Raw genomic sequence first — 57,671 nt, 5'->3', positions numbered from 1 at the left:
CGTCGCCCTTTCGGCGGTGCTGATCCCCTTCCTCTCTCCCGAGGCCTCCGCCTCCACCTCCACCGTCGCCGAGCCGCCCCCGGCCGAGGTTCAGGAGGTCGGCCCCGGTCAGTACTTCGCCGACTCCGGGACCTTCAAGATCGCCGAATCGGACGTGTCCTTCGCCGCGATCGGCCGCCGGCACGGCGTGGCCGCGGCCAACGGTGACCTGGCCCGGCCGCAGTCGGCCCCCGCCACCCGCCCCGAGCTGGCCGTCTTCGGGCCCGGCTGGCAAGGGGAGTTCCTCGGCGGGGCGATCAACCGGAAGCTGGAGGTCCAGAACGGCGCCGTCGTCGTCACGGACCTGGAAGAAGGGGGTTCGACCCGCTACGACCTGAAGAGCAGCGTCTCGCTGCCGGGCGGCGGCGGCATCAACACCTACGAGGACGCCACCGGCGCCAAGCTCACCGAGACGACCAAGTGGGACGCGACCGCCGGCGCGATGCGTACCACGATGGCCGAGGCGATCACGGTGGATCCGACCACCCAGGACGCCGGTGACGACACCTTCACCGACGCCAACGGCAACCCCGTCAGCGCGGCCGACCTCAAGTTCAACTACACCTGGGCGCAGCCGGCGGGCCTGCAGAGCACCGACACCTGGCGGGTGACCAGCGTCGGCACCACCGCGTACGGCAAGTCGACGGTCGGCTACGACACCCAGGGCCGCATCAGCACCATCAAGGAACCGGCCGGGGCCGAAGCCCCCGAGACCACCCTCGCGTTCACCTACGCCACGTCGACCACGGCCGGCACCTCCTCGCTCGGCGACTTCACGGGCCGGCTCAAGGAGGTCACGGTCACCCTCGGCACCGAGGCGCCGCAGACCGCGGCCCGCTACGCGTACGACCTGTCCGGGCTGCTGCGCACGGTGTCCGACCCCAGCGACGGCACCACCCAGGCGACCTACGCCTACGACGAGATCGGCCGCCTGACGTCGATCGACTCGCGCAGCAACGGCGCGTGGCAGCTGAGCTTCCCGGCGGGCAGCGCGGTCCCCCAGGCGACCTCCGTCGACGCCGACCGGCCGACCGCCGACACGCCGATCGAGGGCTCGGGAGGGATCCCCAGCCCCGTGACCCCGGAGCCGCCGCCGGGCGACTTCATCCCGGGCGGCATCGACGGCACGCAGGCCTATCCGAAGTACTGCCCCACGGCCAAGGACTGGATGTGGTGGACCAAGATCGGCTGCATGGCCTACGCGGCGCACTACGGCTGGCACAGCCCGAGCTGGAAGCGGACCGCCAGCGGCTTCAAGGTCATGGGCATCAACCACGACCACTGCACGCAGGCTCCGGACCGCCCCAGCGGCTTCGACTACCGGCCGGCCTGTGACTCGCACGACTACGGGTACGGGCTGATCGGCAACACGTACAAGAAGTACAAGTACTACCTCGACCGCAGCCGCAAGGCCGACGTGGACAACAGGTTCTACATCACGCTGCGCGACAAGGTGTGCGGCGGCTACTTCATCCTGGTCCGCGGGGCCTGCCGGCGGATCGCCCTCGTCTACTGGGCCGCCGTCCGCGTCAAGGGCAACCCCAAGAACGGCGCGAACGCGACGTAACCACTCGCTGCGACCCCAGAGGCCGGACGGCGGGATCGATCGCCGTCCGGCCACCCCCTCATGTCGGCGTCGTCACCATGGAACTCTTCACGTAAGGCGCGATATGTCATGAAATTTCCGGTCTTATCCTGCGTCATCGTGGCATTCGCGGCCACGACGCTCGTGAGCGTGCCGGCCCACGCGGCCTCGGCGAATCTGGAGAAGCAAACCACCCAGCAGACCGCCCAGCAGGTCACCGCGGCCGCACCGACGGTGGAGCCCAAGCTGCGCACCAAGCTGGCCGCCGGCGGCAAACTCCGGGTGAACGTGGTCACCAAGTCCCGGACCGACCTGCCCGACGCCTCCGCCAACGGCCAGGTCCTGCAGACCTCCTCCCGCTTCCCCATGGTCACCCTGCGCGTGGACGCGGCGGCCGTGGACCGGCTGTCCAAGCTCGCCAACGTGGTCAGCGTCACCGAGGACAAGCCCGTACCCCCGGTGCTGGCCCAGAGCATCCCCCTGATCGGCGGGGACCGCACCCGCGCCGCGGGCATGACCGGCGCCGGCAGCGTCGTCGCCGTCCTGGACACGGGCGTCGCCGTCAACCACCCCTTCCTGGGCAGCCGCGTCCTCGAAGAGGCCTGCTTCTCCCCCGTCGACGCCGACTACTCGGCCACCAGCCTGTGCCCCGACGGCAACGCCGAGCAGGAAGGACCCGGCGCGGCCGACACCGACACCGGCCCCTGCGCCGACGTCGCCCTCGACTGCGACCACGGCACCCACGTGGCCGGCATCGCCATCGGCAACGGCCAGAACGTCACCGGAGCCCCGCCCGCCGGCGTCGCCCCCGCCGCCGAACTCGTCGCCATCCAGGTCTTCAGCAAGTTCACCTCCGAGGACTTCTGCGGCGCCGGCGCGGCCCCCTGCGTGCTCAGTTTCACCAGCGCCCAGATCGCCGGCCTGGAGAAGGTCCTGGAGCTGCAGGAGGGCGGCACCCCCATCGTGGCCGCGAACCTGAGCCTCGGCAGCGGCCGCTACACCGCCGCCTGCGACTCCGACCCCCGCAAACCCGCCATCGACGCCCTCCTGGCGGCCGGCGTGGCCACCGTCATCGCCTCCGGCAACAACGGCTACGGCGACGGCATCAGCGCGCCGGCCTGCGTCTCCTCGGCCATCGCCGTCGGCAGCACCACCGACACGGACACCCCGTCCACGTTCAGCAACCGCGGCACCCTGCTGGACCTGTTCGCCCCGGGCACCGACATCGTCTCCTCCATCCCCGGCAACAAGTACGCCTCCATGAGCGGCACCTCCATGGCCGCCCCCCACGTCACCGGCGCCCTGGCCGTGATGCGCCAGGCCCAGCCCACCACCGCCGTCTCCCAGCTGGTGACCACCCTGAAGACCACCGGCAAGGTCATCACCTACACCGGCGCCACCACCCCCCGCATCCAGCTCGACACCGCCGTGCTCGGCGGCACCAACCCCACCCCGGACCCCGACGCGGACCCCTGGCCGCTGCCCAACTACACCAACGGGACCGACTACGCCATCCCCGACCACGGCTACGTGGAATCGAAGATCGTGGTCAACGACCTCATCGGCAGCGCACCCGCCAACATCGAGGTCTACATCGACATCCACCACACCTGGCGCGGCGAGATCAAGGCCGACCTGATCGCCCCGGACGGGAAGGTCTATCCGCTGCGGGCGCCCGCCCCCAACGACAGCGCCGACATCATCCACGAGACCTATCACGTCAACGCCAGCGCCTCCCCGGTGAAGGGCACCTGGAAGCTGCGCGCCCAGGACGTCGAATGGCTCGACACCGGCTACATCGACAGCTGGACCATCAGGCTGCCCTGCTTCGGCGCCTGGGACGACGTCCCCATCCCCGACCCCGGCAGCGCGGACTCCCAAATCGTGGTCGGCTGGCTCTCCGGCAACGCCCCCTCCAACGTGACCGTCTACGTCGAGATCAACCACACCTGGCGCGGTGACCTCAAGCTCGACCTGGTCGCCCCGGACGGCAAGGTCTACCCGCTACGGGCACCGGCACCCAAGGACGACGCCGACGTCCTGAACGAGACCTATCACGTCAACGCCAGCACCTCACCAGCCAGCGGCAGCTGGAAACTCCGCGTCGAAGACGTCACATCCGGCGACAAGGGCTACATCAACGGATGGACGCTCACCCAGTGAGGGAACGCGGCGGCCCGCCGAGCCGCCGCGCACCCTCGACCAGCTCGGCGACGTCGGCGGCCGCCGCGAAGCCGAGCCGCAGGTAGCCGCCCGGAGCCTCCGCGGCGAAGTAGTCGCCGCCCGCGCTGATGACCACGCCCCGCGCCCGCGCCGCCTCGACGGCGGCGTGGTCGTGGCCCGCGCTCATCCGCACCCACAGGTGCAGCCCTCCGGTGGGGATCTGCCCGGGCACCCAGCCGGGGACCTCGCGGGCGAGCGCGGTGACCAGCGCGGCGCAGCGTTCGCGCAGCGCGTGGGCCAGGGCACGCAGGTGCCGGTCCCAGGCCGGGGTGCTGAGCAGCTCGACGGCCGCCTCCTGGAGGGGGCGCGCGATGAAGAAGTCGTCGACCCGCCGCATCGCGCGCAGCCGTTCCATCACCGGCCCCCTGGCGATGACCGCGCCGATGCGCAGGCTGGGCGAGGCGGGCTTGGTCAAAGAGGTCACGTGGACCACGGTGCCGTCGCGGTCGTCCGCGACGAGCGCGCGGGGCACCGGCGCGCCGTGCCCGAGGTGGCGCGCGAAGTCGTCCTCGACCAGGAAGGCGCCGGCCGCGCGGGCCACGTCGACCACCTGCCGGCGGCGCTCGGGCGAGAGCACGGCGCCGGTCGGGTTGTGGAAGGTCGGCTGGCAGTACAGCAGCCGGGCCCCGGTCGTGGCGAAGGCGTCGGCCAGCAGGTCGGGCCGGATGCCGTCGCCGTCCAGAGGCACGGGTACGGGTCGCAGCCCCGCCGCGCGGGCGGCCACCAGCGCGCCCGGATAGGTGGGCGATTCGACCAGGATCGGGCTGCCGGGCGCGGCGATGGCACGGAACACCATGGAAAGGGCGCTCTGCCCGCCGCTGGTGATCAGCACGTCGTCGGAGCCGACGTCGCCGCCGGCCTGCCGGGCGAAGATCGTACGCAACGGCGCCAGGCCGGCCACCGGCGCGCGATCCCACGCGTCCGGGCGGCGCGCCGCGCGGGCCAGGGCGGCGGCCAGTGCCTTGACGGGCTGCAGGGAGCTGTGCAGGTAGCCGCCGGCCATCGTGATGGCGCCGGGCGGCGGGCCGAGCAGCTCGCCCGCCGTCAGCGCGGGCATGCTGCGGTCCGCGAGCACGACCGTCTGCCAGGAGGTGTCCCCCCGGCCGCCGGGCGCCCGGGCGCCCCCCGCCCCCACGAAGGTGCCGCTGCCCGGCCGGGTCACTACCGCCCCCTCGGCGGCCAGCAGGGCGAAGGCCCGCGTCACCGTCACGGGGCTCACTCCGTGGCGGCGCACCAGGTCGCGGGCGCTGGGCAGCCGGTCGCCCACGGCCAGCCCGGCGATCTCCGCCCGCAGGCTCGTGACGAGAGCCTCAGTAATGTTACTCTCGGACATGAGAGACAAGAGTAACGCTTTCCACTTTTCACCGGAAACGCTTCGATCCCTTCGCGCCGACACCCCGGGCTGCGAATCGGTGGTGCACTTCAACAACGCCGGCTGCGGCCTGCTGGCCAGGCCGGTGCTCGAGGCGATGCTCTCCCATCTGCGGCTCGAAGCGGCCATCGGCGGATACGAGGCGGCCGCGGCCCGGCAGGTGGAGGTCCGCGACTTCTACGCCGCGACGGCCGGGCTCCTCAACTGCTCCCCCGAGAACATCGCCTTCGCCGGGAGCGCGACCGACGCCTACACCAGGGCGCTGTCCGCCATCCCGTTCGAGGGCGGCGACGTCATCCTCACCACGCGCAACGACTTCATCTCCAACCAGATCGCCTTCCTGTCCCTGCGCAAGAGGTTCGGCGTCGAGATCGTGCACGCCCCGGACCACGCCGACGGCAGCGGCGTCGACGTCGAGGCGATGGCCGCGCTCATGCGCTCGCGGCGGCCCCGGCTGGTCGCCGTGACCCATGTGCCCACCAACTCCGGCCTGGTCCAGCCGGTCTCCGAGATCGGCCGCCACTGCCGTGAGCTGGACCTGCTGTATCTCGTGGACGCCTGCCAGACGGTCGGCCAGTACGAGATCGACGTCGAGGAGATCGGCTGCGACCTGCTCACCGCCACGTGCCGCAAATTCCTGCGCGGCCCGCGCGGCTCGGGCTTCCTCTACGTCTCCGACCGGGTCCTGCGCGCCGGCTACGAGCCGCTGTTCATCGACATGTACGGCGCCCGCTGGGTCGAGCCGGGGCGCTACCGCCCGGTCGAGACCGCCGCGCGCTTCGAGGACTGGGAGTTCCCCTACTCGGCCGTGATCGGCAGCGCGGTGGCCACCAGGTACGCCCTCCAGGTCGGCGTGCACCGCATCGCCGAGCGCACGCCCGCGCTCGCGGCCCGGCTGCGTGACCGGCTGGCGGACGTCCCCGGCGTCCGGCTCCTCGATGGCGGCACGCGGCCGGCGGCCCTGGTCACCTTCGAGATCGAAGGCTGGCAGCCGCAGCCCTTCAAGGAGGCCATGGACGCGCGGGGGATCAACTCCGCCCTCAGCTTCCGCGAGTTCGCCCAGTACGACTTCGGCGACAAGGACGTGGAGTGGGCCCTTCGCCTGTCACCGCACTACTACAACACCGAGGAGGAGGTGGACCGGGTCGCCGCCGCGGTCGCCGAGCTCAGCCTCACCGCCGCCCGGCGGTGAGGCTGAGGGCCCGCACTCAGAAGTACGTGGGCAGGCGGGGCGTGTAGTGCTCCTCCAGTGACGTGACCTCGTCGTCGGTGAGCTTGACGTCCAGCGCCGCGACCGCGTCGGCCAGATGGCGCGCCTTCGTGGCGCCCACGATGGGCGCGCTGACGACCGGGTTGTTCAGCACCCAGGCCATGGCCACCTGCGCCATCGAGACGCCACGCGCCTGCGCGATCCGCTGGACGGCGTCCACGATGGCCTTGTCGCCCTCCAGGAACAGCGGCCGGCCCTGGCGGTCGGTCGTCGGGTTGGTCGCGGCGCGGCTGGTGCCCTTCTCCCCCCAGGGACGGGCGAGCAGGCCCGCGGCGAGCGGGCTCCACGGCATGCTGCCCACGCCCTGGTCAGCGAGTAGGCCGAACATCTCCAGCTCCTCCTCCCGCTGGACCAGGCTGTACTGGTCCTGCATGGAGACGAACCGGCTCCACCCGTTCGCCTGCGCGACGTGCTGCATCGTGGCGAACTGCCAGGCCCACATCGACGAGGCGCCGATGTAACGGGCCTTGCCCGCCTTGACGACGTCGTGCAGGGCCTCCATCGTCTCCTCCACCGGCGTCTCGGGGTCGAAACGGTGGATCTGGTAGAGGTCGACGTAGTCCGTGCCGAGGCGGCTCAGGGAGGCGTCGATCTGCTCCATGATCGCCTTACGGGACAGCCCGGCGCCGCCGGGGCCCTGGTGGATCGGGAAGAACACCTTGGTCGCCAGGACGATGTCGTCGCGGCGCGTGTACCTCTTCAGCGCGCGCCCGACGATCTCCTCCGACGCGCCCATCCCGTAGACGTTGGCGGTGTCCCAGAAGGTGACGCCGAGCTCGACCGCCTGCCGGAAGATCGGCTCGGCCCCCTCGTCGTCGAGCGCCCACGGCGTCCACTCCCCGGACACCCCGAAGCTCATGCAGCCGAGCGCGATCCGGCTCACTTTCAGGCCCGACGACCCCAGACGGGTGTACTCCATCTGCTATCTCTTTCCTCGCGAAACCGCAGTTCGACGGGGAGGCGGCCGTCCCCACCGGGGGAGGACACCTCCTCGACCGTCCATCCTGCGCGCGGCGGGCGCGCGCCGGCAGGGCGGGCTGTTCGGGGGTGTGACAGGGCCCCCCAACGCAGCCGCCGCGCAGGTCAGGGCCCGGCAGACTGGAAGGTATGGCACGTGAGCAACGGGACGGCAGTGGCGGCAGCGAGCTGGGACGTTTCCTGCGCGCACGCCGCACCCGGGTGACCCCGGGCGAGGTCGGCCTGACGGTCGGCCCGGGCCTGCGGCGCACCCCCGGCCTGCGGCGCGAGGAGCTGGCCACCCTGGCCGGGGTCAGCGTCGACCATTACGTCAGGCTGGAGCGCGGCAGGGAGACCCGGCCCAGCCCGGCCGTCGTCGATGCCCTGGCCCGCGCGCTCCTGCTGGACGAGATCGAGCACGAGCACCTGCGCAGCCTGGCCGCGCGCGCCGCCCTCACGCTCGCGGAGGCGGCCACGCGGGTCGCCGACAACCCCGACGGCGTCCCCGACGCGGTGTGGCAGGAGGCCGCGGCCCACTACGACGAGGAGGCGCTGGCCGCCCTGGTCATGGCGATCTCGGCGATCAACGCCTGGAACCGCATCAACATCACCCTCCGCAACGCCCCGGCCCAGCACCTCGCTATCGAGCAAACGCTTGGTAGAGTCAGGACGTGCTGCTCGATGACAAGGTCGCGGTCGTCACCGGGGCGGGCCCCGGGCTGGGGCGGACCCTGGCGCGCCTGCTGAGCGAGGAGGGCGCCAGGGTCGTCGTGGCCGCCCGCACCGCGGCCACCGTCGAGCGGATCGCCGCCGAGGTGCCGGGCGCGCTGGCCGTGCCCGCCGACGTGACCAGGACAAAGGACGTACGGCGGCTCGCCGGCACCGTGATCGACCGCTTCGGCCGGGTGGACGTGCTGGTCAACGCCGCCTTCCCCGGATCGCACCGCAGGAACGTGCTCGACATGTCCGACGACGACCTCGAGGCCTGGCGCGCGGCCGTCGAGACGGGCGGCTACGGCACCCTGCTGGCCTGCAGGTTCATCGCGCCGCACATGGTGGCCCAGGGCTCCGGCTCGATCGTCAACATCACCTCCATGTCCTCCCGCACGGGCTACGCGGGCCGCAGCGACTACGCCGCGGGCAAGGCCGCAGCCCACCTGCTGTCCCACTGCCTCGCCGACGAGCTCGGCCCGTACGGCGTGCGGGTCAACTGCGTCGCCCCCGGCTGGATCGCCAGTGACGTGCTCGACGACTGGATGCGCACGCGGGCCGCGGCGGAAGGCGTGCCGTTCGAGGAGATCCTCGCCCGCGACGTCTCGGCGATGGCGCTGCGCCGCATCGCCACCGAGGAGGACGTGGCCCGCGCTGTCCTCTACCTCGCCTCCGACCACGCCAAGGCCCTCACCGGCGCCACCATCGACGTCAACGGCGGCCAGCTGTTCACGTAAACGCGATCTTGTCTGCTGCCCCGGAAGTGATCACACTACGGTTCAGGCAGAGCTCGGCGTCGAACGAGGAGCACCTCCATGACCACCCCTTTGACCTGGCTCGTACGGATAGGTGCCGCGTGCGTCCTGGCCGCGCCCGCGCTGTCACCCGGCGTCGCGTCGGCCCTGACCACGGCCCCGGCACCACTCCAGCCCCTGAGCCTGACGGGCCTCGACCTGCGCGCCGGGTCCGACCCGTACACCGTGCCGCTCACGGCGGAGTACGAGCAGGTGGGCATCGGCGGGGCACTCAGCGGGACCGACCGCGTCGCGCTGCCCGGCAACGAGGACCCCGCCTGCGCCGCCCGGGCGGCCTATCTGCCGCGGGTGCCGGTCCGCTCCTGGTTCTGCTGGCCCGCCGCCGCCCAGGGCGACAAGGAGGACCTCCCGCACTCCCCCTGGGTGCCGCAGGGGCTGGCCACCTCGGGCGAGGCCCAGCTCGACGGCACCCCGATCGGCGGCGACCACCGGGCGCTCATCACCAGCTGGGTCTGGCTGAACTCCCCCGACCCGGACAACCCCGACTACCGCACCAACTCCGTGAACCTGTCGGTGGTCGACCTCGACGACCGCCGCTACCGCAACGTCCTGCCCGTGTGGGTCGACAGCCAGGGGAAGCTGCGGCGCGTGTACGGGCACGGCGGCGGCCTGGCCTGGTACGGCCCCTACCTGTTCATGACCTCCAGCACCAACTGGAACGGCTACTCGGGCCCCGACTCCACGTACAACACCATCCGGGTGTTCGACACCCGCAAGATCTACCGCAAGCGGGACGGGAGCGGCGGCGACTACAGGTACGTCATCCCCGAGGTGCGCCACTACATCACCCCCATCCGCCTGGACTACGTCTCCCTGGACCGCCACAGCTCCGGCGGCGCCAGCCTGATCACCGGAACCTACAAGGCCTCCAGCGGCTCGACGGGCTCCCCGGCCGGCACCAAGCTGGTCCGCTACCGGTTCCAGCCGCCCCCGGACGGTGACTACCGGCTCATCAACGCGCCCGTGCAGGCCTGGGTGTCCACCGTCCCGGCCGACCCCGCCGACGCCATCAGCGACGTGCAAGGCGTCCAGTCCGACGGCGACCTCCTCTACATCAACATGGCGGCCGGCGCGCACCCCGGCCCCGACCCCAGGAGACGCTTCGCCACCGTGAACGTCGCCACCACGCCCCGGACGATCAGCGCCCACACGAGCTGGGCGTACCGTCCGGAGGACCTGTCACAGTGGTACGCCACCGGCGAGCTGTGGGGGCTCACCGAGGGCGAGGAGGAACGGGTCGTCTTCTCCGTCGCCATCGCCGACGTCGATCCCTCCTGAGCTCAGCACCACTGGCGAAATCTTGATGGTCCCGGATTAACGACATCGCCATCCGCCGGGCGTCCCGATGGAGGAATCGTCCCGAGTTTGCTGGGGTGGGTCCGGGAGGTGACCGATGCCCCAGGACAGACCGATTCTCGTCACGGGCGCCGCCGGCAGCGTCGGAGCGGTCGGCCGGACCGTCGTGGAGACGCTGCGGCGCCAGGGGCTCCCGGTCCGGGCGCTCGTCCATCGCGAGGACGAGCGCGCCGAGGCGCTGCGGGCCACGGGGGCCGAGGTCGTCGTCGCCGACATGACGCGCGCCGCCGACGTCGTGCCCGCCATGCACGGCGTCGGCCGGGTGTTCTTCAGCATGAGCGTCTCGCCGTCGTACCTGGAGGGCGCGGTCACCATGGCGACCGTGGCCCGCCAGACCGCCGGCATCGGGGCGTTCGTCAACCTCTCGCAGATGACCGTCTCCGGGATGACCACCACGAGCACGGAGGAGTCACGCCAGCAGCGGCTGCACTGGCTCGCCGAGCAGGCGCTGACCTGGTCCGGGCTGCCGCTGGTCGTCGTCCGGCCCACGGTCTTCCTCGAACACCCCTTCTTCACGCTCTTCGCCGCCGCCTCCATAGCCGAGCGGGACGAGATCCGCCTGCCGTTCGGGGGCGCGCGGACCTCGCCGGTCGTGGCGGGCGACGTGGCGGAGGTCGTCGCGACCATCCTGGCCGCCCCGTCGCCGCACGTCGGCAAGGTGTACGAGCTCACCGGCCCGCGCTCGGAGGACATGAACGCCGTGGCGGCGGAGTACTCCGAGGCCCTGGGGCGGCGCATCACGTACGTGGACATGCCGCTGAAGGAGTGGATCGAGCGGGACCTCCGCAAGGCGAAGCTGCCGGACCACGTGGCCGAGCACATCTCCACCATGGCGCGGCTGCACGCGCGGGGCCGCTACGCCCGCCTGACCCACGACGTCGAGACCATCACCGGACGGCCCGCGACGAGCGTCAAGAACTTCGTCGCCGGTCACGCGGCCCTCTTCGGCGGCACCCGGGCTGGCCCTGGGGGCCTCCGGTAGCGATCATCCTTCGGCGGCGCCCGGGTTGGCCCTGGAGGCCTGCGGTAGCGATCATCGGAGGATGCCGAGAAGTGCGCTGGACCGGGCGCGTGACCTGTGGGCGGCCCTGGCCGGCACCCCCGTCACGTTCCCCGCGATCGGGGACGTGCAGGTCGTGGTCTCGCCCGGGTCGTCGTTGTGCCCGCCGGGCTGGACGGGCGTCGTCGCGCTGGGCGGGGCGATCCTGGCCACCGTGCCCGACGCCGGCCTGGCCGAGCCGGTGCGGAGCGCGCTGCCGGCCCTCGGCGACGCCGGCCTCGCCCGGCTCCCGGGCCTCCTGCCGGTCCTGGACGTCCTGGGCCCGGCGACACTGGCCTACCTCGACGCCGGTGACTTCGTCGCCGCCCCGCCCGTCGCCGAGGTCGAACGCCTGCCGGCCGATCACCCGGCGATCCGGGCCCTGCTCGAATCGGTGCCGCAGGAGGAGGCGGACGAGTCCGGCCTGGAGGAGATCGCCTCGGCCGCCTACGCCGTCCGCGAGGGCGGGGACGTCCTCGCCGCCGCCGGCTTCCGCCCTTGGGTGGACACGGCCGCGCACGTGAGCGTGCTGACCGCGCCGCGGTGGCGCGGCCGGGGGCTGGCCCGCCTGGCGGCCTCCGCGGCGGTCGCCGACGCGCTGGCGACCGGGCTGCTGCCGCAGTGGCGGGCACGTCCGGAGCCGTCGCGGCGCGTCGCCCGCGCGCTCGGCTTCCGCGAGCACGGCGCGCAGATCAGCATCCGCCTCTAGGACCGCCCACAGGCCGAGGATCCGGCGATCTCGGGTGTTTATACGCCGCGGATATACCCTCAAAGTATAGTCTCCGGGCATGAGCGTTCCCCTTGCGCTGCTCGGCCTCCTGGAGCGGGAGCCTAGCCATGGTTACGACCTGAAACGCGACTACGACACCTACTTCGGCGGGGGCAAGTCCCTGCCGTTCGGCCAGGTGTACTCCACGCTCGCCCGCCTGGTCAGGGACGGCAAGATCGCGGCCGGGCAGAGCGAGCCGGGCGACGGCCCCGACCGCAAGCGCTATGCCATCACCCCGGTCGGCCGGAGCGAGGTCGAGAGGTGGCTGGCCGAGCCGGTCGAGGCCGAGCCGTACCTGCAGACGGTGCTGTTCACGAAGGTCGTGCTGGCGCTGATGCTGGGCCGCGACGCGGCGGGCTACCTCGACGCCCAGCGCGCCACGCATCTGCGGCGCATGCGGGAGCTGTCCGAGATCAAACGCGGCGGCGCGCTGATCGACACGCTCCTCGCCGACCATGCCCTGTTCCGGCTGGAGGCCGACCTGCGGTGGATCGACGTCACCCAGGCCAGGCTGGGGGCGCTGGCGGAAACGGTGCGCGAACGATGATCGTCAACGCTCTGCTGCGGGCCGAGGGCATCAGCCGCTCCTTCGGCAGCACGCCCGCGCTGCGGGAGGCCGGCCTGTCGGTGGCCGCGGGCGAGGTCCTGGCCATCATGGGGCCCAGCGGTTCCGGCAAGTCGACGCTGCTGCACTGCCTGGCCGGGATCTTCACCCCGGACACCGGCGAGGTGTGGTTCGACGGGCTGCGGCTCGACACGCTGGACGACGGCCGCCGCAGCGAGCTGCGGCGCACCGCCTTCGGGTTCGTCTTCCAGTTCGGCCAGCTCGTGCCCGAGCTGACGGTGGCCGACAACGTGGCGCTGCCGCTGCTGCTCGGCCGTACCAGACGCAAGCAGGCGTACGCGCGGGCCGCGTCCTGGCTGGAGCGGCTGGAACTGGCCGGGCTGGGCGGCCGGCGTACCGGGGAGCTGTCGGGCGGGCAGGCGCAGCGGGTGGCCATCGCGCGGGCGCTGGTGACGGGGCCGCGCGTGATCTTCGCCGACGAGCCGACCGGCGCGCTCGACTCGCTCACCGGCGAGCACGTGATGAACCTGCTGGTGGGCCTGGCCCGCGAGGAGGGCGCCACCGTGATCGTGGTGACGCACGACGCCCGGGTGGCCGCCTGCGCCGACCGCGAGGTCGTGGTGCGCGACGGCAAGGTGACCGACCCGTACGCCGGCGGGGTCCTCCGATGATCTCGCTGGGGCTGCGGCTGTCGCTGCGCAGCGGCAGGGAGACGGCGGCCCGGCTGGCGCTGATCGTGGCCGGGGTGGCGGTCGGCGTCGCGGTGCTGCTGGCGACGTTGTCGCTGTTCAACGCCTTCCAGGCCACCGGCGACCGGCCCTGCTGGGAGTGCGCGCGCGGCACGGCGCCCAGCGGCTGGGCCCTGGACGCCACCGGCGACGGCGCTCTGTGGAACCTCCGCGAGGACTTCTACGCGGGCCGGACGATCATCAGGCTCGACGCCGCCGCGCTCGGCGGCCGGGCGCCGGTCATCCCCGGCCTGTCCCGCATGCCCGGCCCCGGCCAGTACTACGCCTCGCCCGCGCTGGCCCGGCTCCTGGACTCGGCGCCGCGCGAGCAACTCGCCGCCCGCTTCCCCGGGACGCGGGCGGGCCTGATCGGCCGGGCCGCGCTGTCTGGGCCCGACGAGCTGGTCATCGTGGTGGGCGGGACGCCGCAGCAGGTCGCCGCCATGATCGGCACCCGGCGGGTCGACACGGTCGCCACCGAGCCGGCGGTCGACCGGAGCGCGGACGTCTACCGGTTCGGGTTCGGCATCGCCGCCGTCGGGCTGATCGTCCCGCTGCTGGTGCTGGTGGGCACCGCCACCCGGCTGGCCGCCGCCCGCCGCGAGACGCGCTTCGCGGCGATCCGGCTGGTCGGCGCCACCTCCCGGCAGATCAACATCCTCGCCGCGGTGGACGCCGCGCTGGGCGCGCTGCTCGGCGCGCTGGCCGGCGTCGTGCTCTTCCAGCTCGTACGGCCGGTCGTGGCCGGGATCCGGATCACCGGTTCGCGCTTCTTCCCCGAGCTGGCCGTCCCGAGCCTCTGGCAGTACGCGGCCGTGCTCGCCTGCGTGCCCGTCGTCGCGGCGGGCTCCTCCCTGTGGTCGCTGCGCCGGGTGCGGATCTCACCGCTCGGCGTGGCCAGGAAGGCCGCCCCGCCGCCGCCGAGAGCGTGGCGGGTGATCCCGCTGCTCGCCGGGCTGGGGCTGCTCGCGGGTCCGGCGTTCAAGGACGGCAAGCCCGACACCCTGCTGGCCAACGCGGGGATCGCGCTCGTCATGGCCGGGCTCGTGCTGGCCGGGCCGTGGCTGACGATGCTCGGCGCGCGCCTGGCCGCCCGGCTGACCCGCGGCGCGGCGACGCTGCTGGCCGCGCAGCGCCTGGCCGCCGACCCGAAGACCGCGTTCAGGTCGGTGAGCGGGCTGGTGCTGGCGGTGTTCATCGGGACGACGATCGCGGCCCTCGTGCCCACGGTGGTCGCGGGCCAGCGGGCCGTGGCCGGCGGCACGCTCAACGACGTGCTGGGCGCCACGCTCTGGCGGCCGGGCATCGCGAGCCTGTCGCCGCGGGCGGCGGCGGACCTGCTCGCCCAGGTGCGCGCCCAGCCCGGCGTGGACGTGCTGCCGATCTACGCCAGGGCTGATCTGGAGAGCCTGCGCCCGCCGCCCGACGGCTCGCCGCCCGCGACCTCCGTCGTCGAGTGCTCGAACCTGGCCCGCTTCCCCGTGCTCGGCCGGTGCCCCGCGGGCGCGCAGGCGGTGCTGGGCCGGTTCGACCGCGTCGTCGGCGCCGACAATCCCCTCACCATCGACAAGCTCCTCCCGGTGGCCGGACCGGCCAGCGAGTCCGCCTCCGCCGCCGGGCTCGATCTGATGGCCGTCATGATCCGTACGGGCGACGCGGCGACGCTGGAGCGCCTGCGCACCCTGGTGGCCGGCTACTCCGCGCAGGCGCCGATGACCTTCGCCGAGGTCGCCCAGGTCAGGGCCGACCTGTACACCAGGGCGGAGAGCATCGCGCTGGCCATGGTCGCGCTCACCCTGGTCGCGGGCGGCTGCAGCCTCGTGGTGGCGGTCGGCGGTGGCCTGGTGGAGCGCAGGCAGCCGTTCACGCTGCTGCGGCTGGCCGGCACGCCCACGCGGACCCTGGCCACGGTGGTGCTGCTGGAGTCGGCGCTGCCGCTCGTCCTGGCCGCCGTGCTCGCCGCCGGCGCCGGCTTCGCCGTGGCCGAGCCGCTCATCGGCCAGCTCGCGATGAAGGGCGCCTCGCTCGCGATGCCCGGGCCGGTCTACTTCGCCTCCCTGGGCGGCGGCCTGGCCGCCTCCCTCCTGGTGATCCTCACCGCCCTCCCGCTGCTCAGGCGCATGACCGCGCCCGACAACGCGCGTTTCGAATAGGAGTTGCGATGAAGCTGAAATCGGCCGCGCTGATCGCGCTGGCCCTGGTCGCAGCCGTCATGGTGGTGGTGCGCACCGACGCGCCCGCCCTGGCGGACGACGGCCGCTACGCCGCCGAGATCCGGCGCACCGAGTACGGCATTCCCCACATATCCGCCAAGGACTACGGCGGGCTTGGATTCGGGTACGGCTACGCCTTCGCGCAGGACAACCTCTGCGTGCTGGCCTCCTGGGTGGTGACGTTACGGGGCGAAAGGTCCCGGTACTTCGGCCCTCAGGCGAAGTCCGACGACCCGGTCCGCCCGGTCGCCAACCTGGTCAGCGACGTTTACTACAAGAGCGTCGCCGACTCCGGCGTGGTGCCTCGACTGCTGGCCCGGCGATCGCCGCTGGGCCCGACCGGCGAGCTGCGCCGGCTCGTGGACGGCTACGTCGCCGGGTACAACCGCTACCTGGAGCAGACCGGCGTGGCGAACCTGCCGGATCCCACCTGCCGGGGCAAGGCCTGGGTCGGCCCCATCACCGCGACCGACCTGTGGAACAACCTGCTCGACCTCAGCCGGATGACCGGCATCGCCGGGATGAAGGAGTACGTCGTCGGGGAAGCCGAGGCCGAGGGGCCGGAGCGCAGGCCCGCCGCGGGCAGCAACGCCTGGGCGCTCGGCCGCCGGGCGACCCGGGACGGCCACGGCATGGTGCTGGCCGACCCGCACTTCCCCTGGAACGGGATCCGCCGCTTCTACCAGGTGCAGCTGACCATCCCCGGCGTGCTCGACGTCTCCGGCGGCAGCCTGTACGGCACGCCGGTCGTCGAGATCGGCCACAACGCGACCACGGCCTGGACCCACACGGTCTCCCACGCCCAGCGGTTCAACCTCTACCGGCTCGACCTCGTGGACCGCACCAGCTACCGGGTGGACGGCCGGACCGAGCCGATGGGCCGCCAGGAGGTGCAGGTCACCCTCCAGGACGGCACCGTCGTGGAACACACGCTCTACACCTCGCGCTACGGCCCGGTGCTGGCCGCCGGGCAGACCGGCAAGGTCGCCTACGCGCTGGCCGACGCCAACGCCGACAACCTGCGCGCGGCCGACGAGTGGCTGGCGATGGCCAGGGCCCGGAACCTCACCCAGCTGCGCGCCACCCAGAACACCTACCAGGGCATGCCGTTCGTCCACACGCTCGCCACCGACGTCGACGGGAGCGCCTACTTCGCCGACACCTCGATGGTCCCCCACGTCACCGACGCCCAGGCGGAGCGCTGCGGCAAGCCCTCCCCCATCCCGGGCCTGGAGGAGTACGTCCTGGACGGCTCGACCTCCGCGTGCCTGTGGGGCAGGGACCGCGACGCCGTCGTGCCCGGCGTCTTCGGGCCCGGCGCCCGGCCGAGGCTGACCCGCAGCGACTACGTGGCCAACTCCAACAACACCTTCTGGATGACGAACCCGTCGGCGCCGCTGACCGGCTACCCGCGCGCGTTCGGCAAGGCGCGTACCGATCTGGAGCCGCGCCCGCGCGTCAGCCTGGACATGATCGCCCAGCGGCTGTCCGGCGCCGACGGGCTCGGCGCTCCCGGCTTCACCCTGGAGACGCTGCAGGCGAGCGTGCAGGGCAAGCGCAATTACACCTTCGAGCTCATGCGCCCGGACCTGCCGAAGCTGTGCCGTGACAGCACCCTGACCACGTCCGGCGGCAAGCCGGTGGACGTGCGCGAGGCCTGCCGGACACTGCTCAAGTGGAACGGGCGGGCCACCCTGGACGGCCGGGGGGCCATCCTGTGGCGCGAGTTCTTCGGGCGGCTGGGGCGCCCCACCAAACCGGGAGAGCCCGTCTACAGCCCGTGGCGGGTGCCGTTCGATCCCGCGCGCCCGCTGGCCACCCCCCGGGGTCTCAAGAGCGACGACCCGGTGGTACGGCTGGCCCTGGCCGACGCCGTGGCCGCCTTCCAGGCCGGCGGCATCCCCCTGACGCTCACCCCGGGCCAGGCGCAGCGCTACTCCTCGATCCCGATCCCCGGCTGCACCGAAGGGGAGGGCTGCTTCGACCGGGTACGCATGCGCGGCATCCTCGGCGCCGACGGGCGCTACCCGGAGGTGGACACCGGTTCGACCTTCATGATGGCCGTCGAGCTCACCCCCGCCGGGCCGCGTACGCGGACCATCCTCACCTATTCGCTCTCGGCCGACCCCAGCTCGCCGCACCACACCGACCAGACGGTCCTGTTCTCGCGCGGCCAGTGGGTCACCGAGCGGTTCACCGAGGCCGAGATCGCCGCCGACCCGAAGCTGAGGACCTCCACCGTGCGCGGGTGATCCGGTCGGCGGGGACCTCACCGAGCCTTCAGCGGTCCCCGGTGAGGCCGAGGCGGGCGGCGAGCCTGCTCCGTACCGGATCGTCGCCGGGCCGGTCGAGCTCGTCGAGGATGTCCAGCGCGGCCCGCCACTCCCGGCGGGCCACCGCCTCGTCACCGGCGGACCGGTGGGTGTCGCCGAGGTTGAGCAGGCACGCCGCCTCCTCCCCGCGGTCCCCCACCTCCCGGAACAGCCGCAGAGCGTGCCGGTAGCGGCCGGCGGCCCGGTCGTGGTCGCCGGCGCGGTGGTAGGCGTAGCCCAGGCTGTCCAGGGCGGCCGCCTGGCCGTACGGGTCGCCGAGCGACTCGAACAGGGCCACGGCCTGCTCGCAGTGGTCGACCGCCTCGCGGTGATGCCCGAGTTCGGCGTGCTCCCAGCCGACGGAGTTGAGAATGTCGGCGGTGCTGCTCTTGTCGCCCAGGTCCCGGTACAGCTCAAGTGCCCGCTGGGCGTGCGCGAGGGCCTCGCTGTGGCGCTCCTGAGCGCTGAACACCATGGTGAGGCTGTGGTTCGCGCGAGCCTGGAGCGCCAGGTCGCCGAGCCGGGTGGCCAGGTCGAGCGCGTGATCGAGCTGGACGCGGGCGTCGTCGTAGCGGCCGAGCCGCAGATGGGTGCGGGCGATGATCTGGTGCGCCCGGCACTGCCCGACGAGGTCGTCCTGGTCCCGGGCGGCGTCCAGGGCGGCCTGCTGCGTGGTGAGGATGTCCTGCCGGCGTCCCTGGCGGTTGAGGTAGTCGGCCAGCGACCAGGCCAGCTGCCAGGCGTGCGTGGCCAGCCCGGCGTCGGCGGCCCGCCTGACCGCCCACAGCAGCGCCTGGATCTCGGCGGCGAGCCAGTCGGCGGCCTGCTGGTGGTCGCGCAGGACGACCGGGACGGCGCCGGGGGCGAGGGGTTCGGTCAGCTGGATCGCCCGCCGGTTCGGGTAGAACAGCAGGGCCGCCGCGTGCGCGGTGTGCAGGTAGTGGTCGAGCAGGCGGCGCAGCGCCGCGTCGCGCTCGGCCTCGGTGTCCTCGGCGTAGGCCCGTTCGGCCGCGTAGTCGCGCAGCAGGTCGTGGAGGGCGAAGCGGCCGGGAGCGTGCTCGGTGACCAGGTGCGCGCGGACCAGCCCGGCCATGGGCCGCCGGGCGTCCGTGCCCAGGAGGCCGGCGGCGGCGGGCGGCGGGATGTCCGGTCCCGGGTGCAGGGCCAGTAATCGGAACAGCCGGGCCGCCTCCGGCTCCAGCGCGCGGTACGAGGCGGCGAACACGGTCCGCAGGTCCGCCGACAGCTCGCCGGCGTCCAGCGCGTCGAGGCGGTTGGACTCCGCGCGCAGCTCCTCGGCCAGGGACGCGAGCGGCAGCCACGGGCTCATCAGGGCGCGGGCCGCGATGATGCTCAGCGCCAGCGGCAGCCCGGCACAGCGCTCCACCAGGGCGGCCACCGCCTCCGGCTCGGCGTCGACCCGCTCGGGCCCCAGGTGGTGCACCAGCAGCCGGCGGGCTTCGGCGGCGTCGAGCACGTCCAGCGGCACGTGGCGGGCGTCGTGGCCGGCGATCAGCCCGGGGAGCTGGTTGCGGCTGGTGACCAGCACGGTGCAGGAGGGCGTGCCCGGCAGCAGGGGGACGACCTGGGCGGTGTCGCGGGCGTTGTCGAGCACGATCAGCAGGCGTTTGCGGGCCGTCAGGCTGCGGTAGAGCGCGGTCTGCTCCTCCGGCCGCTGCGGGACGGCGGCGGGATCCGCGCCGAGCGCGCCGATCAGCAGGCGCAGGGCCGTCTCCACCGGCATCGGCGCGTTCCCGGCGTCGAATCCGCGCAGGTCCAGGTAGATCTGCCCGTCCGGGAAGCGGTCCACGTGGTGGTGCGCCCAGTACAGGGCCAGCCAGGTCTTGCCGATGCCGCCGTACCCGCCGATGGCGGAGATCATCGCCACCCGGTCCCTGCCGTCGCCGGTCAGCGCGTCGTCCAGGGTGGCCAGCTCGCGCGGGCGTCCGACGAACACCGGCGGCGGCGCGGGCAACTGGCGCGGCACCATGATCCCGGCGGGTGGAGGCGTGGGCGCGGGAGGCGCAGGGGCGGACTCGGCGGGAGCGGGCGCCACCGCGGCGGTGAGCATCTGGTGGTGCAGGAGCCGCAGGTCGGGGCCGGGGTCCACGCCGAGGTCGGCGGCCAGCCGCTTGCGGATCCGCTCGTACTGCTGGAAGGCCTCGCCCTGGCGGCCGCTGCGGTACAGGGCGAGGATCAGCTGGGCGGCCGGCCGCTCGTCCAGCGGGTGTTCGGCCGCCAGGGACTCCAGGGGTCCGAGGAGCGCGGCGTGGCCGCCGCGGCGCAGCCGTACGTCGTGGTAGGCCAGGCGCGCGGCCAGCCGCTCGCCCTGCAGGACGTGCCGCTGGGCCCTCGCCCACGAGGTGTCCAGGTCGGCGAAGGGTTCGCCGCGCCACAGGTCCAGCGCCTGCTCGTACAGGCGTTCGGCGGTGGCGTCGTCGCTCGTGCGGGCCCGGTTCCGCAGGTCACGGAAGCGGTGCAGGTCCACCGCGCTCTCGTCGGCCCGCAGCAGGTAGCCGCCGCCGCTGCGGCGGATGCCGCCGTCCCAGGCCGCCGGCAGGGACGTACGCAGCCGGGACAGGTAGCTCTGCAGGGTCGCGGTCGGCCGCCGGGGCGGACCCTCCCCCCACACGCAGTCGGTCAGCTGGTCGAGGGACACCGGCTGGTTGACCTTCACCAGCAGCGCCGCCAGCACGCTTCGCTGCCTGGCCGGCCCCAGCTCGATCGCCTGGCCGTCGGCCCAGGCGCAGATCTCCCCCAGCACGCCGAAATCGACTCGTAGCACGCTTCCCTCAACCCTCCAGAGACCGGCTCATCATCCGGGGGTCGCGACCCCGTCTGGATGCTCGCATGCCGCGGGCCGCCCCGCACCACCGCTCGCGCGAGTGGAGCAAGGGGTCGTGCGCTCTGGGTAGTTATACTCGGTAGATATACCCCAATATGAACAGTTTCCCCCCAAATCGACGCTGATGACCCCGGCGACGTGGTGAGGGGAAGGGATGGGCGAACAGCGTGCGCAGGGTCCGCGGGCCGTGTCGGCGGACCAGGTTTCCGAGGAGCGAAGACGGCTGCTCGCGGAGGTCGGTGACGATCTGTGGGGGATCGAGCTCCTGCGGTTCGCGCTCGAACAGGCGGTGGCCGATCTTGCCGGGCTGGGCGGGATGGTGCACCTCGGCAGCCCCGGCCACGGCGGCGGGCTGCGTCTCGCCGTGACCAACGGGCTACCCCCCGCGCTCACCCACGCGTGGGAGCGCGTCGACGGCAACGGCCCGCTCGCCCCGGCCCGCGCTTTCCGCAACGCCGCGTCCGTCCGGGTCTCCATGGCGAACGTCGCCGCCGGCATCCCCCAGCAGGGCTCCGCCACGGCCGAGGCCCGGTCCTGGCCGGTCGGCACGGCGATGACGGCCGTCCCGCTGCTCGGCCCCGGCGGTCCGGTCGGCGCGCTGTCGATCGTGACGGCCTCCTCCCACGAGCCGTCGCCCGGCCAGCGGGCCTTCCTCGACCTGCTGAGCCGATGGGTGGGCGGGCGCCTGGGCAGGCCCTCCGCGCCACCGCCCGGCTCGGGCCCCATGGGCGGGCGGAGCCGGTCCGCCGGCTCTCACCTGCCGCAGCACCTGGAGACCATCGGCACGTGGGACTGGGACATCCGGACCGGGGACGCCATCTGGAACGACGCGATGCTGACCCTGCTCGGCATCGAGCCGGGCACCTTCGACGGACGCATCGAGACCTGGATGGCCCTGGTCCACCCCGAGGATCTGCCGTGGGTGCTGACCGACATCGACGAGGCGATCCGCGCGGGCAGGATGTACAGCACCGAGTACCGGGTGTGCCGCCCGGACGGCACGGACATCTGGGTACGGGCCCGCGGCCGGTTGCTGGTCGACGAGGACGGCGAGCCGGCGCGCATGGTCGGCACGCTGTGGGACATCACCAAGACCCATGACGACCTCGAGGCGGTCGCCGAGCAGCGGACGGATCACACCGAGCGCGCGGCCCAGGAGCGGTCCGCGCGCATCAAGCAGCTGACCAGGGCGCTGGCCGAGGCGGTCACCGTGCGGGACGTCTTCGACGCCTCCGCCGAGCACATCCTGCCGGCGTTCGGCGCCGCCGGTCTCATGCTCACCTTCCTGGAGGGCGACCACCTGCGGCCGGTCGGGTTCACCGGGTACTCGCAGGAGTTCGTCGACCGGGTGACCCGGATCCCCGCCACCGCGGGACTCCCGATCTCTCAAACCCTGCGGGAGCGTACGCCGATGTTCATCAACTCGGTCGAGGAGTACATCGAGCGCTACCCCGAGACGGCCGACCTGCCGGCGGCGGGCGGCAAGAAGGCGTGGGCCTTCCTCCCGATGATCGCCTCGGGACGCCCCGTGGGCAGCTGCGTGGTCTCCTTCGCCGAGCCGCGCCAGTTCACGGGCGAGGAGCGCAACCTGCTCACCACGCTCAGCGGGCTGGTCGCCCAGGCCATGGAACGGGCCCGCCTGTACGACAGGGAGCACACGCGCGCCCAGGAACTGCAGCGCGGCCTGCTCCCCCGCGAGCTGCCCGACCTGCCCGCGGTCACCGCCGCGGCCCGCTACCTGCCCGCCGGCAAGGACATGGAGGTGGGTGGCGACTGGTACGACGTCATCCCGCTGTCGGCGGACCGGGTCGCCCTCGTCATCGGCGACGTCATGGGACACGGCGTGGCCGAGGCGGCCACCATGGGCCGCCTGCGTACGGCGGTCCGCACCCTGGCCGACCTGGAGCTGCCTCCCGACGAGCTGCTCACCCACCTCAACGACGTGGTCAGCGGCCTCGGCGACGACTTCTACGCCACCTGCCTGTACCTGGTCTACGACGCCACCACCCGCTCCTGCGTGGTCACCCGCGCCGGCCATCCGCCGCCCGCCGTCGTCCACCCCGACGGCGCCGTCCACTTCCCCGACGCCGATCCGAACTCGCCCCTCGGCGCCGCCACCCCGCCCTTCGACACCGTACGGATGGAACTGCCCGAAGGCAGCCTGCTGGTGCTGTACACCGACGGCCTGGTCGAGTCCGCCACCCTCGACATCGACCAGGGCATCGCCGATCTCGCCAAGGCGCTGGGCGACACGGTCCCCAGGATCCCGCCCGCGGCGACGTGCCGGCACCCGGACCGGGACGCGACCCCGCTGCACTGCGCCGAGTGCCTGGAATCCCTGTGCGACAGCCTCACCGCCACCCTGCTGCCCGGCCGGCAGGGTACCGCCGACGACGCGGCCCTGCTGGTGGTCCGCACCCATGCGCTGCCGAACGACGACATGGCCACCTGGCCGCTGCCCGAACACCCCAAGGCCGCCGGCGAGGCCCGCGAACACGTCCGAGCCCAGCTCAGCGCCTGGCACCTGGACGACCTGTCGATGACCACCGAACTGCTGGCCAGCGAGCTGGTCGGCAACGTCGTCCGCCACGCCAAGGGCCCCATCCACCTGCGCCTGCTCCGCAGCGCCGTGCTCACCTGCGAGGTCTCCGACGGCAGCCTGACCACGCCCCGCATCCGCCGCGCCGCCGACACCGACGAGGGCGGCCGCGGGCTCCAGCTGGTCTCCGCGATCTCCCATCGCTGGGGCACCCGCTACACCGACACCGGCAAGTGCATCTGGACCGAACAGCCCCTCCAGCCCGCGCAGGCCGCCCTCTAGGAGGATCTCGCTCCCAAGGCGTCGAGCCTCTCCCGCACGTGCTTCGCCTTCTCGGTGCGGTGCTGGTCCTGGTAGATGGCGAGGGCCTGGCCCCAGGCCCGGGCGGCTTCGCCGTCCTGGCCGAGGGCGTGGTGGGTGTCGCCGAGGTGGAGGAGCGTGTCGGCCTCCTGGCTGGCGTTGCCGGTCTCCCGCCGCAGCGTCAGAGCCTCGCGGTAGTAGTCGAGGGCCCGGGTGTGACGGCCGGTGTGGTGGGCGATGTAGCCGAGGCTGTCGAGGGTCGCCGCCTCGCCGTTGCGGTCGCCATGGCTGCGGAGCAGGACCAGCGCCTGCTCGCAGCACTCCCGGGCCCTGGCGAAGTCGCCGAGCATCGCGGTGCCCCACCCCAGGGAGTTGAGCGCGTTGGCCTCCCCCATGGCGTCGTCGATGTCCCTGTACAGCCGCAGGGCGTGCTCCAGATGGACCAGCGCCTGCGCTGGCTCCTCCCGGTGGCCCCACGCCAGCCCGAGCGTATGGCGGACATGGGCCTGGCCGGCGATGTCTCCCGACTGCTCGTACAGGGCGAGGGCTTCGGCGAAATGGGACAGCGACTCCGCGTGGAGTCCCGCCCGGGTGCAGGCGCGGCCGAGCAGCTGGTGGACCATGGCATGGGCGGTCACATCGGCCACGTGTTCGACGGCGCCGGACGCCAGGCGCCAGGCCGCGACACAGTTCTGGAGCAGGTTGTGGCCCAGGTGGAAGGTGTCGAGCGTCCAGGCCAGCTGCCATACGGCGCCATGAAGACCGTGCTCGGCGGCCAGCCGCTGGGCGGCGAGCGCGCAGGCGTGCTCGGCCTTGAACCAGGCCTGGGCCGCCGCCACGTCCGCCAGGGCGTCCGTCAGGCAACCGGGAGCGGGCGGCTCCATCCGGATGGTGCTGCGCCGGCGCGGGGAGAGCAGGCGGTCGGCGGCGTACGACGTGTGCAGGTAGAAGTCCACGAGCCGGCGCACGGCGGCGGTACGGGCGTCCGCGCTCAGGTCGAGGCGGGCGCGGTCGATGGCGTAGAGGCGGACGAGATCGTGCATCCGGTACCGGCCGGGAACGTGCTGATCCAGCAGATGGGCGGTTTCCAGGGTGCGCAGCAGCGTACGGGTGTGCGCCACCGGGCGGCCGATGAGGCTGGCGACGGCCAGCAGGCTCGTGTCCGGGCCCGACACGAGGCCCAGATGGGCGAAGGTCTCGGCCGCCTCGGGGGCCAGCACGCGATAGGAGGAGCCGAAGACCTCCCGCAGGTCGGTGCTCAGCTCGTCGGTCTGCAGGGCGTCCAACCGGGTGGGCTCCGCCTGGAGCTCGTCCGCCAGCGCGGTGAGGGGAAGGCCGGCGTTGATGATGGCCCGCGCCGCGACGATCCCGAGGGCCAGCGGCAGCCCCGCGCACGTCTTGATGATGCCGTCCACCGCCTCGCGTTCGGCCGCCATGCGATCCTGGCCCAGGCGGCGTCTCAGCAGCTGGCCGGCCTGCGCGTCGGAGAGCGGCGCGAGGCGCAGTAAGTGGGCACCCTCGGCCGCGATCAGGCCGGTGAGCGCGGTCCGGCCGGTCACCAGGGTGAGGGCCTCCGGAGAGGGGGGCAGCAGTGGACGCACCTGGTCCGGATCGCGGGCGTTGTCCAGGAGGACGAGCACCCGCCGGCCGGCCAGCAGACTCCGGTAGAGCCCGATCTGCTCGCCGAAGGTGGAGGGCATCCGGTGGTGGGGCACGTGGAGGAACCCCAGCAGGATCCGCACCGCCTCCGACGGTGGCATGGGCGTCGCGCCGGGGCTGAAGCCCCGCAGGTCCACGTAGAGCTGGCCGTCGGGAAAGCGGTCGCGTGCCGTGTGGGCCCAGCGGGCGGCGAGCGCGGTCTTCCCGACCCCGCCGGTGCCGGTGATCACGCAGGTCGTGGCGGTGCGCGGCGGCGCCTCGTCCGGGAGCGGGAGGAGCCCGTCCAGCTCGAACAGCTCGGCTTCCCTGCCGCTGAAATGTTTGACGTCCGAGGGGAGCCGGCAGACCGGCGTCCACGGTGCGGGCTCGCTCACCGGCGTGGTGCCGGCCAGGATGGCGGCCTGCAGCTGCTGGAGCTCCTCGCCGGGCTCCAGGCCCAGCTCGTCGGTGAGCACCGAGCGGGCGTGCTGGAAGGCCTCCAGCGCCTTGTCCCGTTGTCCCGCTCGCGAGTGCGCGAGCATGAGCAGCCGCCACGCGCGCTCGCGCAGCGGCTGCTCGGCGACGAACGCGCGGAGGTCCTCGATCACCTCCGCAGGCTGGCCGAGGGCGAGCTTCGCCTCGGCCCAATCCATCCTGACCATGGCCAGCCGCTCTTCCAGTTCGGTCACGCGGGCGAGCATGTGACCGGAGAGCTTGGTGCCTTCGGCGGGTTTGCCCCGCCACATCCCCAGAGCCCTCTCGAACTGGGCGACGGCGGCGCGGACGTCGCCCGCCTCGGACTCCTTCCGCGCCAGCCGGATCGCCTGTTCGAACTGCAGGAGGTCCACCTCCTCGGCGTGCGCCTCGAAGGTGTAGCCCGTTTCCCTGGTGAGCAGCCGCGTGTCGAGCGACAGGCTCCTGCGGAGCTGGCCGATGTAGGTCTGCAGGTTGGGGATGGCGGAGGGAGGGGGGTTCTCCCACAGGGCCTCCACCAGCCGCTCCCGGGACACCAGCGTGTTGACGTTGAGCAGCAGGCTGGCGAGGACGGCGCGCGGCTTGCCGCTGAGATGCACCTGCCTGCCATCGGCCCAGCTCACCCGTACCGGGCCCAAGATTGCAAAGGTCGCGTCGACCATGACCCGCTCCTCGCCTGTAGTGGCTCTGTAGCGTGCTTGTGGCACCAGCGCCGATTGTGACCCAGCGGGCATTCATGGTCGAGAGGGACAGGCCGGAAAGATCTTTCCGGCCTGTCGCCAACGGTCAGCTCGCGCTGCAGGAGACCGTCGGCCAGGTCTGGTTGCCGTTGTGCTGGATCGTCACGCCCCAGTTGTTGCCGTTGCCGTTGGGCCTGGCGGTCAGCACCTGGGCGCTGGGGTAACTGGCGGTGATGTTCCAGGTAGCGATGATCTTCGCCGGGGACGGCACGTTCATCGTCACGGTCCAGTTGCTGGAGCCGCTGACGGCGACGTTGAGGTTGTACCGGTCGCTCCACTGCTGTCCCGCGGACAACGACGCGGTGCAGCCGCCGCCGGGGTTGCCGCCTCCTCCGCCGCCGCCGGAGGAGCCGTCCAGGGTGATGTTGGAGTTTCCGCTGCTCTGATATCCCTCTGTCGCGAGGATCATGTAATCGTGGCTGCCCAGGCTCATGCCGTAGCGGGCCCATGCGTCGAAGTGGTTGCCGGCGGTGATGGTGCCGCCTGTCTTCTTCGACTGCCGGACGCTCCAATATTGGTTGAAGGTTCTCGTGCCTTCGATGGAGGGGGCGTTGTACCGCGTCGTCTGGTAGACGTCGTACGTTCCGCCGTCGCTGGTCACCGTGCCCTTGTACGTGCCCGTGGGCCGGTAGGTGCCCCAGTTGTCGACGACGTAATACTCCACGAGCGGATTTCTCGTCCAGCCGTAGAGGGCCAGATAGGCGTTGCCGGACGGGTTGAAGCTCCCCGAGTAGTTCACGGTCCTGCGCCCGCCGGAGTTCCAGCCCTTACCGGCGACGAAATTGCCGGTGTTGCTCCATGAGGTGCTGTAATTGCCGCCGGATCCCAGGTTCATGGACACCGACCCGGGGCTGTCGGTCCAGAACGAATAGAAGTAGCCGTTGTTGGTGCCGGTCTGGTTGGAGGTTATGGGGGCCGCGTTGGCGATGCCGGGCGGCATCACGATGGCGACGACCAGCGCCACGACCAAGGCGCAGGCACGGCGGATGAGCATGTGCTTCCTCCTCGCGACGGTTCCGAAATTATCGGCCTTGCGTCGAAAGTATCGGCACGGTCTTACAGAGCTGTCAACGAGCCTTGTCAGCCACCAGGCCTGCGGGAGCTATTCATCCTGGTCAGAGAATGATCTGCACCGGTGAAAGTTTCGTGCACGTTCCGAAACGACGGTTTATTCGATGGAGGCGTGTTTCTTGCCGCTTGTACAGTGACTGCGGCCGAGCGGGGGGAGGGATCATGCGCGTGCACTATCCGCGTACCCCTCACCTGCCCTGGTCGCCCGGTGCGACCCCGGACGACGTGCGCGCGGGCGACCTGTCCGGGCTGCGCGGGCGCGAGGTCGTGGTCACCGAGAAGCTCGACGGGGAGAACACCACCCTGTACGCCGACGGGATGCACGCCAGGTCGCTGGACTCGGCCCACCATCCGTCCCGGGCGTGGGTGAAGGGTCTGCAGGGGCGGATCGGCGGGCGGATCCCCGCGGGGTGGCGCGTGTGCGGGGAGAACCTGTACGCCCGGCACTCCATCGCGTACCAGGGGCTGGAGAGCTGGTTCTACGGGTTCTCGGTCTGGGACGGCGATCGGTGCCTGGACTGGGACCGCACGGTCGGCTTCCTGCGCGGGCTGGGGGTTCCGGTGCCGCCGGTGCTGTGGCGCGGCGTCTTCGACGAGCGGGCGCTGCGAGGGTTGCGGCTGGACCCGGAGCGGCAGGAGGGCTACGTGGTGCGGGCCGCCGAGGGGTTCGGGCGGGCGGAGTTCGCGGGGCGGGTGGCCAAGTGGGTGCGGCCGCAGCACGTGCGGACGGACACGCACTGGATGCACGCCACCGTCGTGCCGAACGCTCTGGGCCCGGCGGCGGCGCTGTGGTCGGTGCGCTCGGGCGCGGACCCCGACGTGAGCGCCCTGCTGGCCGCGGTGGACCTGCCCGGAACCGAAGGAGCGGCCCCTAAGGCGGTGGCCCCAGAGGCGGTGGCCCCAGAGGCGGTGGCCGAGGTGGTGGCGCGGCTGGACGCTATCGGCCGGTGTGGAGATGCCCGGCTGGCCGGGGTGCTGGCCGTGGTGGCGCACCCCGTGCCGCGGGCCACGTTGGCGGCGCGGCTGGCGGGGCCGCTGGGCATGCGGTCGGCGCGGCGGGTCGCGGACCTGGTCGGGCTGCACGGTGCGCTGCACCGCCCGTACCCGGACGAGGAGCGGCGGGCCGGGCTGGGGCGGATGGCGTTGGCCGCCGACCTGGGCGTGCTGCACGCCGTCGCGGCGGCCGTGCCGGCCGGGCGCGCGGACGACGAGCGCGACCAGGCCCGCGAGCAGGTCGAATGGTCGGCCCTGCACGCCGAGGACGCCGGGCTGCTCGGCCCGGAGCCGCTGGAGCCGTTCCGCGCCGGCCTGCGCGAGGCCCTGGCCGGCCTCGGCGCGGAGGCGGCCGACCGGTGCTGGGCGGAGGCCCGCGACTCCTGGGCCAGGGGACGGATCTCGACGGTCGAGGAGGCCGTGGCGGCGACCTGGCGGTGGCGGTCCAGGCCGTTCCCCAGGCTGGTGCAGCTGGTCGGGCCGTCGGGCAGCGGGAAGAGCACGTTCGCGGCGGGTCTTTCGGGGATCGACGCGTACCTGTCGCTGGACGACCTGCGCCAGGCCCGGGGCTCGCGGGCGGACCAGCGGGCCAATCGGGAGGTGCTGGGCGAGGGGCTCGACCGGCTCGACGCCGCCCTGGCCGCCGGCGGCACCGTGGTGTGGGACGCCACCTCGCTCAACCAGCACCAGCGTTCCCTCGTCCACGCCGTGGCGCGCCGCCGCGACGCGCTGACCACGCACGCGGTCGTGCTGGTGGAGGAGGACGAGCTGCACCGGCGCAACGCCCGCCGCCCCCATCCGGTGCCCGCGCACGTGCTGGCCGCGCAGGCGCGCCGGTTCGTCCCGCCGTATCCCGGGCAGGCCCACCGCACCTGGTACGTCGGAGCGCGCGGCACCGTCGACGACGTGGACGGGACCTTGGAGGCGTGATGCGTACCAGTGAGGAGATCTACCACCGGATCCGCTGGGACCCGCGGTTCGACCCGTCCCGGTTCGTCCTGGGGGTCGGCCAGCGCAACGCCGCCCCCAAGCGCGTCGCGCTGCCCGCCTTCACCCCGGGAGGCGACATCCCCTGGCACCGGGTGCTGTTCGTCGAGGCGGACGGCGAGCTGGTCTGGGACCGCGCCACGGGCCTGGACCGCGTCGACACCTGCGAGGCCGGCCGGGCCCGCGACCCGCGCCGCCTGCGGCCGCCGTTCTTCACGGCCAGGACCCCGCACGCCTGGGATCCGGTGGACGGATGGCGCCCGGCCATCGGACGCGGGCGCGCCGGGCACCCGGCTCCGCGCGTGCTGACGTGGAACACGCTGTGGGACCGCTACGACAGCGATCTCCTCGACACGGCCCGGCGCCGTCGCCTGCTCCTCGCGGCCCTCGAAGCGGCCGACGCCGACGTCATCGCCTTGCAGGAGGTCGAGCCCGAGCTGGTGTCGATGCTGCTGGCGGCCCCCTGGGTACGCGCCGGGTACACCCTCGGCACCGACCCGTACGGCCCGGACATCGACGACAGCGGCCTGCTGCTGCTCAGCCGGCTGCCCGTACGGGAGGCGGCCCGGCACGAGCTCGGCCCGCACAAGTCGGTGGCCGCCATCGCCGTGGACACCGCCACCGGCGTCCTCGTCGTCGCCGCCACCCACCTGACCAGCGACCACTCCGGCGACGGCGCGGCCAGGCGGCGGGCCGAGCTGGCCAGGATCGCCGAGGGGCTGGCCGGTGTGGACGGCGACGTGATCCTGCTGGGCGACTTCAACGACGGCACGGACACCCTCGCGTCCGCGCTCGGCCTGCGCGACGCCTGGACGGAGGCGCACGGACCCGACCAGACCCCCACCTTCGACCCGGACGCCAATCCGCTGGCGGCGCTCGCCTCCCTGTCCGGCCGGGCCTCGCGCCTGGACCGGATCCTGCTGCGCGGCCGGCCTCGGGTGGTCTCGGCGGCCCTGCGCGGCGACACGCCCACCCCCGACGGGCTGTACGTCTCCGACCACTACGGGGTGGAGGCGGTCCTGGACCTCGAGGGTGCGGAGCCCGGCGGGGTGCTCGACGTGCCGCCGACGGCGCGGACGGCGGTGGCGTGGATACCGCCGCGGGAGCTGTGGCCGCCGATCCAGGCCGTCCGCAGCGCGCACGATCCGCAGATCGACCGCTGGCCGCCGCACGTCAACCTGCTCTTCGGTTTCGTGCCGGAGTCGGAGTTCGAGGCGGCGGCGTCCCTGGTGGCCGCGGCCGCCGCCGAGGTCGCGCCGTTCACCGCCAGGCTGGAAGGGGTGCGTACGTTCCGGCACCGCGACCACTCGACAGCCTGGCTCGACCCCGCCGCCGGCGACCCGGCGCCCTGGGCCCGCCTGCGCCGCGCGCTCGAACGCCGCTTCCCCCGCTGCGAGGGACGCCCCGAGGGCTTCACCCCGCACCTGACGCTCGGCCGTACGGACGACCCGATCCGGCTGGCCGGGATGGCGGCGGAGGTGGGAGAGCTGGTGCTGCTGTCGCGCCGCGCGGACGAGCCCATGCTCCCCCGAGCGCGGGTCGCCCTGGGCACGGGCGAGATCCACTGGATCGCCGAGCCCGCGACCGGCGGAAAGGAGCAGGGCGACACGTCGGCCGATCGGGTGGCCCGGCGGCTGGCGGAGGCGCTGCGGCCAGGTGTCGTGTCCGTCGCCGGATCCCGGCGCATGGGCTGCGAACTCCCCGGCGCGGACCTGGACCTGGTGGCCGCGCTGCCCGGCGAACCGGACATGGCCGAGGTCGAGGCCCGGGTGCGGGCCGCGCTGCCCGACCTCGACCGGCTGCGCCAGGTGATCGGCGCGCGGGTGCCGGGCCTGCGGTTCCGTACGGACGAGCTGGAGGTGGACCTGACCGTGGTCCCCACCGGATCGCTGCCCCCCGAGCAGGCGCCGGCCCAACGCGCCGAGCTGGGCGAGGCGGCCTCGATCGCCTTGAGCGCGGTCAGCGACGCGGACGCGATCCGCGCCGCCGTCGGCGGGCAGCACGCCCGTTTCGCCCTGCTCGCCCGGCGGGTGAAGGCGTGGGCGCGGGCACGCGGCCTGGACTCGGCCCCCTTCGGCGGGCTGCCCGGCCTGGCCTGGACGGTCATGGCCGCGCACACGGTACGGGAGAGCGGCGACCTGCCCGCCGACGACCTGCTGAGCCTCTTCTTCAGTACGTGGGCCGCCTGGGACTGGCGAGACCCGATCGCCCTCGGCCCCGCCTCGCCCCAACCGGCCCCGATCGCGGTGATGACGCCCAGCGCCCCCGTACGCAACTGCGCCCGCCAGGTCACCCCCGGCGGCCTGGACCTGCTCACCCAGGAGCTCTACCAGGCATGGGAGCTCGTCGAGAGCGGCCGCTCCGCCGAACTGCCCGCACCGCCGCCCCTCCACCGGCGCCACGCGGCCTGGGCGGTCCTGACCGTGCGCTCGGACCGCCCTGAGGAGCTTGACGCGACGCTCGGCCGCGTCAGAGGGCGGATGCTGGACCTGCTCGCCGCCCTGGAAGAGGCCGGGTTGCGGGACGTCCATGCCTGGCCGCGCCCGTTCGAGACCGGTCCTCGATCGGCCCGCTACGCCATCGGACTGGGCCGCACTCCCCCGCCGGCCGCGCGGCTCGGCGAGATCGCCGGCCGATGGGTCAGGGGCCTGCCGGGTGTCACGGTCGAACGGGCCGAGTGCGGCGGCGTACCGACCCTGACCTGACGGACGCCGGTCAGGTGGAGGAGCGCCTGCGGTACGCCCACCCGCCCACCGCGGTCAGCGCCACGACGCCCACCGCCACCAGGGCGGCCACCAGCACGCCGGTGCCCCCGTCGGGACCGGCGGACTCGGTGGCGGCGGACTTGGCAGCGGCGGACCCGGCTGAAGTCGACCCGGCCGCAGTCGACCCGGCCGCAGTCGACCCGGCGATGGTGGGCTCGGCGGCACCGGTGTGGCGGACCCGGGTGGGCGTGCCCAGGGCGGCGATCAGCTCCCGGGTGACCCCATTGCCGTCGTCACGCCGCAGCGGCCGGTCGCCGGTCGGCAGCGACGCGTTGCCCGAGCAGCTGGACGTGGTCAGCGCCTCGTCACGCCCGCCGGCGAACACCAGGTGGCGGCTGCCCGCGGCGAAGTCGTACCCGCAGGCCGGCCCTTCGCTACGGGTGGAGACCTGGAACCACTCCCGCGCCTGCCCCTTGTAGACGTGGTCGGCGCGGAGGACGGCGATGACGTGCCCTCCACTGCTCTCATCCGGGCTCACGCCGACCCGAGTCACCGTGCCGGCGAACACGGCGACCGCGCTCTCCATCTGATCTTGCGGGCCCCGTTCCACGCACTTGCAGGCGGACGCCGTGCCGCCGGTGAACATGATCAGCCCTGCCACGAGCGCGAGCAGGGCGAGAACGCGTGATGTCATGCCCTCTTGACGTACGCCGCCGAAGATCGGTTCGCGCAGCCTCAGTACCGGCCTCGGCAGCCCCGGCAGCCGGGCGGCGGCACCGGCCGGGCGTCGCTCCACCCCGCCCGCACGACGATCGAGGCCACCGCCGCGGCGCCCCGCGGGAGGCCGGGCATGGGCGCCACCTGCTGGACCGCCCACAGCTCGCCGCTCCCCGGGTCGATGACGAGCTGGACGCGGACGGCGTCGTTGACGCGCAGCTGCAGGGTCACGCCTCGGCGGCCCACCGGGTCGCGGACGTCGTCGACCACGCGGGCCCCGGGCAGGGCGGCCAGCATGCGGTAGGCCGCCGCCCGGGTGCCCGGGGTCGCCGGAACGTCCTTGACAAGCCGGACCCCCGCATCCCGCACCCAGTCGTCCGGGCTCTGGTCGTAGCCGAGCGGGACGTGCCTCAGGAGCTCGGTCCTGAGCGCGATCGCCTCTCGGGGAAGCGCGAGCAGCTCCTCCAAGGTCGGCTGCCACCCTGGCGCCAGACTCAGAGACCTCTTCAGCGTGCGCACCGGGTAGAAGCGCAGCTTGGGGTCGCACTCCCGGGCGGGACAGAGCTTCGGGGAGCCCGCCCGCCTCCACGCCGCGGCGGCCTCGGCGCCGTAGGGCTTGGCCGAGACGGGTTCGTACCAGGTGTAGCCGTCGTGGTCCCGCCCGAGCACCAGCACGTCCTTGCCGCGTTCCTCGACGAGGAAACCCTCCGTGCCCTTCGAACGGACGACCTCCTCGATCTCCAGCCGCCAGTAGCGGCCGCTGCCCTGAGGCTGCGCCGCGAGCTTGCCGGCTGCCGCGTCCAGGAGCTGTCCGGGGGTGGAGGCGACCGGTTCCCGGCCCGGCGAGGGCACCAGGAGCACGACCGCGCCGATCACGAGGACAACGGCCATCGCCGCGAGCGCGATCCCCCGCCATCCGCGCGCCACCGAACGCCGGCCACGGACCCGCCCCACCGCAGGGCCCGCGGTCCGACCGGTGGGCCGGGCAGCGGAGCGGTCGGTCCGGGCGGCGGGACGGGCGGCGGGACGGGCGGCGGGACGGGCGGCGGGACGGGCGGCGGTGGCTTCGGCGAGTCGGGCCCGTGCCGCGGCGTGCTGCGCCGGCGAAACCGGCGGTACGTCCGGCATCACCCGGTCGATGAACTCGAACTCCTTCATCACACCTCCACCCCCAACGCCGCACGCAGCTTGGTCCTGGCCCTGCTCAGCCGCGAGGCGACGGTTCCCTCGGCGACCTTCAACGCGGCGGCCACCTCCGCGTAGTTCAGCCCGCCGTACGCCACCAGCAGCACGACGTCACGTTCGCCGGCCGAGAGCTTGGTGAGCGCCTTGGCCAGCCGCCCGACCGTCACCTCGGCGGTGAGCCGGTCGATCACCCGGTCGTGGGGCCCGTCGTCGGGCGGCGGCCCGGTTCTCGCCAGCGCGCGGTACCGGCGCACCTCCGTACGCCGGTGCCGCCCGATCAGGTTGGTCGCGATGCCGTACAACCACGGCCTGATCTCGCCGAACGACGGATCGAACGCCTCGCGCTGATCGAAGGCGATCAGAAAGGTCTCGGCCGCGAGGTCCTCGGCCACGTCGAGGCCGACCCGTCGGCCGAGGTAGCGGCGGATCTCCTCGTAGTGGGCGTCGAAGACCGCTTCGAACGCGTCAGGGGCAGTGATCACTCAAGGACTCCCGAATGAGATGGACACCCCTTCTTGCCCGCGGCGAGCCTCGCCTTCCCACGAATTCTCCATTTACGAGATTCGGTTTATTTGTTAAGAAGGTTTATTAACGAATAGACCAGCCTAGAGAGGGACCCATGGCGCGCTCTCGGCTCATCCTCATCCTGTTATCGGCCTGTGCACTGCTGGTGAACGCCGCGGGCGTGGCGCCGCCCGCCTCCGCGCAGGCCGTACCGGCGACGACCGCCCTGACGGGATACAAGATCCAGTCCACGGCGAAGGTGCCCGACTCCGGGGCCGCGATCTCCACGCCCGGTTACGCGGCCACCGGCTGGTATCCGGTGGGCCCCCGCTCGACCGTGCTCGCCGGCCTGCTGCAGAACAACGTCTACCCGGACCCCTTCTACTCCACGAACATGCAGTCGATCCCGACCGCGGACTTCGACGTGCCGTGGTGGTACCGCTCCGACTTCACCCTCGGCGACGAGTCCGGATTGCGAACCTTCCTCGACGTCAGCGGCGTGATCTCCAGCGCCGACGTGTGGGTGAACGGCACCCAGGTCGCCACCGCCGCCCAGGTGGCCGGGGCCTACACCCGCAACGAACGGGACGTCACCGCCCTGGTGCACCCGGGCGTCAACTCGGTGGCCTTCCGCATCAACCCGAACAACCCCAACAACCACCTCACGATCGGCTGGATCGACTGGGTGCAGCTGCCGCGCGACGACAACATGGGCATCTTCCGCGACGTCCTGATCCGGCGCAGCGCCGACGTCTCGCTGCGCGACGCGCATGTGATCACGAACCTCGCGGTGCCGGCGCTCGACCGCGCCGACCTCACCATCAAGGTCGACGTCCGCAACGCCACCGGCAGCGCCGTGAACGCCACCGTCAAGGGGACGATCGGCTCGCTCGCGTTCTCGCAGGATGTCGCGCTGGCCGCGAACCAGACCAAGCGGATCACGTTCAACCAGACATTGACCAACCCGCAGGTGTGGTGGCCGCACACGATGGGCGCCCAGCCGCTCTACGACCTGAACCTCACGGCGACGACCGGCGGCGCGGAGAGCGACACGCTGAGCCAGCGCTTCGGCGTGCGCAAGGTGGAGTCGGGCAAGAACGCCAGCGGCCGCCGCTTCTACAAGATCAACGGCAGGCCGATCCTGATCAGGGGCGGCGGCTGGTCTCCCGACATCTTCCTCCGCAAGAACCTGGGCTACCTGGAGGACAAGATCCGCTACGTCAAGGACCTCGGCCTCAACACGATCCGCGTCGAAGGCCACCTGGACACCGACGAGCTCTACGACCTGGCCGACAAGTACGGCATCCTGACCCTGCCCGGCTGGGAGTGCTGCGACAAGTGGGAGGGCTCCTTCAGCAGCTCCGACTATCCGATCGCCAAGGCGTCCATGCAGGCGGAGGCCGCCCGGCTGCGCAACCACCCCAGCGTGATCTCGTTCCTGATCGGCTCGGACAACCCGCCGCCGGCCCAGAAGGAGACCAACTACCTCGACGCCCTCACCGCGGCCGAGTGGCAGCTCCCGATCGTGTCCGTGGCCTCCGACAAGTCGAGCCCGCAACTGGGCAACTCGGGCATGAAGATGCCCGGCCCGTACGACTGGGTGCCGCCGAGCTACTGGTACAACAAGCGCGAAGGCGGGGCGTTCGGCTTCAACTCCGAGACCGGCGCCGGCCCCGACGTCCCGACGCTCGACTCGCTCAAGCGGATGATGACCTCCGCGCAGATCGACTCGCTCTGGCAGAGCCCGAGCGCGACGCAGTATCACCGCTCGCCGTCGAGCACCTTCGACGACCTGACCATCTACCACAACGCCCTCAGAGGCAGGTACGGCGTCCCGTCCGGCCTGACGGACTACATGAAGAAGGCGCAGCTCGCCCAGTACGAGGCGGTCCGAGCGCAGTTCGAGGCCTACGGCCGCAACTTCACCGACTCGAGCAACCCGTCCACCGGCGTCATCTACTGGATGCTCAACAGCGGCTGGTCCTCACTCCACTGGCAGCTCTTCGACTACTACCTGGACCAGGGCGGCTCCTACTGGGGCGCCCGCGAGGCCAACAAGCCGCTGCACGTGCAGTACTCGTACGACAACAAGTCCGTCGTCGTGGTCAACTCCGGCGTCTCTGCCGCCTCGGGCCTGACCGTCAAGACGGACGTGTTCAACATGGACGGATCCGCCAAGTACAGCAACACCGCGACGGTCAGCGTCCCCGCCGACGGGGGCAAGGCCACCGCGGTGACCGTACCGGCCGTCAGCGGTCTCTCCACGACCTACCTGGTACGGCTGACGCTGCTGCGCGACGGCCAGGAGATCGACCGCAACGTCTACGCCCTGTCCACCTCGGACGACGTGATCGACTGGGACAACAACGACTGGTACTACGTACCGACCTCCAGCTACGCCAACCTGAAGGGCCTCAACAACCTGGCCCAGGCCCCGATCACCGCCACCGCCTCCGCGCCCTCCCCCGGCACGGTCACCGTGACGATCAAGAACACCGGCACCGGCGCCGTCCCCGCCTTCATGCTGGACGCCGACGTGGTGGACGCGGCGGGCAAGCCCGTACTGCCGATCCAGTGGTCGGACAACGCGACCAGCCTCTGGCCGGGGGAATCCAAGACCCTCACCGCCACCTACCGGGCCTCCGACCTGACCGGTTCGCCGAGCGTGCGGGTGTCCGGGTGGAACACCGCGACCCTCACCGTCCCGACCGGGCCGCCCGACACCCAGAACCCGTCCGTGCCCGGCAACCTGCGCACCACCGGCAAGACCTCGTCGAGCGTCACGCTGGCCTGGGACGCCTCCGCCGACAACGTCGGCGTCACCGGCTACGACGTCTACAACGGCACCGCCCTGGCCACGACGGTCACCGGCACCGCCGCCACCGTCTCCGGCCTGGCGGCCGGCACGCCGTACACGTTCACGGTCAGGGCCCACGACGCGGCGGGCAACTCCTCAGCACCGTCGAACGCCGTCACCGAGACCACCGGCAGCGGCCCCGCCGTCTACCAGGCGGAGGACGCGACGATCTCGCAGGGCGTGGTGGAGTCCAACCACGCGGGCTACACCGGCACGGGGTTCGTGAACTACGACAACGTGACGGGCAGCTACGTGGAGTGGACGGTGAACGCCGCGACGGCCGGGCCGGTCACCCTGGAGCTCCGCTTCGCCAACGGCACCACGGCCAACCGGCCGATGTCCATCGCGGTCAACGGCACCTCGGTCACCCGCGACTTCAACGGCACCGGCGCCTGGACCACCTGGCAGACCGTCACCCTGACCGCCGACCTCGTCCAGGGGGTGAACAAGATCAGAGCCACCGCCACCACGTCGAACGGCGGCCCCAACGTCGACCGCCTCTCGGTGAGCTGACCCCGCCGCTCAGCGCTCGGCCCGGCGCCGGAGCAGTTCGGCGGTGGCCTGGTCGGCGGGCAGGAACGCCTCCAGGTGCAGCTCGGCGAGCGTGACGTCGGTCGCCGTCGCGAACGAGGTCAGCGTCGTGATCAGGCGTAGCTCCCCGTCCGCCGAGGCCAGCCTCATGGGGACGGAGAAACCGAGATGCTCGGGCCCGACCGGCGCCTGGGGGACGTAGCCGGCCAGTTCGGCGGCGAAGTCCTCCAGGCGCGGGTCCGGGCTCCGGCGGGCTCGGGCACGGAGGTTCTCGATGATGTGCCGGCCCCATTCGCCCAGGTTGCGCACCCTGGGGGCCATCCCGTCCGGATGGAGCATGAGCCGCAGCATGTTGACCGGCGGTTCGAGCAGCTCGGGCGCGGCACCCTCGGTGAACACCTCGACGGCGTCGTTCGCCGCCACCACCCGGCCGTACGGCGCGATGACGAGGGCCGGATACGGCAGGTGGCCGTACAGGATCTGTTCGAGCGCGGCGCGGACCGGCCGCAGCGCCGACTCCTCCAGGCCCGACTCGGCGAACACCGGCGCGTAGCCGGCCGCGGTGAGCAGGTCGTTGCGCTCCCGCAGCGACAGCCCGAGCGACTCGGCCAGCCGGATCACGATCGCGCGCCCCGGCCGGGAACGGCCGCTCTCGATGAAGCTCAGATGGCGCTGGGTCGTGCCGGCCAGCGTGGCCAGTTCGAGCTGGCTGACCCGGCGAAGCCCGCGCCAGCGTCTCAGCTCCGTGCCGACGCCGTTCTCCATGGTTGTGCTGCTCACCGCTCTGTTCTATCCGGTCGCCGTGCGGGCCCGCGATTCCCCCCAGGGAATTGCCGGCTGCCACAGCCGCCCCGCACGATCGTGCCCACTCATGCGGAACCGGAAAGGACATCAGATGAAGAGCTACCGCCTCGTACCCGGACGCGGCCTCGACGGGCTGACGCTGCACGACCGCGACGAGCCCGAACCGGGGCGCGGGCAGGTCGTGGTCAGGATCCGCGCGAACTCCCTCGGGTTCCGCGACCTGCGCGTGCTGTCCGGAGACTATCCCCTGCCGGTCACCCCCGGCGTGGTGCCCGGCTGCGAGGGAGTTGGAGAGGTCGTGGCGGTCGGCGCGGACGTCACCCGGGTCAGGCCGGGTGACCGGGTGGCGGCCACCGTCTTCCCGCGCTGGCTGGACGGCCCGTTCCGGCGCGAGGACGCCGCCCAGCTCGGCACCATGATCGACGGTGTGCTGACCGAGTACGCGCTGCTGAGCGAGGACGGCGTCGTGCCCATCCCCGATCACCTGTCGTACGAGGAGGCCGCGGCGCTGCCGCTGGCGGCGGTGACCGCGTGGAACTCCCTGACCTCCGGCGGCGCCCCGCACGCCGGCACGACCGTGCTGACGCTCGGGTCGGGCGCCGTGTCGCTGTTCGTGCTGCTCTTCGCCAAGCTGGCCGGAGCCAGAGTGATCGTGACCACGTCCGGCCCCGCCAAGGCCGAGCGGCTGAAGGCGCTCGGAGCCGACGAGGTGATCAACTACCGGGAGAACCCGGCCTGGTGGAAGGAGGTGCACGCGCTGACCGACGGCCGGGGAGCCGATCGCGTCGTCGACGCGACGGGGCCGCTGGAGCAGTCGCTGCGGTCCGTCTCGGCCGGCGGCGAGGTCGCCTTCGTCGGCTACTGGCTCTCCGGCGCCGAAGGAGCCGCCCCCATCGACCCCGCCACCCTGTTCATGGCCGGTTCGGTACTGCGCCGGATCGCCACCGGCAGCCGGGCCCACTTCCTCGAGCTGAACCGGGCCGTCGAGGCGCACCGGCTGCGCCCGGTGATCGACCGGGTGTTCCCGTTCGAGCAGGTGCCCGACGCCTTCGCCTACTGCGGGTCAGGCGGCGGCTTCGGCAAGGTGATCGTCAGCCACGCCTGACCCGCCCGCTCAGCCGGCCGTCCAGATGCGGCTGCGCAGATCCATGCCGCGGATGACCTGGACCCGGAAGGGGTCGAGGCGCAGGACGTGCAGCTTGGGGTCGGCCGGCGAGCGCCAGAAGGCGCCCAGGTCGTACCCGGCGCCCCGGGGGCTGGTGGCGCGGTAGAGGTCCCACACGCGCCGCCGCACGTCCAGGTCGTCCACCCACGCGGCCACGGCGTCGACGGCGACCGAGTTGTTGCCGGGCTTCCAGTACGAGAACGAGGTGTGCGGGTTGCCGGCCAGGTGGGCCGCCTTGACCGGGGTCCGGTAGGTGGCGAGCCAGCCCAGCGGCCGCCCGTCCACGTTCTCCCAGATGGGGATGAGCACCCGGGTGTGCGGGCGGTTGCGGGCGTCCACGGTGACCATGGTGGCGTACACGGTGGCGCCGACGATGGCGTTGAACTCGGCCTCGATCTCCGCGAAGGACGTCATCGCGCGGCTCCCTTCCGCAGGCCGAAAGCGCTGACCACGACGGCCAGGGCGGCGGCGGCGATCGGCACGGCGAGCGCGGTGCGGTAGGCGCCGAGCAGGTCCCCCGCGTCCGCCACGGCCACGATCACCGTGGTGCTGGCCGCCAGCCCGAGCGCCGCGCCGAACTGGAAGGAGGTGTAGAGCAGCCCGCCGGCCAGGCCCTGCTCGCTCTCGTCCACGCCGTCGGTGGCGACGATGGTGAGCGGACCGTACGCGAGGGCGAACGCCACCCCCAGGATGATCATGGTGGGGAACATCGCGAGATAGACGGTGTCCATGCCGATGGGCAGGAACAACACGTACGAGAGCACGGCGAACAGCAGCCCGGCCAGGATGACCCTCGCGTTGCCGAACCGGTTGACCAGGCGCGGGGTCAGGGTCGGGGCGAGGACGGCGTCCGCGCCGACCGCGAGCATGGCCAGGCTGGTCTGCAGCGAGGTCCAGCCGCGCACCTCCTGGAGATACAGGACCGCGATGAACTGGAAGCCGAAGAAGGCCCCGGAGAACAGCAGCCCCGCGAGGTTGGCGCGGACGAGCGGCGCGGAGCGGAAGATGCCCAGGCGCACCAGCGGCGCGGCGGAGCGGCGTTCGATCACGAGGAAGAGCGCGACCAGGGCCAGCCCGGTGACCAGCGCGCCGGCGGTCCACCCGGCGCCCACGTGGGCGGCGCGCTCGACGCCGAGCACCAGCAGCATGATGGCGGCGGTGATGGTCACCGCGCCCGCCACGTCCAGCCTGCGCTCCTGGGAACGTTCCATGGGACTGGCCGGGATCAGCGGCACCGCCAGGACCAGGATGATCAGGGCCAGCACCGCCGGCGCGAACAGCACCCAGCGCCAGTCCACGGCGGCGAGCAGGCCGCCGAGCACCAGCCCGAGGGAGAAACCGCCGGCGGCGGTGCCCGAGTACACCAGGAGCGCCTGGTTGCGCCGCGGCCCCTCCTCGAAACTCGTGGTGATGATGGACAACCCGGCGGGGGTCATGACCGCGGCGGCGACGCCCGCCACGAAACGGGCGGCGATGAGTACCCAGCCCTCACTGGCCAGCCCGCCCAGGGCGGAGACGACGAGGAAGACCGCCAGCCAGATCAGGAACATCCGGCGGCGGCCGAACAGGTCGGCCGCCCGGCCGCCGACCAGCATGAACCCGCCGTAGCCCAGGACGTAGGCGCTGATCACCCACTGCAGCTCACCCGTGGACAGGCCGAGGTCGGCCCGGATGGCGGGCAGGGCCACGTTGAGCATCGCGACGTTGATCCCCTCGAGGAAGATCGCGCCGCACAGGACGAACAGCATCCCCCAGGCTTTGGGGGTCATGCGCAACGACGGCGAAGAAGAGTGCGTGGTTGTGGACACGGGAACGACTCCTATGGTTCTTTTTCGTAACAAAGGAATCTTGCGTGACCATGGGGAAGCAATGGAAGACGGCACTTCAAAGGCACTCGGTTACTGCACGGGAACCATGGACGACGAGGTCATCCAGTGGGACACCCGGGCCGACTGCGACGTGCGGAAGATCCTCGACCGCGTCGCGGACAAGTGGTCGCTGCTGGTCATCGCCCTGCTCGACCGCCGTACGATGCGCTTCTCCGAGCTGCGCCGCGCCATCGACGGGGTCAGCCAGCGCATGCTCACCGTGACGCTGCGCCAGCTGGAGCGCGACGGGCTCGTGACCCGCACCGTCTATCCGGTGGTGCCGCCGCGGGTGGAGTACGAGCTGACCGCGCTCGGCATCTCGCTGCACGAGGTGATCAAGTCGCTGGTCGTCTGGACCGAGGAGCACCAGCGGGAGATCTCCGACGCCCGCACCGCGTACGACGACCGGACCGCCGAGGAGGAGCGCCTGCTCCAAGCCCCCGCAGCGCGCTGATCCCCGCGCTGATTTACGCCTCGGGGCCGAAGATCCCGGGATACGCCCCGCCCGGCTCGGGGTCGAGCCCCTTCCACAGCGCCCGCAGGATGCCGTGCAGCTGGGTCACCTGCTCGCCGGTGAGCGGGTCGAACAGGCGCCTGCGCACCTCCTCCACGTGCGCGGGCGCCGCCTGCGCGAGTGCGGCGAAGCCGTCGTCGGTCAGCTCGGCCATGGTCACCCGCCGGTTGCCGGGGTGCGGCGACCGCCGCACCCAGCCGCGCTCCTCCAGCCGTGCCACCGCGTGGGACAGGCGGCTGAGCGAGGAGTAGACCTGCGCGGCCAGGTCGGTCATCGACATGCGCCGCTCGGGGACCTCCGAGAGCGTCGCCAGGATCATGTAGTACGTGTACGGCATCCCGGCGTCGTGCTGCAACTGCCGGTCGAGGGCGTCGCCGAGCAACCGGGTCGTCCACAGATACGCCCGCCAGGTCCCCTGCTCGTCGTCGTCGAGCCACCGTGTCTCCACGCCGCCCATCCTAGCTTGAACTCTCAACCTTTGAGGTGTAGCGTCCACACTTGAACGCTCAAGCTTTAGGGAGAAATCATGAAAATTGGTGACTTGGAAGTGGGCAGCATCGGTTTCGGCGCCATGCGGCTGTCGGCCGACGGCACGATCTGGGAGGCGCCCGCCGACCGGCAGGGCCCCCTGGCCGTCCTGCGCCGCGCGGTCGAGCTCGGCGTACGGCACATCGACACCTCCGACGCCTACGCGCTGGGCGCGAACGAGGAGCTCATCGCCGAAGCCCTCCACCCCTACGCCGACGACGTCGTGATCGCCACCAAGGGCGGCGTGACCCGGCCGAGCGTCGAGGAGTGGATCCCGCTGGGACGCCCCGAGTACCTGCGCCAGCAGGCCGAGCTGAGCCTGCGCCGCCTGCGCCGCGACGTGATCGACCTGTACTACCTGCACCGCGTCGACCCCCAGGTCCCGCTCGCCGACCAGGTCGGCGCCCTGGCACAACTGCGGGAGGAGGGCAAGATCCGCCACATCGGCCTGTCTGAGGTGACGGTGGACCAGCTGGAGGAGGCACGCGGGATCGCCCCCGTCGCCGCCGTCCAGAACCTCTACAACCTCACCGACCGCACCCACGAGAAGGTCGTGGACCACGCCGGCGAGCACGGGATCGCGTTCGTCCCGTTCTTCCCGATCGCCGTCGGCGACCACGCCAAGGCCGGCGGCCCCGTGGCCACCGTGGCGGCCGAGATCGGGGCGACTCCCGCCCAGACCGCCCTGGCCTGGCTGCTGCGCCGCTCGCCGGCCATGTTCCCCATCCCCGGCACGACCTCCGTGGCACATCTGGAGGAGAACGTCGCGGCGGCGGGTCTCACGCTGACCGACGAGCAGTTCGCCCGGCTGGACCAGGTGTCGTAGGGCCTAGGGGGCCGGTTTGACGTTCTTCATCGTGAAGTGCGAGGTGACGTTCCTGATCCGCGGGATGGTCATGACGTACGTGCTGAGGAAGGTCTCGTAGGCGGCCAGGTCGGCGACGGCCACGCGGACGAAGTAGTCGGGGCTGCCGAACAGCCGCCGCAGCTCGATGACCTCCGGGGCCCGCGCCAGGGTCTGCTCGAAGCGCTCGACGGTCTCCGCGTCCTGGGCGTCGAGGGTGAGGTCGAGCAGGACCTCGAACGACCGGCCCACGGCGGCGGGATCGATGACCGCCCGGTAACCGCGGATGACGCCCTCGGCCTCCAGCCGCTGGACGCGCCGCAGGCACGGGCCGGGGGTGAGCCCGACCCGCTGGGCCAGCTCCACGTTCGTCAGCCGCCCGTCCCGTTCCAGCTCCACCCCCGACCACCCGGAAGGAGCAGATCATCGCGGGGGTACGCGACTCCTTCTCCGCGGGGCTGGGGATCTTCCCGCTGGGGATCGCCCTCGGCCTGCTGGTCATCCAGGCCGGCCTTTCCTGGTGGCTGGCCCCCGCCCTGTCGTTGGCCGCGTTCGCCGGATCGCTCGAGCTGCTGCTGGTGGGCATGATGGCGAGCGTCACGCCGCTCGCCGCCGTCGCGCTGACCGTCCTGGTGGTCAACTTCCGGCACGTCTTCTACGCCTTCTCCTTCCCGCTCCACCTGGTCAGGAACCGGCTGGCCAAGGCGTACGCCGTCTACGCGATGATCGACGAGGCCTACGCCGTCAACGCCTCGCTGCCCGCGGCGGAGCGCTCGGCGCCGCGGCTGCTGGCGATGCAGCTCGCCTGCCAGACCTACTGGGTCGGGGGCGGCCTGGTCGGCGTGGCCGTCGGCGCGGCTCTGCCCGCGCCGATCAAGGGCCTGGAGTTCGCCCTGTGCGCCCTGTTCACCGTGCTCACCCTGGACGCGTTCCGCTCCCGCCGGGAGATCCCCTCGGTGCTGCTGGCGGGGGCGAGCGTGGCCGTCGCGCTCGCCCTCACCCCGGGGGTCGCCATGTTCACCGCGCTGCTGCTGTTCGTGGCGCTGCTGCTGGTCCGGCACGCGCTCACCGCCCGCCGATCCGCCCCGGAGGCCGCCGATGCCTAGCACCGCCTACCTCGTCGCCGTCCTCGCGATCGTCTTCGCCATCACCCTCGCGCTGCGCGCCGCCCCCTTCGCGGTGCTGCGCACGCTGCGCGGCTCGGCGATCGTGCGGCAACTCTCGGTGTGGATGCCGGTCGGCATCCTCGCCATCCTCGCCGTGACCGCCCTGCACGGCACCATCGCCGCCGAGCCGCGCGCGACGCTGTACGCGCTGCTCGCGGTCGCCGTCACGGCGGGCGTCCATCTCGCGTTCGGCCGCCGGACGATCCTGAGCGTCGGGATCGGCACCGCGGCGTACGTCGTCCTCGTCAACGCCTTCTGAATCAGAGGGCGTTGAGCGCGCCCAAGGTCCTTACTGGGGACGGAGCCGCTGCCCGAAGCCCGTGACGATGGCGTCCAGCCCCGTGGTGAACCACCGTTCGTAGAAGTCGAGTGCGCCGGGGCCGGGCGGAGGAGCGGGGGCGTCGGAGCCGGGCGGCGTGCCCACCTGGGCGAGGGCGTGCCCGAGCACGTAGACGCCGACGGACTGGATGACGATCAGGGACTCGTCCTGCTCGATGCCGGCGGCGGTGAAGCGGTCGAGCACACCCGCCAGCAGCGGCAGGGAGCTTTCGACGTCGACCGGGTAGGTGGCCAGCAGCGGCACGGCGTGCGGGTGGTCGAGCAGCATGCGCCGGTACGCCACGGCGAACCGCGTCACCGCATCCGTCCACGTCGGGCCGGGGTCGAACCCGGCGAGCGCGGTGGCGAACAGGCGATTGACGATCGCGGCCAGAATGGCGTCGCGATTGGGCACATGCCGGTACAGCGACATCGCGGCCACCCCAAGGCGGGCGCCGATGCCCCGCATGGTCACCGCGTCCAGTCCCTCCTCGTCGAGGAGGGCGATGGCCGCGGTGACGATCTGCTCGGTGGCCAGCTGGGGCGGCCGCCCGCCCCGGCCGCGTGGTGGCTTGGTGCTCATGCGGCCAGTGTGACAGCCAGCGTGGTGCCGAGCATGGCCATACTGAGCAGTCCGACGATCATGTGCTGGACGTCGGGGACGACCGCGTGCCCGTCCGCAGGCAGGATCTTGAGGGTGCGGGCGTAGTCGCGCTCGTAGACCTGCCGCTGGGCGGCGGAGCTCAGCCCGAAGTACGGCAGCCACCAATTGGCCAGGTGCCCGGCCAGGATCAGCCCGCATAACGCCGACGCGGCGATCAGCGACCACGGCCGGTGCAGGGCGATGCCGGCGGCGATGAGCAGCGGGAACGGGTAGTTGATCGACGCGGCGAGCAGCCGTGGCCGCAGGTTGCCGGTCTTCAGGTCGTTGAGCGGGAATATCGGCACCCACTCGGTCAGGGCCAGCCAGGCCAGCCAGAGGAGAGGGAGTGCGATGGCGATCGTGGTCATGACGACCTCCCGGGCCGGAGTTTGTGTACCACGCAAGCTTACGTCGTACACAAACTCCGCACAACCCGGGCCGGGGAACGGGATCGCCCCGCGAGGAGCGTCCTCGCGGGGCGACGGATGACCGGTGCGGCGGCGGACCTCCTACCCGTCGTCGTCATCCGGAGGGACCGGGGCGGGCGGGATCGCGGCCGGGGCCTGCGCCACCGTGGCGGCGGCGGCCGTACCGGTCGATGGGGCGGAGAGCGAGACCGAACCGATGAGCGCGGACGCCACCAGGGTGGCGGCGACGAGCAGGCGTTCGAGCATCAGAGATCACTCCGTGAGGTGATGAGCGCCCAGCTGATGCGGGCTGACGGAGCGTCGACATGGGGCTCCCGGGAAGCGCCAGTACGGCGCATGAAGCACTTCTCACGCTAGCGGGAACGGCCCGCGGCGTCTCCCGGCGGGAGGCAAAGCCTTCCCCAGGCCCGAGCCCGCCCTCAGGGTGTCTCCTCGAGGAACCGTACGAGGTCCTTGCGCTCGTTCTTGCCGTTGAGGGTGAGAGGGAAGAAGGGCAGGACGCGGCAGATCGCGGGCACCTTCGCGGCCTCCAGGCGGTGCGCCAGCTCGCGCAGGACGGCGTGGGGGGCGAGGTCGCCCTCGACGATGATCGCGAGATCGTGCCGCTCGCCGGGAGGCACCACCGCGGCGGCCCGGACGCCCGGGATGTCCATCGCGGCGGCCTCGATCTCGATGGTGCTCATGCGGGTGCCCTTGCGCTTGAACATGTCGTCGCGCCGGCCCTCGAAGTAGAGGTAACCGTCCTCGTCGAGGAAACCGTAGTCGCCGGTGTGCAGGCGGGTCTCGCCGGTGGCCGCGTCGCGGCGGTAGACGCGGGCGGTCAGTTCGGGGGCGCGCCAGTATCCCGCCATCACGTTGGGCCCGGCCACCACGATCTCCCCGGTCTCACCGGCGGGCAGCGGCGTGCCGTCGTCGCCGAGGATCAGCACGCGGGTGCCGGGCAGGGGGCGGCCGACCGAGTCGGGGCGTTCCCGCTCCAGCTCCGGTTCCATGATGGTGACCCGTTTGCACTCGGTGACCCCGTACATCCGCACCACCCGGGCACCGGGGAAGCACTCGCGCAGGCCCTCGATGGTCGAGGCCGGCAGCGCGGCGCCGGTGCTGGTGAACATCCGCACGGTGGGCACGGAGCCGGGGGCCCGCCTGCCCAGGGTCGTGAGCATGGCGCCCAGCGAGGGCACCATCGGCACGACGGTCGCGCCGCACTCCTGCAACTGGCTCAGCAGCGCCAGGTCGGACCCTTCACCCGCCAGCACCAGCTCCGCGTGGCCGAGTGCGGACAGGAAGATCTGGTAGAGGCCGTAGTCGAAGGACATCGGCGACCGGCAGAAGACGACGTCCCCAGGACGGTAGCCGAGCACGGCGTTGATGGCCGACGCCGCGAACGTCACCTGCGCGTGCGGGCCCACCACCGCCTTGGGCGCCGCCGTGCTGCCGGAGGTGTACATCAGGACCGCGACGTCCTGCGGCCGGACCTCGGCCGGACCGCCCGGGACGGGGCGTCCGGCGAACGCCTCCACCTCCCTCCAGAGCTCGTCGATCCCATGGACGGGCACGTCGGCGGTCTCCCGCAGCGCCTCGCCGGCCCCGATGACCAGCTTGGGCTCGGAGTCCTCCATGACGGACCGCAGGTGGTACGCCTTCATCCCGGGGTTCAGGGGCACGAAGACGACACCGTGCCGCGACGCGCCGTAGAGGATGGGGACGGTCTCGCGCAGGTTGGGCAACTGCACGATGATCCGGTCGCCGGGTTCGACGCCCGTGGCCGCCAGCCAGGCGGCGAAAGCGCGGCTGAGCTCGACCACCCGCCGATAGCTCCAGCCGCCGCGGGCGTCGCGCACCGCGATCCCGTCCGGATTCATGGCGGCCGCCTCGTCCAGCAGTTCGTGGATGAGCCGCGGCCGCGGAGAATACGCCGTGGAAATCAACCCGTTCAATATGTGCCTCCAGCCCCGAGCCGGGGAAAGGAATTCTCCGGCAGCCGGGACGCATGCGCGTGCAACCGGAAGCCGGCCAGGCCGATTCCGAAGCTACGCTCGGGCCCCGGCGAGCTGACCCCCTATGCCACCCCTATCTAGGGGTCCTGGGGCCGCGTAGGCCCCCAGCGGCGGCGGATCCCGCCGGCCCTCCCGGCCCGCGACCGGGACGGCCAACTCACGCCATAGATGATCTTGGAATTCTGTGCAATGTTCACAACCTCGGGGGCAGGAGGACTGTTCACCTGCGAGGGTTTCCGGAGATTCCAGATGCGACAACGTCGCAAGAGGAGCGGTTGCGGCGGATTACCGCCGTCCTATTTGGTACGTTCCAGAAAACGGCTGCCCGAAAAGAGATGGGCTTCATCGCCCCAGTTGAGCACCGTTGCGGCGGAGAATCATGCGGCCCTCGGTTTACGGCTATTGGCATTCCGGACTACAGTGATCCACGCCTGTCCGGTGCCGTGCCGTCAAGGCGGTCTTTCCTTGACTCGGACCGGCGTACAACATTACCGTGACGGTTTGGCGCCCGTTTGCGATTCGGTCGGGGTGCAAGGTCTGCCGGACGGTGTGTTTTCGCAGCACACCGGCTACGCAAGCCGCTGATACGCATGATGGAGACGTGGCCGCACATGTTACAGGAATTCACGGACGCAGGCGAGAGCGCGAAAGGCGCTGTCGCACTCAATCTTTATCGGAATGTCAGTGAAATCGCGGTGAACCACGGGAAACCCGCCCCCGCGTCGCCGCCCCCGTTTTCCCTGCCGGGCGGCCGCGCCGCCGGATGGCGTTCTGCCACCCGGTCGTAGCGTGGCCGCGGGTCATCGACTTCAAAGGGGGCAGGGAATCCTTTCCGTTCTCACCCATGGCGACCGCCCGCCGGTGGACGCCGTCCAGCTACCGGACCACCGCCCCGGCTCGGCCGCCGGCGGTGGCGGCCTTGTCGTGCGCGCCGTCCGCTTCCCGGAAGCGGCGGACCGCACGCCGGGCGGCGCCCGCCCCGGCGGGGGTCCGGCCGTATCCCGCGACTCGAGCGCGGGCACCACGTCGCGCCTCGGACGTCCGTCACCCGGACCCGGCGGGCGGATCCTGACAGGCTCCGCCCCGGCTTCGAGCTGCGCGAACATCGAGCCGTCCCGGTCCGGGGCCGGCTCACGCGAGGACCTGCGGTCGTGGCTCGGCAGACCGCCGTCACCCGCCGCCACGCCGAAGCACGGCCACCGTGCCGCCTCCGGGCGGCCGGCCACGCCTTCACCGCCCGCGGGCGAGAGGGGCCGGGCGTCTTCCACGCCACGCCGAAAACCTCGGCTCGAACGTGACGAAGTCGGCAACCGAAGATCCCTGGACTGCTCCCGGTCCGCTTCCTGATTGAGCTTCCTCTACGACCAAACAGGTGAAGGAGAGTCGATGCAGTTCGCCGAACGCGAATCAGAAATCACCCTCCTCAATACCATGCTCGCGGAGAGTGAGCATGGTTGGGGAAGAATTGCGATGATAACCGGCCCTCCAGGGTTCGACAAGAGCCGGGTGCTGCACGCCTTCGCCGATTCGGCGGTGCGGTCGGGCGCCACTCATCTGAGCGCCATCTGCCTACGGAACGAGCAGAACATCTCACTGGGCGTCATCCACCAGGTTTCGCAGAGCCTGAGTGCCGCACTGGGTGAGATGCCCCCCGCGTTGAAACTTCTGCAGGAGGCCGTATTCAACGCGGGACCGCGCGGGATCCGGCCGGAAGACCTCAATTGGATCGGCGTCACGCACGGCCTGTGGGAGATCATCACCAACCACGCGCGCAGCGGCGCGGTATTGATAACCATCGAGGACGTGCAATACGCGGACTCGGTTTCTCTGGACATTCTCCTGCATTTCATAAACCGGCTCCATTCCGCGAACGTCTTCATGGTCTTCACGGTGAACGAAGGACCGGACGGGGTGCCGCTCAGAATTCAGAGCGATCTCATGCACCATCCGCAGTGCCGCCGCATCAAGGTGGCGCCGTACTCGTCGGGCACCATTTCCAGGATCGCGCAGGTCCGCCTCGGGACCGAGCCGGACGATCCGCTGGCGGAGGCGATCCACCAGGTCAGCGGCGGAAACGCCCTCCTGGTGCGCTCGCTGATCGAGGACCGGCAGAACGCGGGCGGCGACGGGACCGGCCTGGTGATCGACGACGGCTTCTCCGGATCCGTCCGTACACTGCTGAACCGCATCGGCAGCACCCCCCTACGGGTCCTGCGCGCCGCCGCGGTGCTGGACGCGTCGGCCTCTCCCCCGCTGCTGGCCGAGATGCTGCACATCAAGCAGCCGGCCGTGGTCCGCACCCTGGAATGGCTGGCGGAGATCGGCCTGCTGGGCATGGACGGCTTCCGCCACCCCGCCGCCAGGGAGGCCGTCCTGGACTCCATGGAACCGGACCTCCTCAAAGAGCTTTACGCACGCGCCGCCCAGTTGCTGCACGCGACCGGCGTACAGCCCACCGTGATCGCCGACCACCTCGTCGCCGCCGGCGCCAAGCACGAGCCCTGGGCCCTGGACGTGCTGCGGGAGGCCGCCGACCAGGCGCTGGCCACCGACGAGTACGAGCTCGCCGTGCGGTACCTCCGGTACGCGGCGGACCTGTGCTCCGGGACCGACGAACGGATCCAGGTCACCCTGGCGCTGGCCAAGGCCACCTGGCGGATCAACCCCTCCACCGCCACCATGTACCTCCCGATGCTCGTGCAGGCCGCGCGGGACGGCCGGCTGCCCGCCCGGGACGTGCACTGGCTGCTCACGTGCATGCTCTGGCACGGCCAGTACGACGAGGCCGAGGAGATGTTCGCGCTGCTGGAGCAGGCCGAGCAGGGCGATGGCCAGGAGGCGGGCGGAGCCCACGCGTGGCGCCTGGCGGCCGACCACTGGCTGGCCAGCACCCACCCCCCGGTCCTGCACCGGTTGCGGGGGACGCACAAGCCCTCCCCCTTACGCGAGGGCAGCGAACGGCACCCGGCCCATTCGTACGCGCGGACGATCTCCGCGCTCGCCGCCAACCTGCGCGACGGCGAGACCGAGGCGGCCCTGAGGACGGCGGAGAAGGTCCTGCACTCCGTCCAGCTCGAAGGCTGCAACATCGAGCTGGTCGAGGCGGCCCTGTTCTGCTTCGTCTATTCGGACCGCACCCACGAGGCGGCCTCCCTCGTCGAGAACCTGTACGCGGTGGCGGAGCGGCGCAACTCGCCCACGTGGCTGAGCGTGCTCGCGGCCTTCCGCGCGCACATCGCCGAGCACAAGGGAGAGATGCTGGAGGCCGTCGAATGGGGCGAGCTCTCCCTGCGCACCCTGCCCCCCAGGAGCCTGGGCGTGCTCGCGGCGCTCCCGCTGGCCAGCCTCATCGAGGCCCACACCGAGATGGGCGAGTATCAGAAGGCCGAACAGTACCTCCGTCATCCCCTGCCTGAAACCGTTTACCAGACCCGGTACGGGCTGCACTACCTCTTCGCGCGGGGCCACTACAGAACGTCGGTCGGCCAGGCGCACGCGGGCCTCAGCGACTTCCTGAAGTGCGGCACGCTGATGCGGTCCTGGGAGGTCGACACGCCGCTGCTCGTCCCGTGGCGCCTCGGGGCGGCCGGGGTCTCGGTCGTGCTGAAGAACAACGCCCGCGCCCGGAAGTTCCTCGAGCTGCACCACGCCACGCCGCACGGCCACAGTCCCCGGATCCGGGGGTTCGCGCTGATGGTGCTGGCCTCCGCCGAGGAGGTCGGACGCCGGCCGCCGCTGCTGCGCAAGGCCGTCGACATGCTCCAGGACTCCGGCCACAAGATGGAGCTGGCGCACGCGCTGGCACGCCTCAGCCACTCCCTGGCCGCCCTGGGCGAGACGGACAAGGCCCGGCTCATCGGCCAGCAGGCGGACCGGGTCGGCCAGCGTTGCCATGCCGAGCCCCTGCGCAGGTCGGTGGCGAACGCCTTCGACAGCGAATTCGGCGCGATGGCCGCCGGGAACGACCAGAACGCCCTGAGCCCCGCCGAATATCGGGTCGCCTCGATGGCGGCGCTCGGCTACACGAACCGGGAGATCGCGACGAGAGCTCATATCACCATCAGTACGGTGGAGCAGCACCTCACGCGCATATATCGCAAACTCGGGGTGAACGGCCGGAACGACCTTCCGCGTCTGTTCTCGTCGAAAGAGCTCGGTTCGTCTAACGGAAACGTGCTCGTCGCGGAGAATTCCCGGCACCTTCCCGGCTCGGCGTCCGTGCCCGGGTGACGGCCGGTTTCATTCATCTAGCGGGATTTCCCATTCGGGTACGTCCCGTTTGCGGACGACGACGATGGCCCAGCCGACCTCCCCCCGGTCGATGGCGGACTGCACTTCTTCGCATGACGCGGCGAAGGCGAGCATCTTGTCCCGGGCCTCGGCGTCGGCCATCTGTTCGGCCCGCGCCCGGGCCGCCTCCGCGTTTCCCTCGAACGTCCGCCTGAGGAAGCCGGTCACATTGACCACCGAACTGATTTCGAAGCCGGCCTCCTCCAGCGCGGAATGGTATTCGAGAAGCGTGTAGCCGTCGTTCCATCCGAACTTGTCGTAGACCTCGGTCCGGGTGCGCTCGCTGATCCTCGTCCGCGGCCGGTAGAAATCACTGAAGGCGAAGATGCCGCCGCTGCGCAGCACGCGGCGGATCTCCGCATAGCTGCGCGGCATGTCCGGCGCCTTGTGCAGCGCGCCGTGGCTGACGACGTGACTGAAAGTGCCGGGCTCGTACGGAAGTCCCAGCACCGAGGCCCGCCGGAAGCCGACGTCCAGCCGTTGCCGCTGGTTGGTGCACAGATCCTGGGCGAACCTGACGTACTCCTCGCTCTCGAAGATCCCCTCGCCTCGGCAGCCGAACCACTGGGCCAGGTAGACCAGCAGGCATTCGCAGTCGTCGCCCACCTCGAGCACCGTGCTCGAACCGTCGATCCCCGCCTCGGCGGCGAGAAACGCGGCGGTCTGCTCGACGGTCGTCCGATAGTCGTCCCGGCTGTTCTCCCGGAAATCGTCGGTCGGGTAGTCGGCCGCATGTGCCACGCCATAGCCCGTCAAATTCAAAAAGGTATGACTGCTCTGGTCGTACATGTCTCCGACTTCCCTCCGACAATAAGGGTGGCCCGCGGTCGCGGCACCGCACCGGTGCCTGCCGACGCGAACGCACCGAGGATCAATCGCGTTCGTCTCGCGAAGACTCTTGCCTATACCTCGAAGAGTGCCCGGATTCTCTCATGTACTCAATGGTGCTATCCCCCCTTTTCTGGTCCGGTCTTCCGTACATCGGCCCCACCCATTTACGCCGTGCCCCGGACGCATCACGAAGGATTTTGCGCCTCGCGCAACTTGATGAACGCGAGAATCCCCATTACTAGCATGATGACCGCGCCGGCGAAAGCGGCGATCTGCATTCCGTCTACATAGGCGTCGCGGGCCACGGAGGCCAGGGCCTCGCCCACCGCCCGAGGGAGCTCGGCGGCGACCGACAGCGCGCCACCGAGGGTCTCGTGCGCCACCGCGGCGGCGTCGGGCGGGACGCCGGGCGGCAGCTGCGCGGCGAGGGTGCTGCGGTAGACGGCCACCCCGATGCTGCCGAGGATGGCGGCTCCGAGCGCCTGCCCGAACTCGGTGGAGGACTCGAACAGCCCCGAGGCGGATCCCGCCTTCTCGGGCGGCGCCGTGGCGACCACCATGGTGGAGGCCAGTGCCTGCACCGATCCGATCCCCCAGCCCAGCAGGAACAGCCCACTGAACAGCAGCGGCAGGTTGACGTCCGTGCTCAGCTGGGAGATCAGCAGGAAGCCGATCGCCCCGAAGACCATGCCGGAGCCCATGATGGTGCCGGGCCGGAACCATTTGGTGAGCGCCGCCCCGAGCACCGAGCCGGCCGCCGAGCTGACGGCTGTCGGCACGGTCATCAGCCCGGCCACGATCGGCCGCATCCCGAGCACCGACATCAGGTATTGCGTGATGAAATAGAACGTCCCGACGAGGGCGAACACCGCGAGGGTGGCGGTGATCAGGGACACGGTGAACGCGTGCCGGCGGAAGAGCGCCAGGTCCAGCATGGGGTCGGGCAGCTTGCGCTGCCTCTGCAGGAACAGGGTCAGGAACAGCAGCCCGATCACGGCGCTGATCCACATCGTCACGGAGAAGTTCTGCTCGGCGACCATCTTCACCGCGTAGACGATCGGCAGGGCGGCGAGCAGCACGAGGACCGCGCTGAGAATGTCGAACTTCCCGGGGTTGGGGTCGCGGTATTCCGGCAGGAGCGGGCCGAGCGCGAGTAACAGGATCATGATCGGCACGCTGATCAGGAAGACCGCTCCCCACCAGAAGCTCTCCAGCAGCCACCCGCCGACGATCGGCCCGGCCACGCTGCCGAGGGTGAAGATCGCGGCCCAGATGGCGATGGCCATGTGGAGCTGGCGGCCGTCGGTGAACAGCACCCGGATGAGGGCGAGGGTCGGCGGCATCAGCGTCGCCGCCGCGGCCCCCTGCAGGCCACGCGCCACAATGAGCAGCTCGGCACTGGGCGCGTACGCCGCGATGGCCGACGTGAGGCCGAACACCACCGCGCCCACCAGGAGCAGCCGCCGGCGGCCGATCCGGTCACCCAGATTGCCCATCGGAATGAGCAGCCCGGCCAGCAGGAAGGCGTAGATGTCGACGATCCACAGCTGCTGTGTGCCGCTCGGTTCCAGCTCGGCGGTCAGTGACGGGAGCGCGAAGAACAGCACCGTCACCGTGATGGAGATGAGCAGTACGGGCAGCATGAGGATCGCCAGGCCGGTCCACTCCCGCCACCCCGCTTTGGCGCCTCTTTCGGCGATATCCATTCCCACCCCTCTCATACTGTGTACGTAACATTTACAGTACACCATATGTCAGCTTGCCAAAGGGCCTTGTCAAGTAAACATTGACTGCCACGGCATGCTGGTGCTCCATGTCATGGCTGTTCACGATTACCTCCTGACTGGCGCACATTCTTGAAGGATATTTTCGTCACAATCACTCCACCTCTTTTTTCGTCACATCAGTCGCGTGATATAATTTCATCACAATGGAAGATCGTGATGAAATCAGGCGACCATGCTGACGTGTGTCCAGTGCGGGAAAGAGCTCACGGTGCCTCCCCGCGGGCGCAAGCCCCGCTACTGCTCGCGCTCGTGCCAGGCCCGCGCCTACCGGGCCCGCCTCGACGCGCGGACCGGCCAGGGAGCCTGGCGGGAGAAGAAGGACGAGCGGCCTTCGCCACCCCGTCCCGCACGGCCCGTCACCGGCGGGCGCGCCGATTCCCAGCGGACCGACGCCGGCCTGTCCCGCGAGCGGATCGTGTGGACCGCCATCCGGATCGCCAACGCCGAGGGCCTGGAGAGCATGTCGATGCGGCACGTCGCGAACGTGCTCGGCGTCAAGGTGATGTCGCTGTACAACTACATCGACGGGAAGGACGCGCTGATCGACCTCATGGTCGAGGCGGTGTTCAGCGAGAGCGGAGACACCGAGCCCCACACCTTCCGAGGCTGGCGGGCCGAACTGGAGGCCGCGGCGCGGTGGGAGTGGGCGCTGTACTCGACGTACCCGTGGGTCCTCGAGGTCATCGCGACGGTCCAGCCGCCGCTCGTCCCCAGCCTGCTCGCCCGCTTCGAACGCGGCCTGGGCGCGTTCGACGGCCTCGGCCTGGACCCCGTCATGACCCATCGGATCTATCTGGGCGTGAGCGGCATCGCACAGGGGCTCGCCCTGCTGCGGGTGAGCGAGATCGCGTCCGAACGGCGCGGCGGCGGGATCTCGCTCAGCCAGTGGCGATCGGTGAAGGTGCCCGCGATCCTCGAGGAACTGGGCGCCGACCGCTATCCGCGGCAGGCCGCGCTGCGCAACAGCCCGGAGGTCCTCACGGACCTGGAGGAGATCTTCGAGTTCAGCCTCCAGCGCCTGCTGGACGGCATCGCCCGGTTCCTGGAGGGGGAGTCGCCCGCTCCCCCTCACCGGTGGCCCCGCTCTGGTCAGCCCTCGGCCGAGGATCACTGACGGCGCTCCCCTCGGCATGTGCGTGGTTCGCCGCTCACGCGCCGTTCGAACGCCCGCCGGACGGCTTCAGCCATTCCTCGACGGCCTTCGCGATGGACCCCGCCTCGCCCTCCAGCATCGTGAGGTGGTCGCCGCGGACCTCGCACAGGTCGTGCTTCAGGTGCCAGGAAGCCCGCCAGTTGCCTTCCCTGGACCGCTCGCCGTCGAGCCCGGAGGGCAGGGGGGTGTCCGGTCTGAGGAAGAGCACGGGGGTTTCGATGTCCTCCACCACCGTCTCCCTGAAGAGCCGGTAGTAGCGCCCCATGGCCGTCATCCTCGTGTCGCTGAAGGGCCCGTACACCTCCGCCCGGTCGAACATCCCCTCCAGCATCTGACCGCCGAGCTCGTCGATGACGTCGCTGTCCGGCAGGAACGTGTCCAGCAGGACGAGGCCGTCCGGGCGCACCCCGTTCCGCTCCAGGTACGAGACGGCCGCGTGCGCGAAGTTGCCGCCGCCGCAGTAGCCCATCACCACGAACGGGTCGTCGCCGGCCGCCTCCCGGATGGATTCCGCCCACATGCGCACCACGACGTCCGCGTTGTCCGGAAGGCTGTCGTCCGGGGCGTATCCGGGCACCTGGAGCGCGTACAGGTCGCGTACTCCCTGGAAGTGCACGGCCAGCCGGGCGAACTGGGCCGCGCCGCCCAGCGCCATCGGCGTGCTGAAGCAGAACAGCTTCGGCCGCGCCGGCCCCGAGGCCAGGGCCAGCGGCGGATACGCGCGGTCCAGCTCGTCCAGCGTCCGGAACACCGGCCGCAGCCGCGCCGCGGCCTCCAGCAGGTCCAGCCCCTCCTGCAGCTTCCCGGCGGGAGCCGCGGCGCGCACCAGCGAGCTGAGCGATCCGCCCCCGTCCGGCTCCGCCGGACCGGAGTCCCAGCCGGCGCCGTTGTCGATCGCGATCTCCTCCGCGAGATGCCGGGCCAGCGCCGCGGCGGTGCCGTAGTCGAAGACCGCCGTCGCCGGCATCCGCACGCCGGTCGCCTTGTTCAGTACGTTGCGCAGCTCCATCGCGGTCAGCGAGTCGAAGCCCGCTTCGAGGAAGTTCTGCTCCGCCCGGATCGCCTCCGGCTCGCTGTAGCCGATCACCTTCGCCGCGCACTCGCGCACCATCAGGGTCAGCTCCTCGACCTGCTCCGCCGGCGACAGCCCGGCCAGCCGCCGCTGCACCACCGACCCATCGGCCACGGCCTGCCCGGCGTGGGCGGTGCGGCGGGCGGGGGCCCGGACGAGCCCGCGCAGGATGGGCGGGACGCCGTCGTGGCGGTTGCTGAGGGTGTGGGTGTTGATGGGGAGG

43 protein-coding genes (1 of these 43 running past the window's edge) are annotated in these 57,671 nt (G+C 71.7%); 23 read left to right on the top strand and 20 right to left on the bottom strand.

What is annotated here, in order from left to right; translation table 11 throughout:
* Positions 1-1,606 carry the 3' portion of a phospholipase A2 gene (locus ACWEPL_RS14195; protein WP_363982737.1) on the top strand. The gene continues 20 nt to the left of window position 1, outside the view, so 1,606 of the gene's 1,626 nt are visible here — the last part of the coding sequence; its start codon lies beyond the left edge, outside the window; the stop codon is at positions 1,604-1,606.
* 138 nt (positions 1,607-1,744) lie between these two features.
* Positions 1,745-3,787: a S8 family serine peptidase gene (locus ACWEPL_RS14190; RefSeq protein WP_452436368.1), complete on the top strand. Its 2,043-nt coding sequence runs from the start codon at positions 1,745-1,747 to the stop codon at positions 3,785-3,787.
* On the opposite strand, the gene ACWEPL_RS14185 is transcribed toward ACWEPL_RS14190, so the two are convergent.
* Positions 3,777-5,180, bottom strand: a complete 1,404-nt coding sequence (locus tag ACWEPL_RS14185) for an aminotransferase-like domain-containing protein (protein WP_452436367.1) — start codon at positions 5,178-5,180, stop codon at positions 3,777-3,779. The genes ACWEPL_RS14190 and ACWEPL_RS14185 overlap by 11 nt on opposite strands.
* Positions 5,181-5,262: 82 nt before the next feature.
* Between ACWEPL_RS14185 and ACWEPL_RS14180 the strand changes: the two genes are divergently transcribed.
* The gene (locus tag ACWEPL_RS14180; protein WP_452436366.1) at positions 5,263-6,411 is read left to right on the top strand and encodes an aminotransferase class V-fold PLP-dependent enzyme; all 1,149 of its coding nucleotides are present in this window, start codon (positions 5,263-5,265) and stop codon (positions 6,409-6,411) included.
* A gap of 16 nt (positions 6,412-6,427) precedes the next feature.
* Here ACWEPL_RS14180 and ACWEPL_RS14175 read toward each other — a convergent pair whose 3' ends face one another.
* The gene (locus ACWEPL_RS14175; protein WP_452436365.1) at positions 6,428-7,408 is read right to left on the bottom strand and encodes an aldo/keto reductase; all 981 of its coding nucleotides are present in this window, start codon (positions 7,406-7,408) and stop codon (positions 6,428-6,430) included.
* Positions 7,409-7,596: 188 nt separating this feature from the next.
* Here ACWEPL_RS14175 and ACWEPL_RS14170 point away from each other — a divergent pair, with 188 nt between their 5' ends.
* From ACWEPL_RS14170 to ACWEPL_RS14130, 9 genes are all read left to right on the top strand, one after another.
* The gene (locus ACWEPL_RS14170; protein ID WP_452436364.1) at positions 7,597-8,193 is read left to right on the top strand and encodes a helix-turn-helix domain-containing protein; all 597 of its coding nucleotides are present in this window, start codon (positions 7,597-7,599) and stop codon (positions 8,191-8,193) included.
* A complete protein-coding gene (locus ACWEPL_RS14165; protein WP_355208500.1) occupies positions 8,118-8,894 on the top strand; it encodes an SDR family oxidoreductase in 777 nt (258 codons plus the stop codon). Before ACWEPL_RS14170 ends, ACWEPL_RS14165 begins: the two co-directional genes overlap by 76 nt.
* Positions 8,895-8,972: 78 nt before the next feature.
* Positions 8,973-10,250 carry a hypothetical protein gene (locus ACWEPL_RS14160; RefSeq protein WP_363982755.1) on the top strand — a complete coding sequence of 426 codons (1,278 nt, stop codon included), beginning with the start codon at positions 8,973-8,975 and terminating at the stop codon, positions 10,248-10,250.
* Positions 10,251-10,365: 115 nt separating this feature from the next.
* Positions 10,366-11,310 carry an NAD(P)H-binding protein gene (locus ACWEPL_RS14155; RefSeq protein WP_452436363.1) on the top strand — a complete coding sequence of 315 codons (945 nt, stop codon included), beginning with the start codon at positions 10,366-10,368 and terminating at the stop codon, positions 11,308-11,310.
* A 61-nt stretch (positions 11,311-11,371) separates the two neighbouring features.
* Positions 11,372-12,076 carry a GNAT family N-acetyltransferase gene (locus tag ACWEPL_RS14150; RefSeq protein ID WP_452436362.1) on the top strand — a complete coding sequence of 235 codons (705 nt, stop codon included), beginning with the start codon at positions 11,372-11,374 and terminating at the stop codon, positions 12,074-12,076.
* Between the two features lie 79 nt (positions 12,077-12,155).
* A complete protein-coding gene (locus ACWEPL_RS14145; protein WP_350733046.1) occupies positions 12,156-12,683 on the top strand; it encodes a PadR family transcriptional regulator in 528 nt (175 codons plus the stop codon).
* A complete protein-coding gene (locus tag ACWEPL_RS14140) occupies positions 12,680-13,372 on the top strand; it encodes an ABC transporter ATP-binding protein (RefSeq protein ID WP_452436361.1) in 693 nt (230 codons plus the stop codon). The genes ACWEPL_RS14145 and ACWEPL_RS14140 overlap by 4 nt, the downstream gene beginning before the upstream one ends.
* Positions 13,369-15,582 carry an FtsX-like permease family protein gene (locus ACWEPL_RS14135; protein WP_452436360.1) on the top strand — a complete coding sequence of 738 codons (2,214 nt, stop codon included), beginning with the start codon at positions 13,369-13,371 and terminating at the stop codon, positions 15,580-15,582. Before ACWEPL_RS14140 ends, ACWEPL_RS14135 begins: the two co-directional genes overlap by 4 nt.
* A gap of 8 nt (positions 15,583-15,590) precedes the next feature.
* A complete protein-coding gene (locus ACWEPL_RS14130; protein ID WP_452436359.1) occupies positions 15,591-17,894 on the top strand; it encodes a penicillin acylase family protein in 2,304 nt (767 codons plus the stop codon).
* Between the two features lie 28 nt (positions 17,895-17,922).
* On the opposite strand, the gene ACWEPL_RS14125 is transcribed toward ACWEPL_RS14130, so the two are convergent.
* Entirely contained in the window at positions 17,923-20,739 is a 2,817-nt protein-coding gene (locus ACWEPL_RS14125; protein WP_452436358.1) for an AfsR/SARP family transcriptional regulator, read from the bottom strand.
* Between the two features lie 214 nt (positions 20,740-20,953).
* On the opposite strand from ACWEPL_RS14125, the gene ACWEPL_RS14120 reads away from it, so the two are divergent.
* Complete coding sequence (locus tag ACWEPL_RS14120) at positions 20,954-23,620, top strand: SpoIIE family protein phosphatase (protein WP_452436357.1); 2,667 nt, start codon at positions 20,954-20,956, stop codon at positions 23,618-23,620.
* Here the strand turns inward: ACWEPL_RS14120 and ACWEPL_RS14115 are convergent.
* Both ACWEPL_RS14115 and ACWEPL_RS14110 read right to left on the bottom strand, forming a co-directional pair.
* Entirely contained in the window at positions 23,617-26,412 is a 2,796-nt protein-coding gene (locus tag ACWEPL_RS14115; protein WP_452436356.1) for a BTAD domain-containing putative transcriptional regulator, read from the bottom strand. The two genes, ACWEPL_RS14120 and ACWEPL_RS14115, sit on opposite strands and share 4 nt — an antisense overlap.
* A 124-nt stretch (positions 26,413-26,536) precedes the next feature.
* Entirely contained in the window at positions 26,537-27,484 is a 948-nt protein-coding gene (locus tag ACWEPL_RS14110) for a glycoside hydrolase family 11 protein (protein ID WP_452436355.1), read from the bottom strand.
* Positions 27,485-27,723: 239 nt separating this feature from the next.
* Between ACWEPL_RS14110 and ACWEPL_RS14105 the strand changes: the two genes are divergently transcribed.
* On the top strand, positions 27,724-29,484 hold the full coding sequence (locus ACWEPL_RS14105; RefSeq protein ID WP_452436354.1) for an RNA ligase family protein: 1,761 nt from the start codon (positions 27,724-27,726) through the stop codon (positions 29,482-29,484).
* Positions 29,484-32,246, top strand: coding sequence for a poly(A) polymerase (locus tag ACWEPL_RS14100; protein ID WP_452436353.1), 2,763 nt, complete (start codon positions 29,484-29,486; stop codon positions 32,244-32,246). The genes ACWEPL_RS14105 and ACWEPL_RS14100 overlap by 1 nt, the downstream gene beginning before the upstream one ends.
* Positions 32,247-32,256: 10 nt before the next feature.
* Here ACWEPL_RS14100 and ACWEPL_RS14095 read toward each other — a convergent pair whose 3' ends face one another.
* From ACWEPL_RS14095 to ACWEPL_RS14085, 3 genes are read right to left on the bottom strand one after another with little or no spacing between them, the layout of a single operon-like run.
* Positions 32,257-32,940, bottom strand: coding sequence for a hypothetical protein (locus ACWEPL_RS14095; RefSeq protein WP_452436352.1), 684 nt, complete (start codon positions 32,938-32,940; stop codon positions 32,257-32,259).
* A 41-nt stretch (positions 32,941-32,981) separates the two neighbouring features.
* Positions 32,982-34,121, bottom strand: a complete 1,140-nt coding sequence (locus ACWEPL_RS14090) for a hypothetical protein (protein WP_452436351.1) — start codon at positions 34,119-34,121, stop codon at positions 32,982-32,984.
* Positions 34,121-34,630, bottom strand: a complete 510-nt coding sequence (locus tag ACWEPL_RS14085; protein WP_355212715.1) for an RNA polymerase sigma factor — start codon at positions 34,628-34,630, stop codon at positions 34,121-34,123. The genes ACWEPL_RS14090 and ACWEPL_RS14085 overlap by 1 nt, the downstream gene beginning before the upstream one ends.
* A 137-nt stretch (positions 34,631-34,767) precedes the next feature.
* On the opposite strand from ACWEPL_RS14085, the gene ACWEPL_RS14080 reads away from it, so the two are divergent.
* Positions 34,768-38,022, top strand: a complete 3,255-nt coding sequence (locus ACWEPL_RS14080; RefSeq protein WP_452436350.1) for a glycosyl hydrolase 2 galactose-binding domain-containing protein — start codon at positions 34,768-34,770, stop codon at positions 38,020-38,022.
* Positions 38,023-38,031: 9 nt separating this feature from the next.
* On the opposite strand, the gene ACWEPL_RS14075 is transcribed toward ACWEPL_RS14080, so the two are convergent.
* Complete coding sequence (locus tag ACWEPL_RS14075) at positions 38,032-38,820, bottom strand: helix-turn-helix domain-containing protein (protein WP_355212710.1); 789 nt, start codon at positions 38,818-38,820, stop codon at positions 38,032-38,034.
* Between the two features lie 115 nt (positions 38,821-38,935).
* Here ACWEPL_RS14075 and ACWEPL_RS14070 point away from each other — a divergent pair, with 115 nt between their 5' ends.
* Positions 38,936-39,949 carry a zinc-dependent alcohol dehydrogenase family protein gene (locus ACWEPL_RS14070; RefSeq protein WP_452436349.1) on the top strand — a complete coding sequence of 338 codons (1,014 nt, stop codon included), beginning with the start codon at positions 38,936-38,938 and terminating at the stop codon, positions 39,947-39,949.
* A 9-nt stretch (positions 39,950-39,958) separates the two neighbouring features.
* Here the strand turns inward: ACWEPL_RS14070 and ACWEPL_RS14065 are convergent, their stop codons facing one another.
* Positions 39,959-40,423: a pyridoxamine 5'-phosphate oxidase family protein gene (locus tag ACWEPL_RS14065; RefSeq protein WP_452436348.1), complete on the bottom strand. Its 465-nt coding sequence runs from the start codon at positions 40,421-40,423 to the stop codon at positions 39,959-39,961.
* Entirely contained in the window at positions 40,420-41,817 is a 1,398-nt protein-coding gene (locus ACWEPL_RS14060; RefSeq protein WP_452436347.1) for an MFS transporter, read from the bottom strand. The genes ACWEPL_RS14065 and ACWEPL_RS14060 overlap by 4 nt, the downstream gene beginning before the upstream one ends.
* A 61-nt stretch (positions 41,818-41,878) precedes the next feature.
* Here ACWEPL_RS14060 and ACWEPL_RS14055 point away from each other — a divergent pair, with 61 nt between their 5' ends.
* Positions 41,879-42,331 carry a winged helix-turn-helix transcriptional regulator gene (locus tag ACWEPL_RS14055; protein ID WP_452436346.1) on the top strand — a complete coding sequence of 151 codons (453 nt, stop codon included), beginning with the start codon at positions 41,879-41,881 and terminating at the stop codon, positions 42,329-42,331.
* Positions 42,332-42,344: 13 nt separating this feature from the next.
* On the opposite strand, the gene ACWEPL_RS14050 is transcribed toward ACWEPL_RS14055, so the two are convergent.
* Positions 42,345-42,839: a MarR family winged helix-turn-helix transcriptional regulator gene (locus ACWEPL_RS14050; protein WP_452436345.1), complete on the bottom strand. Its 495-nt coding sequence runs from the start codon at positions 42,837-42,839 to the stop codon at positions 42,345-42,347.
* 78 nt (positions 42,840-42,917) lie between these two features.
* Between ACWEPL_RS14050 and ACWEPL_RS14045 the strand changes: the two genes are divergently transcribed.
* Entirely contained in the window at positions 42,918-43,745 is an 828-nt protein-coding gene (locus tag ACWEPL_RS14045; protein WP_363982821.1) for an aldo/keto reductase, read from the top strand.
* A gap of 3 nt (positions 43,746-43,748) precedes the next feature.
* On the opposite strand, the gene ACWEPL_RS14040 is transcribed toward ACWEPL_RS14045, so the two are convergent.
* Entirely contained in the window at positions 43,749-44,162 is a 414-nt protein-coding gene (locus tag ACWEPL_RS14040; RefSeq protein WP_452436344.1) for an Lrp/AsnC family transcriptional regulator, read from the bottom strand.
* Positions 44,163-44,185: 23 nt separating this feature from the next.
* Here ACWEPL_RS14040 and ACWEPL_RS14035 point away from each other — a divergent pair, with 23 nt between their 5' ends.
* Both ACWEPL_RS14035 and ACWEPL_RS14030 read left to right on the top strand, forming a co-directional pair.
* A complete protein-coding gene (locus ACWEPL_RS14035; RefSeq protein ID WP_452436433.1) occupies positions 44,186-44,869 on the top strand; it encodes an AzlC family ABC transporter permease in 684 nt (227 codons plus the stop codon).
* Entirely contained in the window at positions 44,862-45,188 is a 327-nt protein-coding gene (locus ACWEPL_RS14030) for a branched-chain amino acid transporter permease (protein ID WP_363982830.1), read from the top strand. The genes ACWEPL_RS14035 and ACWEPL_RS14030 overlap by 8 nt, the downstream gene beginning before the upstream one ends.
* A 30-nt stretch (positions 45,189-45,218) precedes the next feature.
* Here the strand turns inward: ACWEPL_RS14030 and ACWEPL_RS14025 are convergent, their stop codons facing one another.
* From ACWEPL_RS14025 to ACWEPL_RS14010, 4 genes are all read right to left on the bottom strand, one after another.
* On the bottom strand, positions 45,219-45,830 hold the full coding sequence (locus ACWEPL_RS14025; RefSeq protein WP_452436343.1) for a TetR/AcrR family transcriptional regulator: 612 nt from the start codon (positions 45,828-45,830) through the stop codon (positions 45,219-45,221).
* Positions 45,827-46,258 carry a hypothetical protein gene (locus ACWEPL_RS14020; protein WP_452436342.1) on the bottom strand — a complete coding sequence of 144 codons (432 nt, stop codon included), beginning with the start codon at positions 46,256-46,258 and terminating at the stop codon, positions 45,827-45,829. The genes ACWEPL_RS14025 and ACWEPL_RS14020 overlap by 4 nt, the downstream gene beginning before the upstream one ends.
* A gap of 141 nt (positions 46,259-46,399) precedes the next feature.
* A complete protein-coding gene (locus ACWEPL_RS14015) occupies positions 46,400-46,564 on the bottom strand; it encodes a hypothetical protein (RefSeq protein WP_355212684.1) in 165 nt (54 codons plus the stop codon).
* A 173-nt stretch (positions 46,565-46,737) separates the two neighbouring features.
* The gene (locus tag ACWEPL_RS14010; RefSeq protein ID WP_363982840.1) at positions 46,738-48,246 is read right to left on the bottom strand and encodes an AMP-binding protein; all 1,509 of its coding nucleotides are present in this window, start codon (positions 48,244-48,246) and stop codon (positions 46,738-46,740) included.
* Between the two features lie 1,455 nt (positions 48,247-49,701).
* Between ACWEPL_RS14010 and ACWEPL_RS14005 the strand changes: the two genes are divergently transcribed.
* Positions 49,702-52,545, top strand: a complete 2,844-nt coding sequence (locus ACWEPL_RS14005) for an AAA family ATPase (protein ID WP_363982843.1) — start codon at positions 49,702-49,704, stop codon at positions 52,543-52,545.
* A 9-nt stretch (positions 52,546-52,554) separates the two neighbouring features.
* On the opposite strand, the gene ACWEPL_RS14000 is transcribed toward ACWEPL_RS14005, so the two are convergent.
* Both ACWEPL_RS14000 and ACWEPL_RS13995 read right to left on the bottom strand, forming a co-directional pair.
* Entirely contained in the window at positions 52,555-53,394 is an 840-nt protein-coding gene (locus tag ACWEPL_RS14000; protein ID WP_363982846.1) for a class I SAM-dependent methyltransferase, read from the bottom strand.
* Positions 53,395-53,621: 227 nt separating this feature from the next.
* Positions 53,622-55,142 (bottom strand): MFS transporter, encoded by a 1,521-nt coding sequence (locus tag ACWEPL_RS13995; RefSeq protein WP_355212678.1) that lies wholly within the window; start codon positions 55,140-55,142, stop codon positions 53,622-53,624.
* Positions 55,143-55,431: 289 nt separating this feature from the next.
* On the opposite strand from ACWEPL_RS13995, the gene ACWEPL_RS13990 reads away from it, so the two are divergent.
* Positions 55,432-56,337 carry a TetR/AcrR family transcriptional regulator gene (locus ACWEPL_RS13990; protein WP_363982851.1) on the top strand — a complete coding sequence of 302 codons (906 nt, stop codon included), beginning with the start codon at positions 55,432-55,434 and terminating at the stop codon, positions 56,335-56,337.
* A 34-nt stretch (positions 56,338-56,371) separates the two neighbouring features.
* On the opposite strand, the gene ACWEPL_RS13985 is transcribed toward ACWEPL_RS13990, so the two are convergent.
* Positions 56,372-57,671: thioesterase domain-containing protein (locus ACWEPL_RS13985; RefSeq protein ID WP_452436341.1), on the bottom strand; the 1,300-nt coding region annotated here is incomplete at its 5' end.

This window comes from Nonomuraea sp. NPDC004186 (genome assembly GCF_053603495.1).
Note: the sequence above shows the minus strand (reverse complement) of the source record. Positions and strands in the feature narration are given on the sequence as shown.

Excerpts from the sequence above, each read along its gene's own strand:
- ACWEPL_RS14185 (WP_452436367.1), bottom strand. The coding sequence starts at position 5,180 with ATGTCCGAGAGTAACATTACTGAGGCTCTCGTCACGAGCCTGCGGGCG.
- ACWEPL_RS14175 (WP_452436365.1), bottom strand. The coding sequence starts at position 7,408 with ATGGAGTACACCCGTCTGGGGTCGTCGGGCCTGAAAGTGAGCCGGATC.
- ACWEPL_RS14170 (WP_452436364.1), top strand. The coding sequence starts at position 7,597 with ATGGCACGTGAGCAACGGGACGGCAGTGGCGGCAGCGAGCTGGGACGT.
- ACWEPL_RS14160 (WP_363982755.1), top strand. The coding sequence starts at position 8,973 with ATGACCACCCCTTTGACCTGGCTCGTACGGATAGGTGCCGCGTGCGTC.
- ACWEPL_RS14155 (WP_452436363.1), top strand. The coding sequence starts at position 10,366 with ATGCCCCAGGACAGACCGATTCTCGTCACGGGCGCCGCCGGCAGCGTC.
- ACWEPL_RS14150 (WP_452436362.1), top strand. The coding sequence starts at position 11,372 with ATGCCGAGAAGTGCGCTGGACCGGGCGCGTGACCTGTGGGCGGCCCTG.
- ACWEPL_RS14145 (WP_350733046.1), top strand. The coding sequence starts at position 12,156 with ATGAGCGTTCCCCTTGCGCTGCTCGGCCTCCTGGAGCGGGAGCCTAGC.
- ACWEPL_RS14140 (WP_452436361.1), top strand. The coding sequence starts at position 12,680 with ATGATCGTCAACGCTCTGCTGCGGGCCGAGGGCATCAGCCGCTCCTTC.
- ACWEPL_RS14135 (WP_452436360.1), top strand. The coding sequence starts at position 13,369 with ATGATCTCGCTGGGGCTGCGGCTGTCGCTGCGCAGCGGCAGGGAGACG.
- ACWEPL_RS14130 (WP_452436359.1), top strand. The coding sequence starts at position 15,591 with ATGAAGCTGAAATCGGCCGCGCTGATCGCGCTGGCCCTGGTCGCAGCC.
- ACWEPL_RS14120 (WP_452436357.1), top strand. The coding sequence starts at position 20,954 with ATGGGCGAACAGCGTGCGCAGGGTCCGCGGGCCGTGTCGGCGGACCAG.
- ACWEPL_RS14115 (WP_452436356.1), bottom strand. The coding sequence starts at position 26,412 with ATGGTCGACGCGACCTTTGCAATCTTGGGCCCGGTACGGGTGAGCTGG.
- ACWEPL_RS14110 (WP_452436355.1), bottom strand. The coding sequence starts at position 27,484 with ATGCTCATCCGCCGTGCCTGCGCCTTGGTCGTGGCGCTGGTCGTCGCC.
- ACWEPL_RS14105 (WP_452436354.1), top strand. The coding sequence starts at position 27,724 with ATGCGCGTGCACTATCCGCGTACCCCTCACCTGCCCTGGTCGCCCGGT.
- ACWEPL_RS14100 (WP_452436353.1), top strand. The coding sequence starts at position 29,484 with ATGCGTACCAGTGAGGAGATCTACCACCGGATCCGCTGGGACCCGCGG.
- ACWEPL_RS14095 (WP_452436352.1), bottom strand. The coding sequence starts at position 32,940 with ATGACATCACGCGTTCTCGCCCTGCTCGCGCTCGTGGCAGGGCTGATC.
- ACWEPL_RS14090 (WP_452436351.1), bottom strand. The coding sequence starts at position 34,121 with ATGAAGGAGTTCGAGTTCATCGACCGGGTGATGCCGGACGTACCGCCG.
- ACWEPL_RS14080 (WP_452436350.1), top strand. The coding sequence starts at position 34,768 with ATGGCGCGCTCTCGGCTCATCCTCATCCTGTTATCGGCCTGTGCACTG.
- ACWEPL_RS14070 (WP_452436349.1), top strand. The coding sequence starts at position 38,936 with ATGAAGAGCTACCGCCTCGTACCCGGACGCGGCCTCGACGGGCTGACG.
- ACWEPL_RS14065 (WP_452436348.1), bottom strand. The coding sequence starts at position 40,423 with ATGACGTCCTTCGCGGAGATCGAGGCCGAGTTCAACGCCATCGTCGGC.
- ACWEPL_RS14055 (WP_452436346.1), top strand. The coding sequence starts at position 41,879 with ATGGAAGACGGCACTTCAAAGGCACTCGGTTACTGCACGGGAACCATG.
- ACWEPL_RS14045 (WP_363982821.1), top strand. The coding sequence starts at position 42,918 with ATGAAAATTGGTGACTTGGAAGTGGGCAGCATCGGTTTCGGCGCCATG.
- ACWEPL_RS14030 (WP_363982830.1), top strand. The coding sequence starts at position 44,862 with ATGCCTAGCACCGCCTACCTCGTCGCCGTCCTCGCGATCGTCTTCGCC.
- ACWEPL_RS14025 (WP_452436343.1), bottom strand. The coding sequence starts at position 45,830 with ATGAGCACCAAGCCACCACGCGGCCGGGGCGGGCGGCCGCCCCAGCTG.
- ACWEPL_RS14020 (WP_452436342.1), bottom strand. The coding sequence starts at position 46,258 with ATGACCACGATCGCCATCGCACTCCCTCTCCTCTGGCTGGCCTGGCTG.
- ACWEPL_RS14015 (WP_355212684.1), bottom strand. The coding sequence starts at position 46,564 with ATGCTCGAACGCCTGCTCGTCGCCGCCACCCTGGTGGCGTCCGCGCTC.
- ACWEPL_RS14005 (WP_363982843.1), top strand. The coding sequence starts at position 49,702 with ATGCAGTTCGCCGAACGCGAATCAGAAATCACCCTCCTCAATACCATG.
- ACWEPL_RS14000 (WP_363982846.1), bottom strand. The coding sequence starts at position 53,394 with ATGTACGACCAGAGCAGTCATACCTTTTTGAATTTGACGGGCTATGGC.
- ACWEPL_RS13995 (WP_355212678.1), bottom strand. The coding sequence starts at position 55,142 with ATGGATATCGCCGAAAGAGGCGCCAAAGCGGGGTGGCGGGAGTGGACC.